We start from the raw sequence: 54998 nt of genomic DNA, 5'->3' as shown, positions 1-54998 counted from the left end.
CCCGAGGAGTCGAAGCAGTGGCTCAGCTCCCTCAACGACCTGCGTCTGGCGATCGGCTCGCGGCTGGACGTCGTCGACGAGGAGGACACGGACCTCCTCTACCGGCTGCCGGACGAGGACCCGCGCAAGCCGATGGTGATGGCGTATCTGTGGCTCGGCGGACTACAGGAAACGTTGGTTGAAACGTTGATGAAGTGACATGAAGCGTTCGCTCAGCGGACGCTCAAATCCGGATAACGATCACATCACCACCCGGGCCTGCTATGAGGGCCCGGGTGTTCTATGTCCGCTTCTTCCTGTGGCATGCGCTACAAGCACCTCGGGTGATCAATGCCGCGACCGTGATAGATCTTCACGACCGCCCGGCCAGGACACCACCCACGTCCTGCCGGGTGCGCCACCGAGCCGGCGACCGCCGGCCAGGCACGAGCGGCCCCGGGAAGGCCGCTCGGCGGGCTCACGGAGCCCGTTCAACTCCAGGAATCCGGGGGGATCGGAAACGGTCCGAAGCCGACGACGGCTCGGACCGGCATGGAGAAAGGCGCACGGACATGACCTCGGTGCAGGTCGGAAAGCACGACGACGAGCGCGGCGGCAACGGTGCCGCCGACAGCGACACCTCCGAAGAGGGCTACGAACGCGGGCTCGGCAGCCGTCAGGTCCAGATGATCGCGATCGGCGGCGCCATCGGCGTCGGCCTCTTCCTGGGCGCTGGGGCGAACATCGCCAAGGCCGGCCCCAGCCTCATCCTCATGTACGCCCTCGCGGGCGTCATCATCTTCTTCATCATGCGGGCCCTCGGCGAGCTGCTGCTCTACCGTCCGGTCTCGGGCTCCTTCGCGGAGTACTCCCGCGAGTTCCTCGGGCCCTTCTTCGGCTACTTCACCGGCTGGACCTACTGGCTGATGTGGGTCGTCACCGGCATGGCGGAACTCACCGCCGCCGCGATCTACGTCAACTACTGGTTCCCGCAGATCCCGCAGTGGGTCACGGCCCTGGTCTTCCTGCTCGTGCTCTTCACGGCGAACCTGATCTCCGTCAAGCTCTTCGGCGAGATCGAGTTCTGGTTCTCGATGGTCAAGGTCACCGCCCTCATCGGCATGATCGTGATCGGCCTGGGCGTCCTCACCTTCGGCTTCAGCTCCGCCGGTGACACCGCCGCCGTGTCGAACCTCTGGGCCTTCGACGGCTTCTTCCCCAAGGGCATCGGCTCGTCCCTCATGACCCTTCAGGGCGTCATGTTCGCCTACCTGGCCGTCGAACTCGTCGGCGTCACCGCCGGTGAGTCCGAGAACCCGGAGAAGACGCTCCCCAAGGCGATCAACACCCTGCCCTGGCGCATCGCCCTCTTCTACGTCGGCGCGCTCACGGTCATCCTCTGCGTCGTGAAGTGGACGGAGTTCGCGCCGGGCGTCAGCCCCTTCGTCGCCGCCTTCGCGAAGATCGGCATCCCCGCGGGCGCCGGCATCGTCAACTTCGTCGTCCTGACGGCGGCGCTCTCCTCCTGCAACTCCGGCATGTACTCCACCGGCCGCATGCTGCGCACCCTGGCGGACAACGGCGAGGCGCCGAGGATCTTCAACAAGCTGTCCGCCACCAGGACGCCCGCGTTCGGCATCACCGTCTCCATGCTCTTCATGGGCATCGGCGTGGTCCTGAACTACATCGTCCCGGAGAAGGCCTTCGGCTACGTCGTCTCGGTCGCCACGGCGGCAGGCATCTGGACCTGGCTCATGATCCTCGTCAGCCACATCCTGTACCGCCGCGCCGTCGACGCCGGACGTCTGCCCGCCTCGTCCTTCCCGGCGCCCGGCGGATCGAAGTTCAGCTGGGTCGCGGTCGCGTTCCTCCTCTTCGTCACCGGCCTCATCGCCTACGACGCCGACTCCCGCGTCTGCCTGTACGTGATGGCGGGCTGGGCCGCCGCACTGGGCATCGGCTGGGCCGTGCTGAAGTCACGGAACCCGGAGGTCACCGAACGCCGCGACCCGGAGTTCGAGAAAGTCGGCTGACCGGAGTTCGAAAAGGCCGGCTGACCGGATACCGACAAGCTCGGCTGACCGGAGTCCGGGAAGGCCGGCCGACCGCAGCCACCCGGACCGGTCCCGGTCCCACCATCGGCATGCAGGGCTCGTGGCCCACCATGTGGGCAGCCCCGTACCACCCTTCGGTACGGGGCTGCCGTCTGCTTATCCTGACCACCATGCTGACCATCACCCAGTCCCTCGTCGACCAGATCGTCGCGCACGCGCGCCGGGACCACCCCGACGAGGCGTGCGGCGTGATCGCGGGCCCGGAGGGCACCGGCCGCCCCGAGCGCTTCGTCCCCATGCTGAACGCGGCGATGTCACCCACGTTCTACGAGTTCGACTCGGGCGACCTGTTCAAGCTCTACCGCGAGATGGACGACCGCGACGAGGAGCCGGTGGTCGTCTACCACTCCCACACGTCGACCGAGGCCTACCCGTCCCGCACGGACATCTCCCTGGCGTCCGAGCCGAACGCGCACTACGTCCTCGTCTCGACCGCCGACACCGACGGGCTCGGCGACTTCCAGTTCCGCTCGTACCGCATCGTCGACGGCGAGGTCACGGAGGAGGAGGTCACGGTGGTGGAGGCCTACTGACCCGCGCGATCCCACATTTCGGTCAGAATTCATCCACCATCTGAGATCACATTCCAGGACCCGGGCCGGGAATCGATACGATGAGCCCATGGTTTCCCACGACGTGAGCGACAAGACGCCGGGCATGCTGCTCGTGGCGCGGCTGCACGTCGACCTGTGCAGGCTGCAGAGCGCCATCTGTACGCGCTGATTCCTGCCGCCGTACGGCCCTGAGCCACGGCTTCGCGGGGCCGCGACCGGCCCGCCCCTCGGCTTCTCCCGCGCTGCCGCGCGCACTCCAGACCTGACTCACCTTCCGACAGGAGCCCGCAACCATGGCCATCGAGGTCCGCATCCCCACCATCCTCCGCACCTACACCGACGGCCAGAAGGCCGTCGAGGGCGGCGGGGAGACCCTCGCCGAGCTCCTCGACGACCTCGAGAGCCGCCACACGGGCATCCAGGCCCGCATCGTGGACGGCGGCGAACTGCGCCGCTTCGTGAACGTGTACCTGAACGACGAGGACGTCCGCTTCCTCGACGGCATCAACACCAAGCTCACCGACGGCGACAGCGTCACCATCCTGCCGGCCGTGGCCGGCGGCATGGTCTGACCGGGCTGCCGGGCTCTGATCGCTGATGCGCTACGACTCCCCGCTGGCCGCGGTGGGCAACACCCCTCTGGTGCGCCTGCCGCGGCTCTCGCCGTCCGCCGACGTCCGCATCTGGGCGAAGCTCGAGGACCGCAACCCGACCGGCTCGGTCAAGGACCGCCCCGCGCTCCACATGATCGAACAGGCCGAGAAGGACGGCAGGCTCACACCCGGCTGCACGATCCTCGAACCGACGTCCGGCAACACCGGTATCTCGCTCGCCATGGCCGCCAAGCTCAAGGGCTACCGCATGGTGTGCGTCATGCCCGAGAACACCTCGCAGGAGCGGCGTGAGCTGCTCGCCATGTGGGGCGCCGAGATCATCCCCTCACCGGCGGCGGGCGGTTCCAACACGGCGGTACGCGTGGCGAAGGAGCTCGCCGCCGAACACCCCGACTGGGTGATGCTCTACCAGTACGGCAACCCCGACAACGCGGGCGCGCACTACGCCACGACAGGCCCGGAGATCCTGACCGACCTGCCCTCCGTCACCCACTTCGTCGCCGGGCTCGGCACCACCGGAACGCTGATGGGCGTGGGCCGGTACCTCCGCGAGCAGAAGCCGGACGTGAAGATCGTCGCCGCCGAGCCGCGCTACGACGACCTCGTCTACGGCCTCCGCAACCTCGACGAGGGCTTCGTCCCCGAGCTCTACGACGCCTCGGTGCTGACCACGCGCTTCTCGGTCGGCTCGGCCGACGCCGTCACCCGGACGCGGGAGCTCCTCCAGCAGGAGGGGATCTTCGCCGGGGTGTCCACCGGAGCCGCACTGCACGCGGCGATCGGCGTCGGGCGCAAGGCCGTCCAGGCAGGGGAGTCCGCCGACATCGTCTTCGTCGTGGCCGACGGCGGCTGGAAGTACCTCAGCACGGGCGTCTACACCGCCGCCACCACGGAAGAGGCCATCGAGACACTCCAGGGCCAGCTCTGGGCGTAGGGCATCACCCCGCCCCGCCCCGGAACGCCCGCTCCTCGAACGTCGGAGGGCTGCTCCCGGCCCGTCCGGCGATCGGCGTCCGGGGCCGCGCACGAGGCCGCTCGGACCGAGGGACGGCGCGGGCGGGCGCGAGGCGCCCGAAGCCCTACTTCGTCAGGTGCCGCACCCGGTCCCAGACCCCGGGGTCCAGCACCCCCACCCGCCGCCGGAACTCCCGCACCGGCAACCTCCGCAGCTCGTCGGTCTCCAGGAAGCTCGCACGCCCCCGGGCGTCACCCACGGCCCCCGCGGGAAGCGCGATGACCCCGCTCCGCCCGTCGTGGTGCTTCGTGGTGATCTTGGCGACCACGGCCCGGCGCCCCCGGACCGACAGGACGAGGCAGGGCCGGTCCTTCGCACCCGGCCCGTCCTCGAACGGCACATTCGCCCACCAGATCTCCGCCGGCTGCGGCCGGGGCGAGCGGTCGACCCCGTCGGCCCTCCCCGGTGGCCGCTGCGACGACCGCCCCCGCCTGCCGGGCGGCCGCCCGCGCCCCCACCCGTCGACCAGGGCCGCCACGCCCGCGAGCAGCACCACGGCCGCCAACGCGAGCCACCACCACGTGTCCATGCGTACGACGGTACCGGCGCGCCCCCGCCCACGCCCGTGTGCCCCCGGCCCTGCCGCCGGCCACCCCGCTGCCCCCGAACCGGTGACACCGCAGGTGAGTTCGCCCACAACAGCCCTCGACGGAGGAGCGACCCGCCCTTTTGCGCCTTACGCTCGACGGACCGCACGACCCCCGACTTCACTCCCCGCCAGCGGAGGTTTCTGCTTTATGAAGCTCACCGTCGTCGGCTGCTCGGGGTCGTTCCCGTCCGCGGAATCGGCCTGTTCGAGCTACCTCATCGAGGCCGACGGCTTCCGGCTGCTTCTCGACATGGGCAACGGTGCCCTTGGCGAGCTGCAGCGCCACTGCGGTCTCTACGACCTTGACGCGATCTTCCTCAGCCATCTGCACGCCGACCACTGCATCGACATGTGCGCGTACTTCGTCGCGCGCTACTACCGCCACGACGGCGGTCGCTGCGATCCGATTCCGGTGTACGGACCCGAGGGCACCGAGCAGCGACTGACCACCGCGTACGCGGACACCCCCTCCGCCTCCTCCATGAGCGAGGTCTTCGACTTCCACACCGTCAAGCCGGGCTCCTTCGAGATCGGCCCCTTCTCGGTGCACACCGAGAAGGTCAGCCATCCCGTGGAGGCGTACGGCATCCGCGTGGAGCACGGCGGGCGGTCGCTCACGTACTCCGGGGACACGGGCGTGTGCGACACGCTCGACGAACTGGCCCGGGACACGGATCTGTTCCTCTGCGAGGCCGCGTTCACCCACGGCAAGGAGAGCATCCCGGACCTCCACCTCAACGGCCGCGAGGCCGGCGAGACCGCGACCCGCGCCGGCGCCCGCCGCCTCGTACTCACCCACATCCCGCCGTGGACGGACCCCCAGGCCAACCTGGTGGACGCCCGCGAGGTGTTCGGGGGACCGGTGGAACTGGCGACGCCGCGGGCCACGTACGAGATCTGAGCGCGCTCGCGCCGATCCGCGCGCACGCGTACGAAAGGCCCCCGGAACCCAATGGGTCCGGGGGCCTTTCGTACGTGGTGCGAGAGCTCACGCCTTGGTGAGGTCCTCGACCTCCTCGTCGGGCTCACGGCCCGGGGTGGCGAGGTTGAACCTGATGATCGCGAAGCGGAAGGTCACGTAGTAGACCGCCGCGAAGACCAGGCCGATCGGGATGATCATCCAGGGCTTGGTGGCGAGGTTCCAGTTCAGGAAGTAGTCGATGGCACCGGCGGAGAAGCTGAAGCCGTGGTGCACGCCCAGCGCCCAGGTGATGGCCATCGAGAGGGCGGTCAGCACCGCGTGGATCACGTACAGGACCGGCGCGATGAACATGAACGCGAACTCGATCGGCTCGGTGATGCCGGTGACGAACGACGTCAGCGCGAGGGAGACCATCATGCCGCCCACGGCCTTGCGGCGCTCGGGGCGGGCGCAGTGCGTGATCGCGAGGGCGGCGGCCGGCAGCGCGAACATCATGATGGGGAAGAAGCCCGTCATGAACTGGCCGGCGGTCGGGTCGCCGTGGAAGAAGCGGGGCAGGTCACCGTGCCAGACGGTGCCCGCGGAGTCCTTGAAGGAACCGATCTCCTGCCAGGCGACGGTGTTCACGAACTGGTGCATGCCGACGGGAAGCAGCGCGCGGTTGATCGCGCCGAAGATGCCCGCGCCGACCGCGCCGAGGCCGGTCATCCACTCGCCGAAGTTGGTGATGACGTCACCGACGGGCTCCCAGACCAGGCCGAAGAAGACGCCGACCGCGGTGCCGATGAAGGCCATCAGGATCGGGACGAGACGGCGGCCGTTGAAGAAGCCGAGCCAGTCGGGCAGCTTGGTGCGGTGGAACCGCTGCCAGGTGACGGCGGCTATCAGGCCCATCACGATGCCGCCGAGGACCTTGGGGTCGTTGTAGGTCGCGGCGACGTCCGCGCCCTTCTGGACCTTGGCCTCGGTGATCGGGAACGCGGTGAGCACGTTCTTGTAGACGAGGAATCCGACGAGCGCCGCGAGGGCGGTGGAGCCGTCGGACTTCTTGGCGAAGCCGATGGCGATGCCGACGCAGAACAGCAGCGGGAGGTTGGCGAAGACCGCGTCACCGGCCGTGGCGAACACGGAGGCGACCTTGTCCCAGCCGAGCCCGTCGGGGCCGAACACGTCGGGCTGGCCGAGACGGAGCAGGATGCCGGCGGCCGGCAGCACGGCGATGGGGAGCTGCAGGCTGCGGCCGACCTTCTGCAGGCCCTGGAGCAGGCCGGAGCCCCACTTCTTCGTGGGGGCCGCCGGAGCTGTGGCGGTGGTCATTGTTCCTCCATGTGCTGCGTGCCGCCGGAGGCGGAGAGGGAGAGAAAGAGGAGTGCACGAGGGATGGACGCATCCACGTGGTCTACACCACTCAGTGGTGTAGACCTGTTGTAGCACGGTGAAGGCGAGATAAGGAACCCGCCAATTTTGTGGCCTGGACCATAGGGGAACGAGCCGCCACACAACCGGATGAAAGCGTCCAGAAGCCACAGCGAAGGGCCCCCGGACCAGTGGTCCGGGGGCCCTTCGCCAAGCACCGTCGGAAAGCTCTCCCGACCGCTAGGCCTTCGTCACGTCCTCGACCTCGTCGTCCGGCTCCCGTCCCGGCGTCGGCAGGTCGAACTTCGTGATCGCGAAACGGAACACCACGTAGTAGACCGCCGCGAAACACAGACCGATCGGGATGATCGCCCAAGGTCTCGTCGCCAGGTTCCAGTTGATGACGTAGTCGATCAGCCCCGCCGAGAAACTGAAGCCGTCATGCACGCCCAGACCCCACGTCACCGCCATGGACACACCGGTGAGCACCGCGTGCACCGCGTACAGCAACGGCGCGATGAACACGAACGAGTACTCGATCGGCTCCGTGATGCCCGTGACGAACGACGTCAACGCGATCGACAGCATCAGGCCACCGATCTCCTTGCGGCGATGCGGCTTCGCACAGTGCGCCATCGCCAGGCACGCCGCCGGCAGCGCGAACATCATGATGGGGAAGAAGCCGGACGTGAACTGCCCCGCATCCGGGTCGCCCGCCAGGAACATGTTGATGTCACCGTGCACGACCGTGCCGTCCGGCTTCGTGTAACTGCCGAACTGGAACCACATCGGCACGTTCAGGAACTGATGCAGCCCGATCACCAGCAGCGCACGGTTCGCGACACCGAAGACCCCCGCGCCCCACGCACCCAGACTGACCAGCCAGTCACTGAAATCCTCCAGGCCCCGGCCGATCGGCGGCCACACCCACAGACACAGCGCGGCGAACGCGATCGCCACGAACGCCATGATGATCGGCACCAGCCGGCGGCCGTTGAAGAAACCGAGCCAGTCCACGAGCCTCGTACGGTGGTAACGCTGCCAGAAGTAAGCGGCCATCAGGCCCATCAGGATGCCGCCGAAGACACCCGGATTCTGGTAGGTGAAGACCACCACCGAGCCGTCGTCCGCCTGGCAGCCGGCGGCCACCACCTTCGCCTGATCCGCACAGTCCTCGGGGAACTGCCGCAACACGTTGTAGTAGACGAGGAACCCCGCCACTGCCGCCAGCGCCGTCGAACCGTCGGCCTTCTTCGCCATCCCGATGGCCACACCGACACAGAACAGCAGCGGAAGCCCCAGCGAACCGTCCAGCAGCGCGCTGCCCGCCCCCGCCATCACCTTCGAGACGTTCGTCCAGCCCAGACCGTCGGCCCCGAACACGTCCGGCTGCCCCAGGCGATTCAGGATGCCCGCCGCCGGCAGCACGGCGATGGGCAGTTGAAGGCTGCGCCCCATCTTCTGCAGACCCTGGAAAAGGTCACCCCAACGGGAGCGCGTGGGCGCGGCCGCACTGTCGGCACTCATGCGTGTCCTCCTGCGTCCCTCGGCGCCGGCCCGGACCCCGCGGAACGAAGCCAAGTTTGGCGGCCGTTGAAAACTGGTGTAGACCAGTCGGCGAACGGTTGTGCTGCCGTGACCGCCATCATTCGGCAGAGGCGACACGACCGCTCGCGAAGATGGGCCAACTGTGGGTTACTGCGACAAAGCGGTTCGGATCAGGGAGTAGGACATGGCCAGCAAGGCTGAGAAGATCGTCGCCGGGCTCGGCGGCATCGACAACATCGAAGAAGTCGAAGGCTGCATCACCCGACTGCGCACCGAGGTCATCGACCCCAGCAAGGTCGACGAAGCCGCCCTGAAAGCCGCAGGCGCCCACGGCGTCGTCAAGATGGGCACGGCGATCCAGGTCGTCATCGGCACCGATGCCGACCCCGTCGCCGCGGACATCGAAGACATGATGTGACCCCTCCGACACCGCACCACTGAAGACCAGCACCACTGAAGACCAGCACGACGACGAGAACACCGAGACCCACCCCGGAGGGGCCGCTTCCCGCACCAGGGACGGCCCCTCACCCGTGAACGACTAGGCTCCTCGCCATGTCTCGCATCGACGGCCGCGCGCCCGAACAGCTCCGCCCCACCACCATCGAACGCGGCTGGAGCAAGCACGCCGAAGGCTCCGTCCTCGTCTCCTTCGGCGACACGAAGGTCTTCTGCACCGCCTCCGTCACCGAAGGCGTCCCGCGCTGGCGCAAGGGCAGCGGCGAAGGCTGGGTCACCGCCGAGTACTCCATGCTCCCCCGCGCCACCAACACCCGCGGCGACCGCGAATCCGTCCGCGGCAAGATCGGCGGCCGCACCCACGAGATCAGCCGCCTCATCGGCCGCTCCCTGCGCGCGGTCATCGACTACAAAGCACTCGGCGAGAACACCATCGTCCTCGACTGCGACGTCCTCCAGGCCGACGGAGGCACCCGCACCGCCGCCATCACCGGCGCCTACGTCGCCCTCGCCGACGCCATCTCCTGGGCCCAGGGCCGCAAACTCATCAAGGCCGGCCGGCAGCCCCTGACCGGAACGGTCAGCGCCGTCTCCGTCGGCATCGTCGGCGGCATCCCCCTCCTCGACCTCTGCTACGAGGAGGACGTGCGCGCCGACACCGACATGAACGTCGTCTGCACCGGCGACGGCCGCTTCGTCGAGATCCAGGGCACCGCCGAGGCCGAGCCCTTCGCCCGCGACGAGCTCAACTCCCTCCTCGACCTTGCCGTATCGGGCTGCACAGAACTCGCTGTCGCCCAGCGCACGGCACTTGATACGGTCCTCGAAAGGTAAAGGACGCACCAAGACGGCCGTGGGCCGCAGGCAACCACGACACCCACCGTCGCGTCCCTACATGTACGGGCGTACGGCTCACCGCCGTGCGCCCGGCAGCACCACAACGGGGGCCCTGAGGCCTGCGAAACGGGGCCCTTGTGGGCCTGAACAACGGGAGGACCGTTCCATGGCCGCCAGCCGCCGCCGACCACGCCGCATCACCATCGTCGCCGCAGCCGTGGCTGCCGTCGCACTCACAGCCGGACTGACCACCGGCTGCGACGCCGTCAACAAGGCACTCGACTGCGTCCAGACCGCCGACACGATCGCCGACAGCGTCACGGACCTCCAGCAGGCCGTCGAGAACGCGGCGAACGACCCGACGCAGGCGGGCGAGGCCCTCGACTCGATCGACAAGAACCTCGACACCATCGGTGACAAGACCGACGACACCGACATCAACAAGGCCGTCGACGACCTCCAGGCAGCGGTCACCAACGTCCGCGACTCCATCAAGAGCGGCGACCAGACCCCCGACATCAGCCCCGTGACGGACGCCGCGGGCGAACTGACCAAGGTCTGCACGCCGTAGCGACGACGACCGGCCCCGCGGGCGGCGACGACCACGGGCGGCACGCCCCGGCGACACCGCCCACCTGGCTAGGGTGAGAACCATGACCCGCCTGATCCTCGCCACCCGCAACGCCGGAAAAATCACCGAGCTGAGGGCGATCCTCGCCGCCGCAGGTCTGCCACACGACCTCGTCGGCGCGGACGCCTACCCGGAGATCCCCGACGTCAAGGAAACCGGCGTCACCTTCGCCGAGAACGCCCTCCTCAAAGCCCACGCCCTCGCCCGGGCCACCGGCCTCCCCGCGGTCGCCGACGACTCCGGACTGTGCGTGGACGTCCTCGGCGGCGCCCCCGGCATCTTCTCCGCCCGCTGGTCCGGCACCCACGGCGACGACCGGGCCAACCTCGACCTCCTCCTCGCCCAACTCGGCGACATCGCGGACGAACACCGCGGCGCCCACTTCGCCTGCGCCGCCGCCCTCGCCCTGCCCGACGGCACCGAGCGCGTCGTCGAAGGCCGCCTGCGAGGAACGCTCCGCCACGAACCCACCGGCTCCCACGGCTTCGGCTACGACCCGATCCTCCAGCCGGACGGCGACACCCGCACCTGCGCAGAACTGACCCCCGAAGAGAAGAACGCGATCAGCCACCGCGGCAAGGCGTTCAGGGGGCTGGTGCCGGTGGTGCGGGAGCTGTTGGGCTGAGTTGCCCCTCCACGGTCCACTCGAACGTCGGAGACGCAAGCACGTCGGAAACGACGAGATCCCGTCCGATCGACACGATCGGACGGGACGCGGCGCTGCGTGTTCGACGCACGTATGCACTCGACACCTGTGCGGCCGGGGGGACTCGAACCCCCACGGGTTTTACCCCACTGGGACCTAAACCCAGCGTGACTGCCAATTCCACCACGGCCGCCCACCGTCCGGTCATGCTACTGGCCGGACGGCTCCAGTGGTCCTCAGATCCCCAGGTCCTTGATGATCTTCGCGACATGGCCCGTGGCCCGGACGTTGTAGAGGGCCCGCTCGACCTTGCCCTCCTCGTCCACGACGATCGTGGAGCGGATGACGCCCATGTACGTCTTGCCGTAGTTCTTCTTCTCGCCGTAGGCGGCGTAGGACTCGGTGACCGTCTTGTCGGGGTCGGCGAGCAGGGTGATCCCGAGGTTCTCCTTCTCGCGGAACTTGGCGAGCTTCTCGGGCTTGTCGGGGGAGATGCCGATGACGTCGTAGCCGGCGCCCGCGAGGAGGTCCAGGTTGTCGGTGAAGTCGCAGGCCTGCTTGGTGCAGCCTGGAGTGAGCGCGGCGGGGTAGAAGTAGACGATGACCTTCCGGCCCTTGCGGTCGGCCAGGGACACCTCGTTGCCGTCGGCGTCGGGCAGGGTGAAGGCGGGGGCGGGGTCGCCGGGCTGGAGTCGCTCGCTCATCTCGGTTCGGTCTCCTTGCGAGGTGGTGGATACGGAACCGAGCGTAATGGGGGTGCCGGGCGGTGCGCGGCGGGCGGAGCTGACAGACTGTCGACCAGAGAAAAGGCCGACGGGAACAGGCCACGGGAAGAAACGACCACGACCACGGAGGCAGCGCGTGTCGGACACGTCGAGCACGCCGGACACCAGGACTCCGGCGCAGATCGAGGCGGACATCAAGCGCCGTCGCGAAACTCTCGCCGAGACGCTCGACGAGATCGGTGTGCGGGTACATCCGAAAACGATCGTCGGGGACGCGAAGGCGAGGGTGGCGTCGAGCGTCGACCACACGCTGGGGCGTGCCTATGTCGGCGTGAACCGCGTCGTCGGTGATGTGAAGGGGCAGTTCGTCACGGAGGAGGGTGCGCCGCGGCTGGAGCGCATCGTGCCCGTGGCTCTCGTGCTGGTGGGTGTCGTCGGGCTGCTCACGCTGGGCCCCAGGCGCCGTAAGGGCTGAATGCGCCCGCCCCACCCGCGTACGGGCTGTGAGAAGGCAGGTAGGTTCGGACCGTGAGCGCCAAGAGGACTGAGCCCAGCAGCCATGACGACAAGCTGCCCATTCGGATGCTGCACGACCGTGTGCTGGTGCGGCAGGACACCGCCGAGGGCGAGCGGCGTTCCGGTGGCGGCATCCTGATCCCCGCGACCGCGGCTGTCGGCCGGCGTCTGGCCTGGGCGGCGGTCGTCGCGGTCGGGCAGAACGTGCGGACGGTGGAGCCGGGCGACCGGGTGTTGTACGACCCGGAGGACCGGGCCGAGGTGGAGGTGCGTGGCACCGCTTACGTGCTGATGCGCGAGCGGGATCTGCATGCCGTGGCGGCGGACCGGTTCGAGGGTTCCGAGGACTCGACGGGGTTGTATCTCTAGATCCCGGACAGATCCCGGTCAGAGCCTGGACAGTCCCGGACAGATCCGGGACAGATCCCGGACTGGTTGCGCCGGGAGGCCTGGAAACAGTGGCAGAAAGGGCTGGTGACCATCGTCACCGGCCCTTTCTTGTTGCTGCTTGCTACCGTTGAGGGAACCCGACGAGACGCGCCGTACCGGGGCAGGACAAGACGACGCACCCCTGTTGATTCCTTCACGGAGGTGCCTGATGGCCTGGGTTCTGCTTGTCGTCGCCGGTCTGCTCGAGGTGGGCTGGTCGATCGGGATGAAGTACACGGAGGGGTTCACCCGGCTGGTGCCGAGTGTTCTCACCGGGACGGGCATCGTCGCCAGCATGTTCCTGCTGTCGTACGCGGCGAAGTCGTTGCCCATCGGTACCGCGTACGGGGTGTGGGTGGGTATCGGTGCGGCCGGGGCGGCGGTGTTCGGTATGGCGGTGCTGGGTGAACCGGTGACCGCCGCCCGGATCTTCTTCGTCTGTCTCCTGCTGGTGGCTGTGGTCGGTCTGAAGGCGACCTCGGGGCACTAGCCGCCCAATCGGCCCCGGGTCGCTACGGGAAGTCTCCGAACGTGGTGCCCGTGCCGCCGTCCTGGCCGTCCGTCGTCCCTCCGTCGGTCGTCGTGCCGCCGTCGCCGGTGGTGCCGCTCGCTCCGTCGCCGGTGGTGCCGCCGTTGCCGGTGGTGCCTCCGTCGGTGGTGGTGCCGCCGTCCGTGCCCGTGCCGCCGTCCGTGCCGTCCGTCGTGCCGCCGTCGCCGGTGGTGCCTCCGTCGGTCGTGGTGCCGCCGTTGTCCTGGCCCTGGGTGCCCGGGGGTTCCTCGCCGCCGGTGGTCGTCCCGCCGTTGTCCTGGCCGGCCGTGGCGGGCTCGTCCTCGTCCGGGTCCGCAGGCGGGAGCTGCTGCTCGTCGGCGCCCGGCTGGATCCTGAGGTCGAAGTCCTGGACGGCCACGCCCTTGAGCGCGGCCTTCGTGTACTGGGCCCAGATCTGGGCCGGGTACCCGCCGCCGTTGATGCGCTGCTGCCCGAGCGCCCCGTACAGCTCCTTGTGGACGCCCGTGTCGGGGTCCTGGCCCATCACGGCGACGACGGTGGCGAGGTTCGGGGTGTAGCCGGCGAACCAGGCCGCCTTGTCGTTCTCCGCGGTGCCGGTCTTGCCCGCCGCGGGACGTCCCGCGGCCTGCGCGGCCGTGCCGGTGCCGCCCTCGACGACGCTCTGCAGCATCGAGGTCGTGGTGTCGGCGGCCTCGCGGCTCACGGCCTGCCAGGTCTTCCGCTCGGGCAGGTCGACGACGTCGGCGCCGTCCTTGGTGATGCTCTCGATCATCCGGTACGTGCCGCGCTTGCCGTGGTTGGCGAGTGTCGCGTAGGCCTCCGCCATGTCGAGGACGCTGGCCGTGGAGGGGCCGAGCGCGATCGAGGGGGAGGCGTTCAGGTCGGGGGTGTCGGACGGGACGCCGAGGTCGACGGCCGTCTTCATGACCTTCTCGGGGTCGACGTCCACGGCCATCTGCGCGTACACGGAGTTCACGGACTTGTCCGTGGCGGTGCGGACGGAGATGTCGCCGTACGAGACCTGGTCCTCGTTCTCCGGGGCGTAGGTGCCGCCCTCCCAGCCTTCCACGGGGCGTTTGTTCGTGCCGTCGTAGACGGTGTTGGGGGTGATCGTGCGGCCGTCCTGGGTGGTCGAGTCGTTCTGTACGGCCGAGGTGAACACGAACGGTTTGAAGGTGGAGCCGACCTGGTAGTCCCGGCGGGTGGCGTTGTTGTAGTACTGCTTGGTGTAGTCGATGCCGCCGTACATCGCGAGGACCTTGCCGGACTTGGGGTCGATGGAGGCCCCGCCCGCGCGGACGTAGTTGTCGACCTTGCGGTTCTTCTTGTCGAGCTCGTCCATCACCTGGTCGTCGACGGCCTTCACGAACGAGTCCTGCTTGGACTTCTGCAGGGTGGTCGTGATGCGGTAGCCGCCCGCGTTCAGTGCGTCCTCGTCGAGGATCTTGTTGTCGGTGAGGTAGTCGTTCACGGCCTTCACGATGTAGCCGCGCTGTCCGGACATGCCGGCCGCGATCACCGTCTGCCTGGGCTCGGGGAACTTGGTGCCGGCGCGGTCCGCCGCGGTGAGCCACTTCTTCTTGACCATGCCGTCGAGGACGTAGTTCCAGCGGGCCAGCGCCGCGGGCTTGTTCTCGGGGTGCGCGACGACGTCGTACTCGCTCGGCGCGTTCAGCAGGGCGGCCAGGTAGGCGCCCTGGGCGGCGGTGAGGCTCTTGGCGTCGACGCCGTAGTAGGCCTGGGCGGCGGCCTGGATGCCGTAGGCGTTGCGGCCGAAGTAGCTGGTGTTGAGGTAGCCCTCGAGGATGTCGTCCTTGCTCTTCTCGCGGTCCAGCTTGATGGCGATGAAGAACTCCTTGGCCTTGCGGGTGACCGTCTGGTCCTGCGCCAGGTAGTAGTTCTTCACGTACTGCTGGGTGATCGTCGAACCGGACTGCTTGCCCTTGCCCGTGGCGGTGTTCCACGCGGCGCGGACCATCGCCTTGGGATCGACCGCCGACTCGGTGTAGAAGTCACGGTCCTCGGCGGCCAGTACCGCGTGCTGGGCCTTCTTGGAGATCGCCGTCAGTTTCACGTTCTCCCGGTTGACCTCGCCGTCGCGGGCGAGCTGGCTGCCGTCGGCGTACAGGTACACGTTGCTCTGCTTGATCGCCGCGGAGTTCGCCGCCGGGATCTTCACCAGGTAGTAGCCGAGCGCGAACACGCCGATGAGCAGCAGGCCCACGGTGACGAAGGCGCCGAGCACCAGGCGCCAGGTCGGGATCAGGCGTCGCCATCCGGTGCGCCTCGGGCGTTTGGGCTTCTTGCCGGGTGCGTCCGGGGCCGCCGCTGTGGCGGCCCCCGGTTCCCTCGGTGCCCAGCCCTCGCTCGGCTGCTGCGGCTGCGGCTGGTCGTTCATCTTGTGCCGGACTCCCGTTTCGCGTCGTACGCCTCGTACGCCCTGGTACGCCTTGTGCGCCCCTCCCTTTGAAGACTGTCGCATCCGGTGATTCGTTCCCGGTGCGGGGCACGCGTCGGGCGGGAAATTGCCTGGCACGTGGCGGGGCCCCGCGGCTAGGCTCCTTCGCTTTGGCTCGTGACGGTCGAAGGGGGCCCGGGGTGGGGGCAGGAAGGCTGTACGCGGCCGTCATGGTGGGTGCGTTCCGACGGTATGCGACCTATCGGGTGGCCACCGCCGCGGGCGTGTTCACCAACACGGTCTTCGGGCTGATCCTGGCGTACACGTACATCGCCCTGTGGGAGGAGAGGCCTGGTCTCGGGGGGTACGACCAGTCCCAGGCCGTGACCTATGTGTGGCTCGGGCAGGGGCTGCTCGCGGCGGTCGCGGTGATGGGGGGCGGTTTCGAGGACGAGATGACCGAGAGAATCCGTACGGGTGACATCGCGATCGACCTGTACCGGCCGGCGGACCTTCAGATGTGGTGGCTGGCCGCCGACGCGGGGCGGGCCGGGTTCCAGTTGGTGGGACGCGGTGTGGTGCCGATGGCGTTCGGGGGACTGGTGTTCCATCTCGCGCTGCCGGGCGACGTCCTGACCTGGCTGGCGTTCCTCGTCGCCGTCGCCCTCGGTCTGCTGGTGAGTTTCGCGATCCGCTATGTCGTGGCGCTGCTGGCGTTCTGGTTCATGGACGGGGCGGGTGTGCAGCAACTGGCGGTTCTCGCGGGGTTGTTCTTCTCCGGGATGACCCTGCCGCTGAACGTCTTTCCCGGCGGTCTCGGCGAGCTGGCCCGGGCGCTGCCCTGGTCGGCGCTGATCCAGGCGCCGGCGGATGTGCTGCTGGGGGAGCGTACGGGCTCGGGGGTGCTGCGTACGTACGTCTTCCAGGCCGCGTGGGCGGTCGGGCTGCTGGCGGTGGGCCGGATGATCCAGTCGGCGGCGACGCGCAGGGTGGTGGTCCAGGGTGGCTGACCTGTGGGAGCGGCGTGAGGGTGACTTCGCGCCGGTCGGGGGTTCGCGTGTGGTGGACGGGCTGCGCGCCTACCGGCTGATCGCGTGGATGTGGATCCGTTCGACGATGGCGTACCGCGCGTCGTTCGTGATGACCGCTCTCGGGAACTTCGCGGGGACGGCGCTCGACTTCGTCGCGATCCTGCTGATGTTCTCGCGGGTCGACGAGCTCGGCGGCTATTCGCTGGGTGAGGTGGCGTTCCTGTACGGGTTGTCCAGTACGGCGTTCGGTCTGACGGATCTGACGATCGGTTCGATGGACCGGTTGGGCCGGCGGGTGCGGGACGGCACGCTCGACACGCTGCTCGTGCGGCCGGCGCCGGTGCTCGCGCAGGTCGCCGCGGACCGGTTCGCGCTGCGGCGGCTGGGCCGGATCACGCAGGGGCTGCTGGTTCTCGGGTACGCGCTCGCGGTGGTCGACATCTCCTGGACTCCGCTGAAGGTGCTGCTGATGCCGGTGATGGTGGTGAGCGGGACCGCGATCTTCGCGTCGGTTTTCGTGGCGGGCGGGGCCTTCCAGTTCGTGGCGCAGGACGCGTCGCAGGTGCAGAACTCCTTCACGTACGGCGGGACGACGCTGCTGCAGTACCCGCCGACGGTCTTCGCGACGGATCTGGTGCGTGGGGTGACGTTCGTGCTGCCGCTCGCCTTCGTGAACTGGCTGCCCGCGTTGTACGTGCTGGATCTGCCGTATCCGCTCGACCTGCCGGAGTGGGTCGCGTTCCTGCCGCCGCTCGTGGCGGTCGTCTGTTGTGCGCTCGCCGGGGTGGCCTGGCGGGCGGGTCTTCGTTCGTACCGGAGTACGGGGAGTTAGTGCGTGGGCATCGAGGCGGGCAGTGGGGCCGATGACGGCTTCATTCGGCTGGACCGGGTCGAGAAGGTCTTCGACGTGCGGAAGAAGACCGGGTTCATGCGGAGCGAGCGGCGGCAGGTGCGGGCGGTCGACTCGCTCTCCTTCACCGTGGCGCGGGGTGAGATGGTCGGTTACATCGGGCCGAACGGCGCCGGGAAGTCGACCACCATCAAGATGCTCACGGGCATTCTCACGCCGAGTGGCGGGCGGCTCCGGGTGGCGGGCATCGACCCCTCGCGCGAGCGCACCCGGCTCGCGCGGCGCATCGGGGTGGTGTTCGGGCAGCGGACGACGCTCTGGTGGGATCTGCCGCTGATCGACTCGTACCGGCTGATGCACCGCATGTACCGGATCCCGGACGCGCGGTACGCGGAGAACCTGGACCGGTGTGTCGAGCTTCTGGAGCTGGGAGCCCTGCTGGACGTGCCGGTGCGGCAGCTGTCGCTGGGGCAGCGGATGCGCGGGGACGTCGCGGCGGCGCTGCTGCACGATCCGGAGGTGCTGTACCTGGACGAGCCGACGATCGGACTCGACGTGATCAGCAAGGCGAGGGTGCGGGAGTTCCTGCGGGACCTCAACGCCGAGCGGGGCACGACCGTCCTGCTCACCACCCACGACCTGACCGACATCGAGCAGCTGTGCCGGCGGGTGATGGTCATCGACCACGGGCGCCTGATGTACGACGGTCCGTTGACGGGGCTGCACGAGATCGGCGAGAGCGAGCGGACCCTCGTCGTGGACCTGGAGCGTGAACTGCCGCCCATCGACGTCGGGTTGGCGCGCGTGGTGAAGGTGGAGGGGCCGCGGCAGTGGCTCGCCTTCCCGGCGGCGCAGTCGGCGGCGCCGCTGGTGGCGCGGATCGCGGCCGAGTATCCGCTGGTGGACCTGTCGGTGCGGGAACCGGACATCGAGGCGGTCATCAGCCGCATGTACGCGGAGAAGGCAACCTCGTAGGCTTCTGCCCATGACGGACGAACTCCCCGGTGGGCTTCCCGAGCTGCGTGCCTCCGACGCCGACCGCGAACAGGTCGCCGAAGTGCTGAGGGACGCCCTCGCGGAGGGGCGCCTCGACATGGAGGAGTTCGAGGAGCGGCTGGAGGCGACGTACAAGGCGCGTACGTACCGGGATCTGGAGCCCATCACCCGGGATCTGCCCGCGCCCGGGGTGACCCCTCCCTCGCCCGCCGTGTCGATGGTCAAGCAGCCGGCCGAGGCGGGCGACTGGGCGGGCCGTGTCGTCGGTGGTGAAGGCTCGTCCCGGTGGGGTGTCGCGATCATGGGCGGGTTCGAGCGCAAGGGGCGCTGGACCATGCCGAAGCGGTTCAACTCCTTCGCGTTCTGGGGCGGTGGGGTCATCGACCTGCGCGAGGCGAACTTCGCCGACGGCGAGGTCGTGGTCAACTGCGTCGCGATCATGGGCGGGATGAGTGTGATCGTGCCGCCCGGTGTCGAGGTCGTCGTCCGTGGCATCGGGATCATGGGCGGTTTCGACCACCGCGAGGAGGGTGTGCTGGGTGACCCGGGCGCTCCGCGTGTCGTCGTCACCGGGTTCGCGTTCTGGGGCGGCGTCGGTGTCGAGCGCAAGGTCACCAAGGCGGAGCGGCTGCGTCAGAAGGAGGAGCGGCGGCTGGAGAAGCTGGAGCGCAAGGCCGCCCGCCAGGAGGAGCTGGAGGAGTCCAGGCGCCGGGCCCTGGAGGGCTCCGGTACCGGGAGGGAGGGGCGGGGCGACTCCCTGGACGAGGCCCGTTCCCTTCACCGCGCCGCGATGGAACAGCACCGGGAGATGATGCGCGAGCACCGCGAGGAGCGGCGTGAGGAGCGACGTGAGCGCCGGGAGGACCGGCGGGACCGGGACTGAGGGCTCCGCCGGGAGCCCGCCGCGTCAGCCGCGGGCCCGCTGTGGCCGGTCGTCGCGCGGTTCCCCGCGCCCCTGCCGGGGGGTCACAGCTCTGCCGGGGCCGCGCCCTTGAGGTCGTCCAGGTCGAAGACCTCCGCCATGCGCGCGTAGCCCTTGTCGCTCGGGTGGAGGTGGTCGCCCGAGTCGTAGTCGGAGCGCAGGCGGCGCGGGTTGTACGGGTCGCGGAGCGCCTCGTCGAAGTCGACGTAGGCGTCGAAGACCCTCCCGGAGCGGATCTGGGCGTTGACGGCCTGGCGGGTGTCCTCCAGGTGGGGCCGGTATCCGCGGTGTCCCTGGAAGGGCATGAGGGTGGCCCCGACGACCCGCAGGCCGCGCGCGTGGGCCAGCCGCTTCAGTTCGCGCAGCCCGGCGGTGATCCGGTTCGCGTCGGTCTGGCTGGGCGTGCGCAGGATGTCGTTGACGCCGAGGGCGACCACGACCGCCCTGACGTTGGTGCGGCCGAGGACGTCACGGTCGAAGCGGGCCAGGCCGCTCGGGTTCTCGGCGGGGCGGCCGAGGCCGCTGGTCAGGACGCGGTTGCCGCTGATGCCCTGGTTGACGACGCTGTAGCGGGGGCCGTCCGAGCCGCCGCGCAGCCGGTCGGTCAGGACGTCCGTCCAGCGCCGGTTCTCCCCGACGGACGAGGTCACGCCGTCGGTGAGCGAGTCGCCGATGACGACGACCGTGCCGTCCGACTCGTTGCTCAGCACGTCGAGCGCGGTCAGGTAGCGCCAGTACGGCGTCTGCCCGGTGTACGCGACACCGCTGACGTCCTCCGTGCGGTCGCCCTCCGCGGTGTACGAGATCTGCCGTGCCTGCGGGTGGTAGGTGACGGGCCCCGACGGGGTCGGTGAGTACGTCGTCACCAGCACGTCCGTGTCGTGCGGGATCAGCAGCCGTACGGCGTCGCTGACGACCTGTTGTCCGGCGGGCACCACCACCGACGGGTTGCCGCCGAAGGTGAGGCGCCGCATCGAGTCGGCGGCCGCGGCGGCGTTGTTCGCGGTGGCCGCGACGGCGACGGAGGCGTGCGTGATGCTGAGCGGCTGCTGCCCGTACAGGTTGGACAGGGTGATGCGGGCCGCGGTGCCGCCGACGCCCACGTGCACCACGTTGCGGACCGAGCGGCCCGCCATGCCGTTCACCTCGGTGCCCGGCTCCGATCCGGCGGGGGAGGCCGCCCAGGCGCCCACCCAGGTGCCGACGGACGCGGGGGCCGCGGAGTTGTGCGGGGTACGGCCGCCGGCCACCGTGGTCTGCGCGCCGTCGTCGGCTGCCACACCGACGTATATGGCGGCTGAGATGGCGACGATCACGGCAACGATCGCTGCCAGCAAGGCATAACCGTGACGCTTGGTCATGCGGTGCGTGTCTCCTCGAAAAAGTGGGAGCCCCGGGCTCCGATGTGATCACCCCATGATGAGGCATGGCGCGGAAGGAAACAGACAGGACCCCCCTGAACCCCAGGAACCCCCCGCTGAACTCCCCCGCCCGAACAGACGCCGGGAACTCCTGTTCCGTTCCAGGAGTCGGTCAGGTTGGGACAATGGGTGTGGGGGACCGGGAACGGATGGAGTGGATGGAACGCACGAAAGAGGAAGAAACAGGGGATTCGGGCCCGGAGGGACAGCATTCCCGGCCCGGTGGTGTGGCGAACCCCACGGCAGCCGGCCGGCCCGCGCCGACCCGCGCCATGAACACGTTCAGCCCCGCCGACGAGGAGAAGTTCCGCGGCGTCCGCCGGATGAAACTCACCGCGACGGGCCTGCTGCTCATGGTCGCCGTCGTCTACGTACTGGCCAAGTGGGCGGGGAACTCCGGCGCGGGCGCCTGGACGGGTTACGTGGCCGCGGCCGCCGAGGCGGGCATGGTGGGCGCGCTCGCCGACTGGTTCGCCGTCACCGCCCTGTTCCGCAGGCCCATGGGCCTGCCCATCCCGCACACCGCGATCATCCCCACCAAGAAGGACCAGCTCGGCGTCTCCCTGGGCGAGTTCGTCGGCGAGAACTTCCTCTCCCGGGACGTCGTGCGCGGGCGGCTGCGCGCCGTCGGCATCGGCAGCCGCCTCGGCACCTGGCTGGCCGACCCGGAGCACGCCGACCGGGTGACCGCGGAGCTGGCCACGGCCCTGCGCGGCGCCCTCGCGGTGCTCCGCGACTCGGACGTGCAGGCCGTCGTCGGCGAGGCCATCAACCGGCGGGCCGACGCCCAGGAGATCGCCCCCGGCATGGGGAAGATGCTGGAGAAGGTCGTCTCGGACGGCGGCCACCGCCGGGTCGTCGACCTGATCTGCGTACGCGCCCACGACTGGCTCGTCCTCCACAACGACCAGGTGATGGACGCGGTGCAGGGCGGCGCCCCCGGCTGGACCCCGCGCTTCGTCGACAAGAGGGTCGGCGAGCGGGTCTACAAGGAGCTGCTGCGCTTCGTCACCGAGATGCGAGACATGCCCGCCCACCCCGCCCGCGGCGCCCTGGACCGCTTCCTCACGGACTTCGCCGCCGACCTCCAGTCCGACACCGACACCCGGGCGCGCGTGGAGAACCTCAAGCGGGAGGTCCTCGGCCGCGGTGAGGTCCAGGACCTGATCGCGTCCGCCTGGTCCTCCGTGCGGCAGATGATCGTGTCCGCCGCGGAGGACGAGCGCAGCGAGCTGCGGCTGCGCGTGCGGGCCTCGCTGCTGTCCCTCGGCGCGCGGATGGCCACCGATGCCAGGCTGCAGGCCAAGGTCGACGGCTGGGTCGAGGGAGCCGCGGTGTACGTGGTGACGACCTACCGCGACGAGATCACCTCGCTGATCACGGACACGGTCGCGGGCTGGGACGCCGAGCACACCTCGAAGAAGATCGAGGCGCACATCGGCCGTGACCTGCAGTTCATCCGGATCAACGGCACGGTGGTCGGCTCCCTGGCGGGCCTGGTGATCTACACGCTGTCGCGGGCCCTGGGCGGCTGACCTGGCAGGACGGGGGCGTAGGCCGTTCCGTCCTGGGGACTCGTAGGGGGTTCGTCCGCCCCCGTACGGGGTTCGCTCGACGAGGAGAGAGCCCATGGCAGCAACCGGCGCAGGCACCGAGGCCGTCACCACCGCCATTCCCGCCCGTCTGGACCGGCTTCCCTGGTCACGCTGGCACTGGACCATCGTCATCGGGCTCGGCACGGTCTGGATTCTCGACGGCCTGGAAGTCACCGTCGTCGGCAACATCGCCGGCCGGCTCTCCGAGGAGGGCAGCGGGCTGCCCATCTCGGCCGCCCAGGTCACCGGCATCGCGGCCGCGCTCTACGTGGCCGGAGCCTGCGCGGGCGCACTGTTCTTCGGACGGCTCACGGACATCTTCGGCCGCAAGAAGCTGTTCATGATCACCCTCGCCGTCTACCTGGCGGCGACCGCCATGACGGCGTTCTCGTTCTCCACCTGGTGGTTCTTCCTCTTCCGCTTCCTCACCGGCTTCGGCATCGGCGGCGAGTACGCGGCCATCAACTCGGCGATCGACGAACTGATCCCCTCCAAGTACCGCGGCCGCGTCGACCTCATCATCAACGGCAGTTTCTGGCTGGGCGCCATCGCGGGCTCGCTCCTGTCGATCGTCGCGCTGAACACGGAACTGTTCGCGATCAACGTCGGCTGGCGTCTCACCTTCCTCCTCGGTGTCGTCCTCGGCCTGGTGATCCTTCTCGTCCGCCGGAACGTCCCCGAGAGCCCGAGGTGGCTGTTCATCCACGGCAGGGGTGACGAGGCGGAACGTCTGGTCTCCTCGGTCGAGCGGCAGATCGAGGAGGAGACCGGACGTGAACTCCCGCCGCCCGAGCGGGAGATCACCATCCACCAGCGCAAGAGCATCGGGTTCCTCACCATCGGGCGGACGGTCTTCTCGACGTACCGCAAACGCGCCGTCCTGGGCCTGTCCCTCTTCATCGGGCAGGCGTTCCTCTACAACGCGATCACCTTCGGCTTCGGCGCGATCCTCACCACGTTCTTCGACGTGCCGACCGGCAACACCGGCTACTACTTCGCCGTCATCGCGGTCGGCAACTTCCTCGGCCCGCTGTTCCTCGGCAAGCTCTTCGACACCGTGGGCCGCCGGATCATGATCTCGTCCACGTACCTGCTCTCCGGCATCCTGCTCTTCGGCACGGCCTGGCTCTTCGACCAGGGCTCGCTGAGCGCGAACACGATGACCGCCTGCTGGTGCGTGGTCCTGTTCTTCGCGTCGGCCGGCGCGAGCAGCGCGTACCTGACGGTCTCCGAGATCTTCCCGATGGAGACCCGGGCGATGGCCATCGCCTTCTTCTACGCCATCGGCACCGCGGCCGGAGGCATCAGCGGCCCGCTGATCTTCGCGGAACTGACCAGCACGGGTGTCGTCGGCGACACGGTCCTCGCCTTCCAGATCGGCGCCGGGCTGATGTGCGCGGCGGGCCTCGTGGCGGCGGCACTCGCGGTGAAGGCGGAGGGACGCTCCCTGGAGGACATCGCCAGCCCCCTGTCGACGGCCGAGTCCCCTGCCGGGCCGCCCGCCGGGTCGCCCAAGGGGTCGGGCGCCACGGCTTAGGGTCCGGCGGGCGGGCCCGGGCGCGTGGCTTCCGCGGGGCAGCCGCGCGTCTCGGCCTCACGTGTGCGGGGCCCGTTCCGGGGTGTGGCCGCCCGCGCGCGGCTGTCGGGTGACGCCCCCGGATTGCCCGACGCCCGTCGGGTGACCTGCGCGGATGCGCCGTGGCACGGTTCTCGCAACGACGCAGCGCCGCGACGACGGGACGGCGCGTCGGATCGGAGGACGACACATGACGACCTACCCGCTCGACCCTGAGCTCGCGGCGCTCGTGCCCATGCTGCCGAGGGCCGACTGCTCGGACCTCGAAGGAGCCCGGGCCGAGGCACAGGCCGGTGTCGCGGCGGCCCTCGAAGGAGTGGACGTCACCGGCGTGGACGTCTTTGAGGTGGTGGCCCCCGGGCCGGAGGGCGCACCCGACGTCGTCCTGCGCAGCTACCGCCCCCAGGGCGTCGAGGGCCCGCTGCCGGTGGTCTACGACATCCACGGCGGCGGATTCATCCTGGGCGACGTCGACTTCGACCACGGCGTCAACGTGGCGCTCGCTCGGGAACTGGGCGCCGCGGTCTTCTCCGTGGAGTACCGGCTCGCCCCCGAGCACCCCTACCCGGCCGGCCTGGAGGACGCGTACGCCGGACTCGTCCACATCGCCAAGAACGCGGCCGAACTCGGCGTCGACGCCACCAGGATCGCCCTGTTCGGCATCAGCGCGGGAGGCGGTCTCGCGGCCGGGCTCGCCCTGCTCACCCGCGACCGGGGCGGCCCCTCGATCGTCTTCCAGTACCTCGGCATCCCCGAGCTCGACGACCGCCTCGACACGCCCAGCATGCGGGCCTTCACCGACACACCCCTGTGGAACCGGCCCAACGCGGTCATCAGCTGGGACCACTACCTGGGCACCGGCGTCCCCGGCAGCGACGGCGTTCCGATCCACGCGGCTCCCGCTCGGGCCACCCCCGGACAGCTCGCCGGGCTGCCGCCGGCGTACATCTCCGTGATGGAGTTCGACCCCCTCAGGGACGAGGGCATCGACTACGCCCGCGCGCTGCTCGCGGCCGGTGTGAGCGTGGAACTGCACCTGTTCCCGGGTACGTTCCACGGCTCGGCGATGATCCCGCACGCGGAGGTGTCCCAGCGGGATGCCGCGGAGGCGGTGGCGGTGCTTCGGAGGGCGCTGCGGTAGCGCCTTGCGAAGCGTTGGGGTGCGGGGCGGTGTGGCTTCTTGGCCGCGGGCCGGTGGGGGCTGGTCGCGCAGTTCCCCGCGCCCCTTCAGGGGGCGCCTCCTGAGGGGCGCCCATGAAGGCGGTGGGCCCGGCCTAGTCTTCCTGTTGTGCCAACCTCAGTGCGTACAGGGCGAGTTGGGCTCGGAAGCGGTCCTGGGGGTTGCTCAGGCGGTAGCCCAGTTCGCTCTCCACGCCCGACAGGCGGGCGGCGACCGAGCTGTGGTGCAGGTGGAGGTCGGCGGCGGCGTGGCGGAGCGAACCCGTGCGCAGGAAGGCCGTCAGCGCGGCCAGAGCCGCCGGACCGCCCCTGCCCTCGGCGAGCCCGGCCAGGGCGCGGACGTCGGCCTGGGCCCGCAGCCGGTCGACGGGGATGTCGGCGAGCAGCGCCACCGGCCCGAGCGAGTCGTGGTCGACGACGGCCTCGTCGGGCAGCCCGGCCACGTCGACCGCGAACCGCAGGGCGAGCCGTGCCCGGACCCAGGAAACACCGGCGTCCAGGGCGGGAACACGGCTGCCGACGCCGATCCGTACCCCCTCGGAGCCCTGCTCACGGACGAACTCCCGCAGCTCGTCGGCAACCGAAGCGGCGCCCGGCACGAGCGCGACGGCGAGCGGTCCGACCGCGGCCACCCGCACCCCGGGGCGCAGTTCGCGCCGCCCGAGCACGGCGACCGAGGAGGCCCCGGCGACGGCCACCACCCGCAGCGGCCGTTCGGGCGCGAGGCCCAGCAGGCGCAGCGCCCGCGCCCGGTCCTCGACGGCCTCACGCTCGGACAGCACCCGCTCGACCAGCGCCGGGTCGGCCACCTGATGAGGCGGACTGTCCTGCTCACGGCCGCCGTGCACGACGCCCGCGGCGATGGCCATCCACTCCAGCACCAGTTCGTCGAAGGGGCCGGGCGCGCCCGGCCGCTCCAGCCACACCCGGCCGCCCGGAGCGAACTCGGCGCTCCCGGAGACCGTGCCGACAGGCTCCGCCGGTACGGTCCCGGCCGGCCCGAACCGCACCACCCGGCCGCCCACCTCCAGCCCCGCCGGACACTCGGCAAGACCCGCGGTGGACCGCACGAGCGACGCGGCGTCGAGCCGCCCCGCCCCGAGCAGCGCCTCGAAGTGCGCGATGACCCGCAGTGCCGCCGCCGCGTCCGCGTCGAGGGCCGACAGCCGTAGCAGCAGTCCCTTCATGACCTGGGAGTCTAGGCCGCGGATCGGCCTTACGGCCCGGTCGTACGGGCAGGTCGTGCGGCCCGGTTGTACGGGCGGGTCGTGCGGCCCGGTCGTACGGGCAGGTGGTGCGGGGCAGGCCGTGCGGGTCGGCCGTACCGCCGTCCGGCGGGCCGCGCCACTCGTCGTACGACTCGGAGGAACGGGCGGGAACTGAGTACGCGTACTCTGTCGGCCCTGTGTGCTACGGGTGAACCCTCGTTCCCATGACCGAGAAGCTGCTGGGCCCGCTGTCGAAGCGCCCCTGGACGGAACGCTGGCTGACCCGCCTGCTGGGTGCCGCCCTGTCCTCGGCGGCGTACCTCCTCTGCCTCCCCTGGGATCTGCGCAACCGCCCCGAGTCACCCGGTTCGATCACGGAGACGACCTCGATGACCGTCGTCGGCGTCACGGCCCTGGCCGTGTGTCTGCTCCTGCTGGCCGCGTACTTCGGTCTCCGTGACGCCCTCGCCTGGCCACTGCTGGTGGTGGCGGCGCCCCCGATCACGCTCATGTACGTCTCGTTCCACACGCACCCCGAGCCGCTGGACGCGTCCCTGTGGCCGCTGGCCTGGGCGTTCTCCACGCTCGTCATCGCGGCGGGCGTGCTGGTCGCGGGGTTCGTGGCCAGGCGGTTCAAGGAGGACACCGGCGACTCGATGGAAGGGCTGGTGCTCGCCCACCACCACAACCAGCCGTGAGGCCGGGCGCCGGGGGACGGGCTCAGGCTCCCGTGGTGGAGCCGGGCCGGACGATCATGAGGATCGTGACGGTCGCCCAGAGCAGGTTGAAGATGCCGGTGAACATGGCGAGTCGGACGGTCGCCCGGGGGTCCGCGCCGACCGGGACGGACACGGACGGCGATGCGGACGGAGGCGGCGACGTGGGCAGGGACGGCGACCCGGCCGCCTCCACCGCTTCGACCGTCCCCGCCGACTCCACTGCTTCAACCGTCCCCGCCGACTCCACCGCTTCGAGGATCTCCTCCTGACGCGGCAGCACCAGCGCCAGCAGAACCGCTGCCGCGATTCCGGTCAGGACCATCGAGGCGACCAGCCAGGCGTCGTCGAGCACACCCATGCTCAGGGCCGTGGCGAAGCCGAGGACGGGAACGGCGATACCGATGGCCGCGTATACCCGGCAGATCCGGTGCAGCAGACGCACCGTCTCCGTCGCGCGCGGGTCGCCGGGATCAGCGAGGGCGCGGCGCGCGCCGGGCGGGAACATGCTGGCCGCGACGGTGACGGGCCCGATGGCGATGATCGCGACGAGGACGTGGAGGACGAGGAGGAACTTGGTCACGAGAGGACGGTAGGCGGCGTACCGGATCTTGTGGAAGTGGCGGTACTGCCAGCATTCAACAGATTCCCGCCAGGAGTGTGAGGACCGGTACTTGCGGCCTTCTCCATGGCGGGCAGGCGTGGAGCCGGGCGTGACGGGCGGGATGCCCACTTGGCCGGAATCCGGGGCCTGCCTACTCTTTTGCCATGCACACCGTGGCCGTACTGGCGCTCGACCAGGTCATCCCGTTCGACCTCTCCGCCCCGATCGACACCTTCAACTGGGCCCGGCTGCCGGACGGCCGCGCGCCCTACCGGATCAGGGTCTGCTCGGTGACGGAGGAGGTGAACGCGGGCCCCTTCACGCTGCGGGCCCCGTACGGGCTGGAGGCGCTGGCTGACGCCGACACGATCATCATCCCGGGCACCGTCGACCCGACGGGCCCGCTGCCGCCGGGAGTGGGCGAGGCCCTGCGTGAGGCGGCCGCGAACGGCACGCGCATCGCCTCGATCTGCGTCGGCGCGTTCATCTTCGCCGCCACCGGACTGCTGGACGGCCGGCGGGCGACCACCCACTGGATCGCGGCCGCGGACCTGGCGGCCATGCACCCGCGGGTGACGGTCGACCCGAACGTCCTCTACGTCGACAACGGGCAGTTCCTCACTTCTGCGGGGGCCGCCGCGGCGATGGACATGTGCCTGCACATGATCCGCAAGGACTACGGCTCGGCCGTCGCCGCCCACGCGGCCCGGATGTCCGTCATGCCGCTCGAACGGGAAGGCGGGCAGGCCCAGTTCATCGTCCACGCCCAGCCTCCGGTCCCGGCCGGTACGACGATGGAACCCCTGCTGACCTGGCTGGAGGAGAACGCCGACCGCGATCTGACGCTGGACGACATCGCCGCCCGGGCGGGCACCAGCGCCCGCACGCTCAACCGCCGTTTCCGTGAGCAGACCGGCACGACGCCTCTGCAGTGGCTGCACCGGGCGCGGGTGCGCAGGGCGCAGCACCTGCTGGAGACCACCTCCCACCCGGTCGAACGGATCGCGGTCCAGGCGGGGTTCGGCTCACCGACGGCGTTCCGGGACCGGTTCAAGCGGGTGGTGGGGACCAGCCCGCAGGCGTACCGCAGGGCGTTCCGGGGAGCGCCGGTGGGCTAGGAGAGCGCCGGTGAGCTGGGGGAGGGGAGGGCGTGGGCGTGGGCGGGGGAGGTGTGCCGGCGGGGCGCGGTCTCAGCCCCGCCGGTCGGCCACGGCCCACGACGCCAGTGCCATGGCCCCGGCCGCACCGAACACGGCCGGCCACGCCCCCACCCTCTTGGCGAGAGGATGGGATCCGGCGAAGGCGGCGACGTACACGGCGGTCAGTGCTCCCGCCGCCGTCCCGCCGGCCTGCTGGTGCCACTGCCGGGCGGACGCCACCCCGGCGACGGCCAGCACGACCCCGCCGAGCTGCCGCTTCCTGGTCCAGCGAGCGACCCCGTACCCGCCGATGAGCCCACTCGCGGCCACCGCCGCGGCCGGTACCTTCGCCATCACTGCCTCCTGGTGCCGCGTCGGGTGCGTCCGACGGTCAGCCGAGGCTAACGCGCCGGCATGCGCGCCCGCGCACCACCCTCACCGGGCCGCCGGTCTCACCTCGCCCGAGAGGGGCAGTCCCAGTCCCGCCACGGCCCGGGAGACGAGGCGGGCCATCTCCACGGCGCCCCGCTCCTGGAAGTGGGTGTTGTCCTGGACGCCGTTGGGGAAGTTCGGGTACTGCCCGGGGTTCAGCCACAGGAAGATCCCCTTGGAGCCCTCGACGCCGACCCCGTCGAGGTAGACGCGGCTGGCCGCCGCGAGGTCGACCAGTGGGGCCCGTTCCTCCCGGGCGACCGCCTTCGCGGCGTCCACGTACGCGGGGAAGGAGACGTTGAACTTCCCGGTGGACGCGTTGTAGGAGCGTCGCGAGACGGGTGTCACGACGACCGGGGTCGCGCCCCGCGCACGGGTCGCCCGGATGTAGTCGTTGCGCAGGTACTCCTTGTAGTCGGCGGGCGACGTGTACCGCTCGGGGTTGTTCACGGTGGCGTCGTTGTGTCCGAACTGCACGAACAGGTAGTCGCCGGACCTGATCACCTGATGGATCGCGGCCAGCCGCCCCTGCTCGATGAAGGAACGCGAACTGCGCCCGCCGATGGCGTGATTGGCGACGGTGACGTTCGACGTGAAGTACGAGGACAGCTTCTGGCCCCAGCCGGCCTCGGGGTAGTAGCGGGAGTTGTACGTCTGGGCGGTGGAGTCACTGGCGATGTAGACGGTGCCGGTTGCCGCCGCGGCGGCGCTCGCGGTTCCGGGCAGACCCAGCACGCCGAGGGCCCCGGCACCGGCCGCACCCGCGGCACCTGTCAGGAACCGTCTGCGACTGCTGTCACCGGGACCGCCGTCACCGGCGCGGGCGTGGGGGGTGGCATTGCGACTCATATGACCTTCCCTGCACAGAAGTTGAGGAACTGTCGCAGGGAGGTGGCAGCCGGTGGGTGAAAGGTTGCCGTGAGTTGCCGTGAGTTGCCGGGCACGCCGGGAGCTGCCGAGGCGCGCGGGACTCCCGGGCTGCGCCGGGCCTTTGTGGCCATCGCCCGCCGGGCTACGTCGGCTTCACTGCCGGGCGTCCGCGAGCCAAGTCCGCCATACGCGCCGGCTGTTGGGCGTCTCGGGCCGGTCCAGAAGCCACAGCACGTACCCGGCGTGCAACTGGGCCCAGGGATTCTCCGAGCGCCGGGCCCCTTCCAGCCGCACCCGCAGCGGATCCCCGTCGACGACCCGGGCGATGCGCACGTACTCGCGGTCCTTGCAGCGGTACGCCCGCCGCACGACGATCTCCAGCAGGTCGAGCAGCTTGGCGCGGGCCACCGGATGCCGTCCGACGGTGTCCGTGGCCAGATGCCGCAGGAGCCCTTCCTTCGTCCCCCACGCCTTGGCGTGCCGGGTCCACTCCTCCGGATACCGGGCCTCCCACTCCAGGAAGAGCAGGGCGTAGGGCAGCCCGGGCCACGCGGCAAGGTCCTTGTCCCAGGTGTTCCACACGCCGTCGGGCAACGAACGGCTCTGAGCCCGCAGATAGTCCTCGTGGGCCGACCGCAGCCCCGGATCCTGGAACGGGTACCGCATGCCCTGCCCCTGCGCCGACCGCAACATCTCGTTGAACCGGTGCCGGGTCTCGTCGGTTCTTCTCCGTGCGGACGCCAAGTGGTCCAGCGCGGCGGCCCGTTCGGCCGGGTCGTCCGCGATCAGTCCGTACGCCCACCCGAGCCGCTCGTCCCACGCCCGGGCGTCGTCCATGTCCGCCCCGTGCCCTGTTCCATGCCCCATGGGACAGATCATCCCCGAGCGCGCCGCGCCACGCCCCTCCGGGCACCGTTTCCTCACCATGCGGCGGGCGAGCCGGGACCGTACGGTGCTCGGCAAGACGCGCAGGTCGGCCGCGATCTCGGCGTCGGAGACGGCGGGGCCGGAACCCCGGACCGCCCATCGAAGAGTTCGCGCTTCCGGGGCAGTGGCAGGGCCGGCCGCTCATGCGGGGGAAGCGAGTGCGTTGGACGACTTCGGCGCCTGTGACCCAGGTCTCAGTGCCGCCGTGCAGCAGATGAGGCGGTGTTCACGTCGAGGAGAGGTGACAGGAAGGGAGGAGCGCATGGAGACGGACTTCCAGGCTTTCGTCGCCGCGAGGTCGACCGCGCTGTTCCGGGGCGCCTACGTCCTGACGGGCAACCGTGAGGCGGCGGAGGACCTGGTCCAGGAGACCCTGGAGCGGGCCTGCCGCAAATGGCGCACCATCGCGGGCAAGGACGCTCCGGACCTCTATGTGCGGCGGATCATGGTGAACCTGGCCAACGACCGCTGGCGCAGGTTCCGCCGCCTGGCGACGACCTCCGATCCGGAAAGCGGTGACAAGGCCGCCCCGGGAGACGAGTTCGGGCAGGTGGACAACCGGGACCAGTTGGTGCGCGCCCTGCAGCAACTGCCCATGCGGATGCGCACGGTCGTGGTGCTGCGGTATTTCCACGACCTCTCCGACACCGAGATCGCAGCCGACCTGGACATATCGCCCAGCACGGTGCGTTCCCAGCTCGCTCGCGGGATCGAGAAGCTCAGAGGCCAGATCCCCGCACTCTCCGCCCCTTCACCACGGCAGCCCACGGAAGGAATCCGATGACCTCTCACGGCGACCCGCGGCCTTCCGGCTGCACACCTTTCGAAGAGGAACTGATGAACGCCATGAACCGATTCGCGAACTCCGCCGAGGCCCCCGACTTCGACGCGCCCCAGATCCTGCGCCGCACCCGGCGCAGGCGGACCACCGGCATCGCCGCCGTCGCCGCCGCCCTCATCGTGGCGGGCGGAGGCACGGCCCTGGCCACCTCGGTCGCCGGAGGCGGCAGCAGCGGCTCGACCCCGGCGGCCACCAGCACGGCCACCGACAGCGACGCCACCACCATGCTGTACGTCCACCCCCAGGGCCAGACCATCCCGATCGACTTCGCGGGCTGGAGCCTGCACGGGGCCAAGGCGTACATGGAGAAGACGCAGACGAAGCTCGGCCCCGTCACCGAGAAGGCCGTCAAGGGCTGCAAGCCGGGCTCGGTGCTCGGCGTGTCCCCGCACGCCCCGAAGACCGTCAAGGCGGGCGACACGGTCAGCTTCACCGTGTGCGCCGGCTGACCAGGCCCTGAGCCGGTACGGGCCCGCCCCTGCGTCAATCAGGGGCGGGCCCGCACCAGCATCACACGGCCAGGCGGTAACGCCACGCCCGGTTGCCGCCCAGCTCCGCGAGCGCGTTGCGCCGACCCTGGACGAGTCTGCCGGGTCTGCCGGGTCTGCCGGGTCTCCGATCTTGAGCGGGTTGCCTGCTCAGGATCTCTGACGTGTCGATACGCCCACCGAGACAGGCCGTGCGATCGAGGCCGGGCAGGAGCACCCTGGAAGGGGCGGGGAAAAGCGTCTGCAGCCGCCTGAAAACACCGGGGAGACCCGGTTCCGGAGGTGATCGTGATGATGACGACGACGATGAAGACCGCGGTCGGCTGGCACGTGGAACTGGAATTCCAGGAGGACGACAACCGCACCCGCGCGGCCGCCCTCGTACGCCTCCCCGACGGAAGCGAGATCCGGGCCCACGGCTACGCGAACCGCCACCCCTCCGACTCGAACCAGCCGAGGGTCGGCGAGGAGGTCGCCGGCGCGAGGGCCCTCAACGAACTGGCGATGACCTTGCTGACGAAGGCCCACGACGAGATCGACGAGGCTTCGGGCCGTACGTCACACCGGCTGACCTGACCTTGCGCCCAGGCCGTACGCCGCCCTCACTCGCGGTAGGGGGCGGGGTGTTGATGTACGCATATCCGGGCGGGCCGATCGCTTTAGCGGAACGGAAGTACAGAGCCGCACGGCCACTGCGTACGACGGGTGTCGGCCAAGAAGTCGGCCCAGGCCTCCGCCGAAACGACGAGATGAGAGTGCTCCGGCCGCTTGGAGTCCCGTATGAGTACGCCGGGCGGGGAGAAGGCGGCCTCAAGGCACTCAGTCGTGTTGCCCCCGCTGTACGACGACTTGAACCAGACGAAGTTGGGGCTGGACTGGGAAGCGGCGGACATCTACAACTCCTTGCGGGCGAGATGGATCATGGAAGAGGAAGCCTCCATGTCCAACGCTTGTGCGCGGAGGTACTCGAACGCAAGTCGGTATCGCTCCAGTTCCTCTTCCTTCTCCAGGAACAGGGAGCCCGTGTGGAAGTCGACGTACACGACATCAAGGGCGGGCTCGGTGCCTCCGATGGTCACGAAACTGCCGAGAGCCGCGGAGTGGGCTCCCTTGGAGAACGGCAGCACCTGGAGAGTGATGTGCGGAGATTCGTTCGCTACAAGGAGCCGATCGAGCTGGTCCTTCATGACCTCGGGCGATCCGACGACGCGACGAATCACCGACTCGTCGAGGATCGCCCACAGGCGCGGCGGCTTCGGTCGGGCGAGAACCTCCTGCCGCTTCATGCGGATGTCCACGAGCCGTTCTATCTCGGTCGGCTCAAGAGGCATCTCGTTGGCCCTCTGTAGTGCCGTGCTGTAGGCGCGGGTCTGCAAGAGGCCCGGCACGTAGACGCACGAGAAGTGGTCCTCGCGTACGGCTTCGTCCTCAAGCGTGAGCAGCAGGTTCATGCTCTCCGGGATGGAGTCGGCGAAGGAACTCCACCAGCCCTGCTGCTTGGCGTCCTTGGCGAGTGCCACAACGGCGCGCCGCTCAGCGCTGGTTGTGTCGTACTCCCGGCACAGCGCATCCACCACGAGCCACTTGACTGGTCCGGCCTGCGTCTCGTACCGGCTGACCGTGGCCTTGGAGACGCCGACCAAGCCGCCGGCCTCCTCCAGGGTCAGGCCCTTGCGCGCGCGGAGCTTGCGCATCATCGCGCCCAGCTGCCGTCGGCGCGTTGTGGTGTGAACGGACATGCGGTTTCCTCCCCGCGCACCGGGCTCCTGCCCGGCAACGCCTTGAAGGGTAGGCAGCCGGTAAGCAGTGGGGCCAGCGCGTTCACTCGATAGATACTCGTGAGAAGTTACACGGCGAGAATTCTCTGTGTCATCCTCGTAGTCGTACCGCTACGCAGTGCTGTCGCCCCATGGCGGCAGGCGTGGGGCTGTGTGGCTAGGGAGGGAGTGAGCATGTCCTTCTGTGAAGCGCGCGAGCGGCGGCTGCACGAGGCTCTGCCGTTCAAGGCCGCGCCGGCACAAGTCGGTCTGCTGCGGAAGTCGGTGCGTCGAACCCTGCGGCAGTGGGGTGCCGAAGCCATCACCGACCAGGCTGAACTGGCGGCCACGGAATTGGCGAACAACGTCCTGAAGCATGTCGGTGATGGCGCGCCGGCGATGGTGGTGCTGGAGCCGAGGGGCGACTGTCTGCGGGTGGAGGTGCACGACAGCAGCCGCAGAGTGCCTGTCCTGAGTGAGATGTGCACCGAGGCCGAATGTGGCAGGGGCCTGCATCTGGTCGCGGCGATGAGTCAGGGCTGGGGGATCCTCTATACGGCCGAAGGCAAGGCTGTTTGGTGCGAGTTGTCACTGGAGTCGGCTCGGCAGGGCATGAGTGTGCAGCGCGCGGCGATGGTGCTGGATGAGTACCGGCGTGTAGTGGGTACTGCGCCGGTGCCGGCCTGCGCGACAGCGGAGGAATCCGTCTCCGATGTCATCGCTGATCTTCTGCACTGGCTGGTGGCCTCGGGCGGCGACGCCGTCGAAACGCTGGGCCGGGCGCGGATGCACTTCGAGGCGGAGGTCGCATAGTTACGGCGTGCCGAGCGCTGGTCCTACGCGTCGTCGCGCAGGACGTTCAACAGAACGCGTGCGTCAGCTAGATGGCCTTCGTCAAGCAGGGCCGCGGCGATGTTGATGGATGCCTGCACGTCACGGTCAGCGGCTGCGTTGAGCATCGTCTCCACTGCCTCTTCTGCCCCGGACCGCCGATAGGAGGCGACGGCGAGAGGGAACTCGTTTGAAGGCAACTTGCTGCCCATCACCCAGGCATGAAAGTGGGCATCGCGAACCCTGCCTGCCGCAAGGTGGCGCCCGTAAGCGGCGATGTCGGCGGCATGTGGAGTGACACTGTTGCGCCGGTCCCCCTCGTGAGGGGTGACCGGCGCAACGGTCTGTTCCCCCGGTGGCGCCGCAGCGAGATCATGAATCACAGGTTCCACTTCGTGCAGCACCGTCGCGGCGGCCTCCGGGGCGTATTTTTCCAGTTCGGCGCCCGCGCGTAGATCAAGTAAGTGGGCCAGTGAGTACGGCAGGTCGAATCCCTGATCGACTGCCTCTGCCTCAAGGACCTTGTAGATGCTTTCGAGTTTCTCAAGTCTGGGCACACGTCTGCCGGTTGCGTAACAGGACATACTGGATACGCCGATGTGTGCATTCCGGGCGATCCGCTCCTGAGTGCGGCCAGCCGCAGCCAAGGTCTGGCGCAAGGCGGCAGTGAACATCTCCTGGCGTGAGGGGAGACTCCCTTCGCCCTCGAACTCCTTGGCTGCTCTGTGTGCTTCTTTCATGGGCGGCCTTCCTTCTCAGCGTAAGCCGCTGGCTGCGGACCTTTCATTGTGGTTCCGCCATGCGCTGGCTGAGAAGCGCTTTCGTGCAGTTGCGGAGTCGCAATTCTTTGCGCTGCCGCAATGTGCCGTCAGGGCTGGTTTGTTGCTGGCGTTCAGGCGAGAGTCGTTCCTGTCGCCCACCGCCGCCAGGGTGAGGGAGCGACAGCTGACATTCGGACGGACGTAAGGGGAAGCGATGGGTACGCCGTCCTGGACGGACACGAAGCTCGGCACCATGAAGCGCGCGGCCTTGTGGCTCGTCGAAGTGGTGGGGGAGGGGCAGATCTTCACGAAGGAGCAGGTGAAGGAAGTCTTCCCCGGCGTCAGCCAGGCGGACCGCAGGGTGCGGGACCTGCGTGACTTCGGCTGGCAGATCGATACGAATCGCGAAGACGCGTCGCTGGGCCCGCACGAGCAGCGCTTTGTTAAGCAGGGTGAGGCTGTATGGGAGGCGGGCAAGGGCAGTCGGCCTGCTTCGTCCATCACCCAGACCCGGCGCCGGGAAGTGCTGGCGAAGGACGGCCACTTCTGCCGCTCATGTGGGATCGCCCCTGGGGAGATCTACGCCGGCACCTACGAGTCGGCGCAGATCGACATTGCGCGGCGTGTGGTGCGGCAGCCGGACGGCAGCAAGACGACGGAATTGGTATCCGAGTGCAACCGCTGCCGTGTAGGTGGTAGGGGAGCGGAGACGGACCTCGGCTCCATGCTGTCTCGCGCGTCCGCACTGAGCGCGCTCGAACGCAGGATGCTCTCTGAGTGGATGGAGCATGACCGGCGCGAGTTCAGCGCGGCCGAGACCTTCTGGGCGGACTACCGGGCCCTGCCCGAGGAGTCACGTGCGAAGATCCGCGCAGCCGTGAACCCGCCGGCTTAGTAGACGGCCCGGCATGGGCGGGGCCTGGGACAAAGCGGTCGCGGGCCCCGCGCTGTGAGACACAGCAACGACGACAGAAGATGCGAGGAGATCTGGTGCGCAAGGAGTTCGGCCGGCCGCCGCTGGCGGAAGAGAACCGGTCGCTGGTTGAACAGCGCCTGAAGGAGATTTCCGAGGGTGCCGGTGTCCGCGAAACGCTGACCATCGAGTGGCGGACGCAGCCCTTGCATGTGGAAGTCATCGACATGCCCGTCGAGATGCTCTACTACAACCCCGGAACGCACCGCATCCGGGCTCAGCGCAGCTACGACCCCGACCGCGACCGGCTGCTTGACGAGTCGCCTTGGGACAGCGAGGGCCAGGACTATCTGCACTACCTGTTGACGGCACTGCCTACGGACCCCAGCCGGCCGGACCCCGATTTCACTGAGTTGCTCAACAGCCTGCGTGACTACCGCCAGAACGAGCCCGGGCTGATTACGCGGGATGGCATCCTCGTGAACGGCAACACCCGGCGTGCGGCGCTCAGGGAAATCGGACGCCCGAATATCCGCGTTGGGGTACTCCCTGAGTCGTGCACCTGGGACGACATCAACGCCGTCGAACTGGCGTTGCAGCTCCGTCCGGATCAGCGGCGCGAGTACTCGTACATCAACGAGCTCATCACGATCGATGAACAGCTTTCCCTCGGCCGTCCTGTGACGGAGGTGGCGAAGTCCTTCCGCCGTCGTGTCGACACGGTCGAAGCCGACATGTGGATTCTGGCCACCCTTAACGACCTCTGTGAGCGTTCCGCCGAGGGCAAGGCGCAGCTCAAGCTGATGGACTTCGAAGGCGCTAAAGAAAAGCTGCGCGAGCTGTGGCGACGGTACCTGAAAGACCACCCGGTCAGTCCGGAGAAGGCCGAGCTGGTCAAGGAACTCCGGCTCTCCGCTATCGTCATGGACTTCTCGAAGACGGACGTTCGCCTTATCGAGGAAGACTTCCGGGTCAGGTACTTGGAGCGGACGCTCCCTGGATCGCTGAAGGCCGAGACCCGCCCCGAAGCGCCGGCCGCGGTTAAAATCCCCGGCCTGAACCGAACGGTGAAGGCCGCTTCCGCCCCGGTAGCTGAGGCCAAGGAGCTGACGAACGCCATCCTGAAGGCCAAGGCGGTGGAGAAGGCCGAAGGGGAGAGCGTCTCCGAGCGCGCTGTGACCGCCGCCCGGACCTACGCTGACGCGCGCGACGCCATGGAAGCTGCCCTGGAGCCCGCTGGCAAGGACGCCCGGGTACGCAAGCGGAAGCAGGCGGCTCCTGACCGCATCACAGACGCGTGCCAGGACATCGAGCAGTGCATCACCGATCTGACGCTCGCCAAGGCGTCCGGCAGTCTGGACGAGGAGGCGTTCGACGAGGCCGTACTCGTCCTGCGGCAGTCGCTGACCAAGCTCGCCGTGGCCACGCAGCGCAGCATCAAGGCGCCGGGCGATGGCGTCTCGTGGCTGCATGACGCGGTCCGGCAGGAGGGCCCGTGACCGAGAGCCCGTCTCTCCGGATCGCCTTCGACGTCACGCGTACCCGGGCCGTCTTGCGGGCGTCCCAGGAGCATGCGAGCGACTTCGGCAAGCTGGCCGCCCGCTTCCCGGCTGGCGGCCAGCGCACCCTGACATCGGTCGAAGTCGACCTGGACGACTTCCTTACGGGCCTCGCGGCGCTGAGTGACTGGCCTGCCGCGGATACCGTGGAGTGGGAAGAAGACCTCGCCGTCCTGGTGGGCGGTGTCCTGGATGACGCTGACCGCGCCGAGCAAGCGCTGCTCGACCCTTCCGCCGTCAGCTCTGTCGGCGCCAGCGAAGTCCAGGACCGGCTTGGTTCCGATTGGCGCGCTGACCTCACCGATTTCCAGCGGCGGGATATAGCGCGGCTCCTTTCGCTCCAGCACGGAGCCAACTTCTCCGTCCCCGGAGCGGGTAAGACGCGCGTCGGCCTCGCGATGTTCGCCGCGATGCGGGCGCAGGGCGAGGTACGGCGTCTGCTGGTAGTCAGTCCGAAATCGGCCTACGAGTCGTGGACGTACGAGAGCGGCGTGTGTTTCGCGGAGCCGCTTACCGTCCGGGTAATGGAGAAGAGCCCCGAACCGGGTACGGAGTTGCTGCTGATCAACTACGAGCGGCTTGACCGTTCGCTCCCCGTGCTGGCCGCGTGGCTCAGGGCGGCCCCCTCGATGATCATTCTGGACGAAGCACACCGCATGAAGCTTGGTGCCGAGGGCATTTACGGGAGTGCCTGCATGGCCCTTGGGCCCCTGGCCCGCCGGCGCCTCATTCTTACGGGCACCCCCGCACCGAACGGGGCCAAGGACCTGGAGAACCTGCTGTCGTTCGTGTGGCCGGGGCACGGCCGCCGGGTGGTGACCCAGGCTGTCGCGGGTGGCGACCTCGCCCATGCCAGCCAGGTGCTCCGCCCGCTGTTCACGCGCACCACCAAGAGCGAGCTAGGTCTCCCTCCTTTCGAGACGCGGATCCGCTACGTGGAGCTGCCCGCGCTGCACCGCGAGGTCTACGACGCCTTCGTAGGCAAATACACCGCGCGGGCGGAGTCTGGCCGGGACAACTTTGACGCACTGGGAAAGGCGATGCTGCGCCTGCTCATGGCGGCGACGAGCCCAGCCCTGCTCGTAGAGGGTGAGAGCCGGTACGCGCCCCTGGATTACCAGGTGCCGCCCCTGGAGGTGCCGCAGACGGACTCGTTGTACGGACTTCTGGAGAGGCTGCCGGACTACGAGTTCTCACCCAAGTACAAAGAGGCGCTGCGCATCGTCGCGGACAACGCGGCACAGGGTCGCAAGACATTGGTGTGGACGACGTTTGTCCGCAGCCTCACCACTCTGGAGCGGTTGTTCTCCGCCTACCAGCCGGCCGTAGTACATGGAGGGACAGCCGACAGGGACGGTCAGCTCAAGCGCTTCAGGGAAGACCCGGACTGCCATGTGCTGCTCTCCAATCCCGCGACGCTGGGTGAGGGCATCAGCCTGCACCAGGTCTGTCACGACGCCGTCTACGTAGACCGGGACTTCATGGCGGGCCGATTCCTGCAAAGCCTCGACCGTATTCACCGTCTGGGACTCGCACCGGGCACCGAGACACGGGTCACCGTCCTCGCGGCACAGGACACCATCGATGAAGTGGTGGCTCTGCGACTCGAAGACAAACTGGAGTTCATGGGGCGGATCCTTGACGATCCCTCCGTGCAGCAGCTCGCGGACCTTCAGGAGGAGCCATCGCTCGCGGCGGGAATGGACATGGCCGATATCCGTGCGCTGCTGCGCCACATCGAGTCCCATGCAGCCGAGTGAGGGAGCGCGCCGCGCGGCGCTGCGGTGGCTTGACCTGCTGCCGGTCGCCGATGTGCCGCGCGCACGCGCCGTGCTCACCCATCACCCGGACTATGCGGATCTGACACCTTTCCAGTACGCCGAGGGACTCGCCTGGCTCCGCCGCGTACGCCTCCTCGACCGCGCTGACCGGCCCGTCCTGCGAGTCAGCGAACACGAGGCCGCCGATGAGCGGGCGGCGTCCCGTATCGCACACACCCAGTGGAGCGAAGAGGCGGAGGCCGCCCGCCGGACCACGGGGACGGCGGGGGAGGCGGCCATAGCGGAGTTACTGACGCGTGGTGGTGCGAGAGAAGTGGTGCGCGTGGCTCTCCTCACGGATGTCTGCGGATATGACATCGAGGCCGTATCGCCGACGGGCGCGCCCGCGCATGTCGAGGTAAAAGCCACTACGAACCCCACCAGGCTGGTCATTCACCTCTCGCGGAACGAGTACGACGTGATGTGCCGCGACCCGGACTGGCTCCTGGTCGCAGTCCTTGTCGGTAAGCAGGATGAGGCACTGAACGTGGTGACCGTAGATACCGAGTGGCTGCGCCAGCGCGGCCCCGCGGACCGTGACCTGCGGGTCAGCTGGGAATCCGCTCGCTACCGGGTGCCGGGGCATGCGCTGACACCCGGACTGCGCAGAAGCGACGGCATACACGTCATCCCGAAGAGCGTGTCCCCCGTGCTGCCCATATGGGGGGTGTCGTCCTCACCGGTCTGGTCGGCCTGAGTCAGGGCGTCCGCGATGGCCTGGCCCACGGCCCGTGCGACCGGAGGCGGGAAAGCATTGCCCACCTGCCTGTACACCGATGTCTTCCGCCCGGCGAACCGCCAGTCCGGGGGAAAGCCCTGCAGCAGCGCGAGCTGCGCGACCGTGAGCCGTACAGGCAGGGAGTCGCCTGTGGAGGGGGGTTCATCAGCGACGCTGGAGCCATTCACCCCCATCTCTGCCCATGCGCGCCGTGCGCGGGAGGGGCCCAGGTCCGCTCCACCGTGCTTCTTGGAGCCGCCACAGACGGTCGGAGCGAGTTCCCGGGCCTGAGCGGCCCAAGCGTCGGCTAGCTCCCAGCCGCGGGATGCCATAGAAGCGTGCAAAACGTCGCCCACAACCCGGGGGACGTGAGCCGGGTGCGTTACGGGCCAGGTGAACGCGTCAAACGCTCTGGCTTCCAGCGCGATGAGAACCGCGCGAGGACGGAGCTGAGGAACTCCAAAATCCCGCGCGTACAGCAGTTTCCATTCGGAGAAGTATCCCAGCAGGGAAAGAGTGGCAATAATCTCCGCTCGGTAGCCCGCGAACTTATTCTGGAGAATCCCCTTTACGTTCTCCAGCATCACCGCTCTCGGTCGCAGTTCTGAGATCGCGGAGAGCGCGGCCGGGAAAAGGTCCCGCTCATCGGCACGTCCCAGTTGCATGCCGGCCAGCGAGAAAGGCGGGCACGGTACTCCTGCGGCCAGCAGGGCGGGCCGGTCGCCGTACTGCCTGAGCGCGGGGACCGTCTCCCGGAGATCAGCCCGTACGACGTTCCAGTCCGGCCGGTTCAGTCGCAGGGTGTCGCAGGCGTCAGGGTCGAACTCGATGAGCGTCCGATGGCTGAAGCCCGCTTGTTCGAGACCGAGGGCCTGGCCGCCCGCGCCGGCGCATAGCTCGACGCAGGTGTAGGGGCCGCCCGTTGCGTGCTTGCCAGTCACGTAGAGCCTCCTGAGGCAGGTGTGTGCGAGCTTGTTCGCACATGGTGAGAGCAGCTTGCCGTCACTTGCCGCGGCAAGTGACGGCAAGCTAGGGTCTCCATCCCAAGGAGTTGGTTTACGAACGTGTGAGCGGATTGGTGGAGCTGTGGGAGAACAAGATCTGAGCTGGCGGAACACGCATCTAGGCACTCGGATCAGGGTCGCGCTGTGGCTGCGCGATGAAGTGGGCGAAGGTGGCACCTTCTCCAAGGCGCGGCTCCGGGAAGCTATTCAGGGAGCCGAGCAGGTGGACCGCCGGATGCGTGATCTCCGCCCCGCTGGCTGGGTGATTAAGACGTACCGTGACAAACCCAGTCTTCAGCCGGACCAGCTCTACCTGGAGGCGATGGGGCGGCCGGTGTGGGAGCCGGAACACCGGGCCGCGGGGCTGCGCCAGATCAGCGCCAAGACGAGGCGGTTCGTGTATGAGCGCGATCTCCATATGTGCCGCCGCTGTGGCATTGCGGCAGGCGAGGAGTACGCGGACGACCCCGGTACCCACGGCCGCCTCACGCTCGGCCACGTCAATCCGCACAAGTCCGGGAGCGCGGGGAACGCGGAAGACCTGATCACCGAGTGTGCCCGGTGCAATGAGACGGTGGGCCACCTCACGGGCGTACAGATGGCGAAGGAACAGGTCTGGGACCGGGTGGCCGCCCTGCCCAACCGCGGCAAGCGGGACCTGCTGGAGTGGATGGAGGCCGACCATCGCACGCTGTCGCCGGCGGAGAAGGTCTGGGGTATGTACCGCCAGCTTCCTGCGGTGATGCGGGAGGCGCTGCGCCAGGACCTTGAGTCGCTCCTTAAGAGTTGACCGCCTGATGCAGCCATCTTGACCATCCGGTCATGCCGTGGCTCCTGGGTGCTAAGGGATGCGACACTTGCGTCTCTGCAATCCCCGCACCAGGAGGAGTCGAGTGGATACCGCCGACGACCGCAAGCTGACCTCAATCGAGATCTGCGCGGGCGCTGGTGGCCAAGCTGTAGGGCTTCACCGTGCCGGCTTCCGGCACCTCGCGCTGGTGGAGATCGACAAGCATGCCGCCGCGACGCTGGAAGCCAACATCAAGGCCCGGCCTTCTTGGGGCTGGGAGAAGGACCACTGCCTTGTCCGTACGGCAGACGTCAAAGAGTTCAAACCTCTAGAGGAAGTCCCGGATCCTGAGGCCCTGGCGAATGGGATCCCCGCAGATGAGGCGGGCCGCATTGAGCCCCGACAGCTTGATCTGCTGGCTGGCGGAGTTCCCTGCCCCCCTTTCTCGGCGGCCGGTAAACAGCTTGGGCGGGACGATGAGCGTGACCTTTTCCCACGCATGCTCGAACTTGTCAAAGAGCTGAAGCCCCGCGCGGTCATGATTGAGAACGTGCGTGGTCTGGTTGAGCCGGAACTCAAATTCAGGCCCTATCGGAACCACATCAAGAACAGGCTTCGTGACCTTGGATATGTGATTTGCGGTTGGCAAGTCCTCCAGGCGCAGGATTACGGCGTTCCGCAGTTGCGTCCGCGTGCCATCCTCGTGGCTATCCGCAAGGACGAGTACCGGGGCTTTGACTGGCCTGAGCCGCTGCCGAAGGTGCGCCGGGTGGTGGACGCGCTTGAGGAAACCATGAAGCGGCGGCTAGGCGATGGGTCGACGCGGTACAACAACTGGTACGACGCGGCGAAGCTCGGGACCGTCGCGCCGACCCTAGTAGGCGGCTCGAAGAAGCATGGAGGAGCCGACCTCGGGCCTACGCGGGCGAAGCGGGCCTGGGGCCTGCTTGGCGTCAACGCTATGGGGGTGGCCAACGATGAAGACAAGATGGTCGACCCGAAGCGGGACTTGGGCGATCTGGAAAAAGGACCGATGCTGACCGTTCAGCAGGCCGCGCTCATCCAGGGCTTCCCGGACGAGAGGGATCCCGAGGGGCCCTGGGAGTTCGTCGGAGGCAAGACCGCGCGGTACCGCCAGGTCGGCAACGCGTTCCCGCCGCCCGTGGCCTCTGCCGTCGGTGAGCAAATCCGGGAGGCCCTGCTGCGTACGGGTCCCCTTCTGCCCGATCCCAGCCCTGAGTACGAGCCCGAGGATGATCCCTCACTCGCCGCGCCCGGGCTTCCCGAGCAGCAGAGCATCCCGACGCTTGAGGACGACGCGGAGAACAGCGCTCGCGCACTCCTCGGGTGACTCGTGCTCCCAGAACCTGAGCACCGTCCAGCCGGCCGCGGTCAGGCGTTGGTCAGTGTCACGGTCGCGGGCGATGTTGCCCGCGACCTTGTCTGACCAGTAGCCGGGATTCGTCTTCGGGGAGACGTAGTGCTCCGGGCAGCCATGCCAGTAACAGCCGTCGACGAAGACGGCCACCTTGGTAGGCCGGAACACGAGGTCAGCGGTGCGGCGCAGCTTTGGCAGCGGCTTGGCAGCCACTCGGTAGCGCAGCCCTTGGGCATGGAGCAGGCGCCGCAGAGCACGCTCCGGCTCTGTGTCCCTGCTACGGATTGCCTGCATGTTGCGCCGACGGGCCGCGGAGGATGCCCATGATCCCTCGGGCGGGACCCAGTTGTCGGTGTCCGGCATCGCGGTGCCTTTCGTGCGTGGGCTGGCAGTCCGTCCCTGCTCGTGCGGGGAGAGACAGTCGCCGGAGTCCCTGACCCTTCGCTGCCTCGCTATCCATTCTCCAGAACCGGTGCAGGAATTCGCCCTGTCTCGTTCTGCGAACAGGACAGGGCGGAGTGGGCTGAGGGCCGACTGGTGTCCCTCAGACAGAGGCCGACTTGGACGAATCGCCCGCGCGGAACCGTACGTAAGGGCGTGCCGTGCCCGTGCGGTTCACGGCGGGTACGAACGCCGCGGCCAGTACGAGCTTGGCCGTGTTGACGGAGACGGCCTTGGCCGGGTTGTTCGGGTCGGACTCCGATTCCAGGACTGGGTACAGCAGGAGTGCTCCCCGGCGCGGCCGGTGGAACCGGGTTGCGAAGGGGTCGTCTGGTGCTAGAGCGCGGGCGCCGGCGATCCGTTCCGCTGACTGCCTGTGCGCCATACCGGAGATACGGTTGAAGACGCCGTGAGTGTTTCGGCTTCGATGAACGAGGCTGAGGGGCTGGCTGCCGAGGATGCTGCCCGCTGTGGCTGTCCGGCCGCTGGTCTGCGGCAGGATCACCGCCCAGTCGTCGGTACCGCAACCGTTGTCGCTCGGGTCCCGCAGGTACTCCAGGTGGGGCGCGAAGAGATCGGGACGCCCCCAGGTGAGACTTTCGAGGATACTGAGGAGCTGGGCATGCGGAATGACATGTGTTTTCGCCGTGTAGGACACATAGGTGCCACGGTCGTCGCTCGGGAGATAGACGAAGGGGACCGGCTCCTGGCTGAGGGCCGTGAGCACGGGCTTCCAGATCTCGGCGTTGTGCTTGAGGTCGGCGGCGGCATCCGGGTAAGCCGTGGGCTCCACCCACTCACCCGGTGAGCGGATCTCCACCAGCTCAGCGTTATACATCTTGTTCCGGGCGGAGGGCTTGAGTCCGGGCAAATGCTGGGAGACCAGAGGCCGGACCTGCGAAGGCGTGAGCTGAGGGCGGCCGTCCACCAGCTGCGCGTACCGGGCCAACTGCTCGCGGAACAGCTCCTCGTCCCGGCACACCGACTCGAACGCCTCGTACAGGTCCGCCGTCCTGCTTCGGCCGTACGTCTCCTCGCGGCCGATGTACAGGCGTACGAGGTCGCGGTAGCCCGGGCGGAAGCCGAACCAGCGGCCCATCTGCATCAGGGTGTCGGCCTGCTGGGTCGTGCGGCGGTAATAGGTGACTGTCAGGCCCTCCACCGTGAAGCCGCGGGAGAGCTTCGTGCCGCCGACAAGGATCTTCCAGACGTGCGGCGTGCGGTCGAAGTCCAGGTCGAGCTGGTCGAAGTAGCGGTCAGAGTCGCCGTTCACGACGATGACGGGGCGGCCGCCGGAACCGACGAGCTGGCGGGCGCGGCTGACGTGCTGGCGCAGCTCCTCGTAGGAGGCGGGCGTGGGAAGGTCCTGCGCACGGGCCTCGCCGACCTTTGCGAAGTCCGATTCCCACAGTGCGGCGAGGCGGGCGTGGCCGGCCGTGGACGCGTAACCCGCCTCGTGCCACATGGAGTTGATGCGCAGCGCGAGTTCCGCGTGGTCGTCCTTCTTCACCGACTCGTGCACGAGCATCGTGTGGTGGCGGAACGGCTCCTCCGGCACGCCGTGCGCCGCCCGGTACAGCTTCAGCGCGCCGGACAGGACGAATGCGTCCATCGCTTCCTGGAGGCGGTCGCCCGTGGAGTCGTGGATGCCGCGGACGTGCGCCTTCTCCTGCGAGTTGGCGTACGTCCGCTCCTCGTGCGGCACCGCCGAGTCCAGGTCGTGGAAGTCCTGTACGCCCATGTAACCGGCGGGCCGCGGGAGGGAGATCAGGAAGTCCGACGGGAAGATGTCGTCGCCGTCGCTCGGGTCCACGAAGACGTTGGCGAACGGGGTCGCCGTGTAGCCGACGTACTGGGCGCGCGGCAGCAGGCCGAGGAGCTCGGATATGAGCTTGTTGATCGCGGTGCGATCGGTGCGGCCCTGCTCCCACTTCTTCGGGTTCGACGTGTTCACGGACGCCTGGTCGGACTCGTCGTCGATGATCAGGGCGGGCAGTTCGCCGAGGATGCCGTGGATCTGCTTGAGGTCCTTGACCAGCTTCTGCAGGACGCTCTTGTTCTTCTTGACCACCATTACGCGGGCTGCCGCGTGGTGCAGGTTCGACGGGTCGTGCAGCGGGCGGGTAGGTTCGCGCTTCTCGAACTCCAGGGCGCGGATGCCCTGCGCGAGGCTCTTGTAGTCGTTGTCGCGCGTGGTGAGGCGTTCGATGTCGAACGCGCCACGGGTCGAGGGGCGCCCACCGTGCCGGACGAACCCCGGCCACTCCTCGTCGTCGCCCACGTAGTCCACGCCGACCAGGCTGTCCACGTCGTCGGGGTCCGCGCCGCGCAGGATGTTCTCCTGCCCGATCAGCTCCATGTCGAGGCGGCGCTGCGTCTGTGCGCGCAGCATGTTCAGGGTGCCGCCGAGGACGATGACCAGGCGGTATCCCGCGTCGATGGCCTTCGCGGCCACACCGGTGAAGTTCGCGGTCTTGCCGGACTGCACGTAACCGACGACCAGGCCCTTCGCCTGGCGTGCGGCCGTCTGCTCCGGGTCGGCGAGGCGTTCGACCACCGCGCGGCTCGCCTCGTCGAGACCGGCGACCGCCTCGGACGACCAGCCCTTGGCCCGCAGCTTGCGCTCGTACGCCCGCCAGTAGAACGAGCGGGCCCGCGCACGTTCCGTGTCGTACCAGGGGGTGAACTCACGGGTGATCACCGTGGCGCCGGGCACCTCGGACACCCGTACCAGCTCGTCCAGGACCTTGCGCAGGTCCGCGCCCAGCCGAAGCCGCTCGTACACGGCCGTGCGCCGCTCCGTAGTGCGTGGCGGGGTGTCGGCGGTCCAGGGGGCGGACTCCGCGAAGTCCCAGTCGTTGAGGTGACGGTTCCACAGGGCGAGGAGCGCCTCGTCGCCGGCGGTGAGCCGTGCGCGGAACGTCTCCTCGGTCAGGTCGGCGTCGGGGTGGTCCTCGTCGGCGGCCAGCGCCGCCCACTTGGCGAAGTGCTTCGGGCCGCTCGTCATGCCGGACAGGGCGGACGTGTGAATGGTGAGGAGGGCGTCGTCGCTCACGGAGGTCCTTAGACGATCGGGGTGGCGGTCACGGCGGCGGGGGAGGGAGGGTCAGGAGTCGCCGCGTTCGCGGCGCTCGCGCTGGACCCGTACCGACGCCAGCAGGATCGTGTTCCAGTAGTCGATGCGGTCCTGGCGCGTCTTCTCCCAGCGGCCGAGGCCGAAGCAGTCCTCAAGGAGGAGATAGAGGAGCGTCTTCGTGACCGGGGCGTCGTTCGTGCCGCCGCGCCGGCCGTCGTTGAAGTCCTCCCGGAACGACCTGTTGAGGAGGACGGCGTTCGCCTCGCGGTCGAGGTCGAAGAAGCGGTCGTCCGGCAGAGGGACCCAGCGGAACTCGATGGGCTCCTCGCCCGGCTTCTCCGGCACCTCCTCCTTGACGACCCGCTTGACCTTCGGGTCGAGGCCCTTGCCGGGCGGCGTCACCGGCTTGCGGGTGATCTCGGCGCGCTTCGAGCCGTCGCGGTACGCCGTCTCCGCGTCCAGGAGGTAGGCGTGGAAGGTGTGGCCCGCCGCGTCCACCGCCTTCTCCACGCCGAGCGTGAAGGCGGGGGTCACGGTGACGCCCTCCTTTTTCACGTCGAGGCTGAAGACACCGTTCGGCGTGGCCGGCAGGTCCACCTCCACGCGGGCCAGGACGAGGTGGCCCTCCGGGCTGCGGAGGCCGTTCCAGCCGCCCGCCTGCACGAGCCGGTCGTTGCGGTAGAAGTAGAAGCCCTGTCGCTCGGCCAGGGCGCCGATCTGGCGGAAGCCCGCCTGCTTGGACTTGGCGGGCCAGATGTGCGCGGTGAGCGTCACCTCGCCGACGCCCTCGACCGGGGCCGTGAACGAACGGGGGTAACCCGCCCGCCCCGGCACCTTGTAGCCGAACGGGTCGAGGGGCTCGACGCTGATGTGGTCCAGCTCCTCCCACTGCCCGCCGTCGCCGACGTCCCACACGGCGATGTCCAGCTTCAGGCCCTTGCGCAGGAACCGGTGGAAGTGGAGGCCGAGGTGGGTCTCCAGGCGGGATATCGCCTTCGACAGGTATTGGTCGCTCTGTCCGCGCGCGACCGTCTCGAAGGTCCGCACCCGGTCCCAGCGGACCACGGTGCCGTGCCACTCGATGACGCCGTCGTAGCGGTCGACGAGGTCCTGCGCGTAGCGCGGGTCGACGGTGTCGCAGCGGAAGCCGTCCTCGATGCCCTCGGCCGTGAGGCGGCGGCCCGCGGCGCGGGTGCGCCGGGTGCGGCTGACGACGGTGAGCGAGGAGGCGTGGGAGAGGGAGGCGGCCTTCAGGCCCGTGCCGTACATGCCGAGGGAGTCGTCGTCGTAGTCACGGCGCTTGCCGACCGTCATCGCGGCGTCCAAGCAGGCGTCGTCCATGCCGCGGCCGTTGTCGATGATCAGGAGCGTCAGGATGCGCTCGGAGTCCCGCAGGAAGTGCACCACCATCTCGTCGGCGCCGGCGTCGAGGGAGTTGTCGATCAGGTCGGCGACGGCGACCTCGAAGCCGTACCCCTGGTTGGTGAGCGCCTTGCCGTAACCGGCGTCCGGGGGCAGGTGCGTACTGCCGGTGGTGGGGACGTCGTACTGCCAGGCAGCGCTTGGTTCGTAGGGCATGGGCTTCCTCGTGCGCACAGGTCGGAGCCTGCGTGGGGGAGGAGCGGCCCGACATACCGATCGATGGTGTGACGGTACTGCAAACGTCGGACACGGGTACCGTCAGTACCGAAATGAGGACGGAGAGTTCCTCGTGCTCTTGCCCGGGTGGCCGGGGACTCCGGTGTGAGCCCCTGGCACCGGGGACGGGCGGACAGCGGAAGGCCGCCTACAGATCCGTCCCATGACAGGCCTCGTAAACCCGCCCCGACCCACACCAACACCCCCCCGACCTCTCCGGCGGCCAAGCCACAGCCCTCCCCCTCGCCGCCAGCGTTGTCGCGTACTGCGGCAACAGCGACGCGTCGCCGGGGGAGGAGCCCTCCGACGCCGCGAACGCCTCGTACGACGGGACCGTGCCCGTCACGATTCCCAAGTTCGGTGTGCCGGAAGCGGCCAGCTCCCTCAGCGAGCCCTCTATCGTCGCCAGGTGCTCCTCGTGGGACGGGTACTCCTCGGACAAGGACGGGTACGCGGCCAGGAGTTCCGTCAGTTCGGCTGTCGGCCAGTGCAGGACCGCCACCGGGAACGGGCGGGACAGGGTCGCGCGGTGCGTGCCCAGCTCGGCTCGCAGGCGGGAGATCTCCGCCGCCAGCTCCGCCGGGTTGTCGGAGCCCAGCGACCACACGCGCTTCGGGTCGTGGAGCTCGTCCAGGGACACGGGGGAGGAGTGGAGCGTGTCGGCGAGGGTGTCCCACTGGTCGTGGGCCAGGCCCAGCATGCGGCGCACGCGGTGGCGGCCGAAGAGGACCGGGTGCGTCGCGTACGGGGGCTCCGGGACGTCGGTGAGGAGGTGGGTCGCCGCCTCCGTGAACGTCTTCTGCGCGGCTTCCAGCTCGTCGTGGGACTCCAGGGACTCGGCCACGATCACCCAGGGGGCCGGGTCGCGGGGCGCCGCCGCGCGGACGCCCTCGATGATCGCCTTCGCCTCGGCCTCGTGGCCGTACTCCCAGAGGTTGGAGGCCTTCAGAGCCCGTACCAGGAACGGCTTCTCCAGCGGTGTCGTACTGGAGAGGAGGCGGTCGTAGAGCGAGGTGGCTCGCGGGCGGTCGTCGGCCAGTTCGAGGTGGGCCGCGGCCTGCAGGAGCAGGTGTTCGGCGTCCTCGGGGTAGAGGCCGGCGGTCCGCTCCAGGCGTGCTGCTTCGGCGTTGTGGTCGACGTACTCGGCAGACGTGTCGGGGCGCATGGGTGACACGGTACTGCCGACCGCCGACATGGGGAGAGGTATGTGCAGGCCAGGGGTGAGATCGGCGGAGGAGCCGTAGCGGCACGGAGGGCGGACGTTCATGGGGGAGGGGGAGAGCGTTCGTGGGGATGGTGAGTTGGTGCCCCAGCCCTTATCGTGCGGGCCCGGCTCCGGCCGGGGCTGTCGCGGTGAGGGAGGCGTACGCATGCGGGTTCCCGTCGTCCATCAGCAGGGCCGGCGACGGCGTGCCCGCTGGTCCCGCCTCCTCTGGAACGGCGCCGAGGTCCTCGTGACCCTCGGTGTCGTCCTCCTCCTGCTCGTCGCCCACCAACTGTGGTGGACCAACCGGCAGGCCCGGGAGGGCGCCGAGAGGAAGGTCCAGGCCCTGGAGCGGGAGTGGGGCGAGGGACGCGACACGAGCGGTGGGGGTGGGGGAGAGGACAGCGGAGGGGATGGAGGCGGCGACCGCCCGGTCACCGGTGGGGCGGGCGCCTCCGGGGGTGGGTCGGGTGCGGGTTCAGGTACCCGTCGGGCACCTGCCGCCGCCGACGCCCGGCCCCGCTGGACCCAGGCCTACGCCGTCCTCACCATCCCCCGCCTCGGCCTCCGTGTTCCCGTCGCGGAAGGCGTCAGCAAGCCGGACGTGCTCAACAAGGGATACGTCGGCCACTACCCGGACACCGCCCAGCCCGGCCGGGCCGGGAACTTCGCCCTCGCGGGACACCGGAACACCCACGGCGAGCCCTTCCGGTACGTCAACCGGCTCCGGCGGGGAGACCGGATCGAGGTCGGGACCAGGGACGCCACCTACACGTACGTCGTCGACAGGACGCTGGCGCAGACCTCGCCCCGGGACGGCGGGGTGATCCGGGAGATCCCTCGCAGCACGGTCCGGCCCGCCCACGGCTACACCGAGCCCGGCTACTACCTCACGCTCACCACCTGCACCCCGGAGTACACGTCCAAGTACCGCCTGGTGGTCTGGGGGAAGCTCAGCTCCATGCGGCCCCGCTAGCAGGCCGGGCCCGCCCCATCAGGTCCTCCCGGCCGGCTCCTCCCGGTCAGGTCCCGTCGGTCAAGGTCCTTCCGTCAGGTTCCGCCGTCAGGTCTTCTTGAGCTCCTTGTAGTGGCCGAGGAAGTGCGGGGCGCCGTTTCGCACCTGGTGGAGGAAGAGGCTGCCGACCCAGCGGAACTCGTCGGTCACCGGATCGAACTCGATGGTCTTGGCCAGGCCCTTGTAGGAGGTCGTACGGAGTCTGCGCACCATGGCGCCCCGCTCCGGCTCGACGCTGCCCAGTTCGCGCAGACCTCGGGCGACGAAGAGCAGCGCGTCGTACGCCTCCACCGCGAAGCGTTCGACGGTCCGTACCCCGAAGCGCTTGCGGTACGCCGACACGAAGCGCGCGGCGGCGGGCAGCTCGGCCGGGTCGACGTAGGTCGTGGTGATCACCCATCCCTCGGCCGCCGGGCCCGCCTCCGTGAGGAACGCGCCCTCCAGGACCGGTTCCGGTGCCATGCGCGCGCCCCGGAATCCGGCCTCCGCCAACGCGCGGGCGCAGCGGGCGGCCCGGTGCGGTGAGGTGCCCGCGTACACCACGGAGTCGGCGTCGGCGGTGAGCACGGCGGCGGCGACCGCGGCGAAGTCCTCGCTGTCCGCGGGGACGGTGTGGGTGGTGGTCGCGCCGTTGGAGGGCGCGTACGTGGCCAGGTCCTTGACGAGCTGCCAACTGGTGATGCCTGCCGCCCTGTCGTCCACGAGGGCGGTCCTGCGGCTTTTCGCGGTGTGGGTGAGGTAGTGGATGAAGGGTGTCGACAGGGCGTTCTCATGGGGCCTGAGCTGGAAGTACGCCCGTGCGCCGGTCTTGGAGTGCAGGTCGGCGCCGGAGGAGACGCTCACGACGGGCAGCAGGGCCTTCTCGTAGCGGGCGACCGTGGCCTCGGCCGCGGTGTCCCCGGTCAGGCCGACGACGGCGTACACGTCGTGGTCCGCGACGAACCTCCCGGCCACCGCCGCGGCACGCTTCGCCTTCCCCGCGTCGTCGAGGACCCTCAGGGCCAGGTCGAAGGTGCGGTCGTCACGGGAACGGGAGTTGAAGTCCGCCACGGCCAGCCGGGCGCCCCGCTCCTGGGCCCGGCCGACGGCCTTGCCGCTTCCCGACAGGTCCGCGTGCAGCCCGATGACGTACCGGGGCAGCGGCCGGGACCCCGTGCCACCGTCGTCGCCGGTCCCGGGCCTGGAGGCCGCCCAGGCCGCGAGTCCGCCGCCGGTCAGGGCCACTCCGGCCGCCGAACCCAACGTGAGCAGGCGGCGCCGGGAGAGGGCGGGCCGCTCCGGCGGCCGTACGAGCGTGACCGGATCGGGGTCGGGCAGGGCCAGTACGGCCGCCGAGCGTTCCGCGATCAGCCGGGGCAGCGCGGGCGGCAGCCAGTCGCTCTCCCGTTCACCCGTCCGTTCACCCGCCCGTTCCGCCGTCCGTTCGCCGCGTCGATCGCTCTCACCGGCCAGGGCGTCCCGTACCTCCGGCGCGGTCGGCCTGGCCGACGGGTCCTTGGCGAGGCAGCGGGAAAGCAGCGGGACCAGGGACCACGGCACGGCGTCCAGGTCCGGCTCCTCGTGGACCGTACGGAAGATCACGGCGGCCGGAGTACCCGTACCGAACGGGCGGCGGCCGGTCGCCGCGTACGCCAGGACACAGCCCAGCGAGAAGACGTCGCTCGGCGGGCCGACGTCACCGGCCCGCGCCCGCGCCTGCTCGGGCGAGAGATAGCCGGGCGAGCCGATCACCACGTCGGTCGCGGTCAGCGCGGTGGCACCGGCGGAACGCGCGATGCCGAAGTCGATCAGCCGGGGCCCGTCCAGGGCCAGCAGGACGTTGCCCGGCTTGACGTCCCGGTGCACCAGACCCGCGGCGTGCACCTCGGTCAGCGCCTCGGCCAGCCGGGCGCCCAGGGCGCGTACCGTACGGTCCGGCAGTGGCCCGTGCAGCGCGACGGCCTCGGCCAGCGACGGGCCCGGCACGAAGGCCGTCGCCAGCCAGGGCTCGCGGGCCGCCGGTTCCGCCGCGGTGACCGGCACCACCCACTGGCCGGTGAGCCCGCTCGCCGCCTCGGCCTCACGCCGGAAGCGGGCCCGGAAGTCGTGGTCGGCCGCGTACTCGGCGCGGATCACCTTCAGCGCGACCAGCGCCCCGCCCGTCGAGCGGGCCAGGTAGACCACACCCATGCCGCCCGCGCCGAGCCGGCCGAGCAGCCGGTGGCCGCCGACGGAGGTCGGGTCCCCCGGCTTGAGCGCGCGCACTCCCGTGTGCGCGGCCGGAGGCACCCCGCTCACCGCTACGCCTCGGAAGGGGCTTCGCCGAGGAAGCGGAACCGGCCACCCTCGACCTGGTGCAGGAACACACCCCAGCCGGCGAACGTGCCGTCCTCCGGCTTGAAGGAGAACTCCTTGGTGATGCCCTTGTACCGGCTCGCGCGCAGCAGCCCCACCAGCTTCCGGCGCCCCGGCGGGCGTCCCCCCTTCGTGGCCTTCAGCAACTCCTGGACGACGAGGTTGACGGTGTCGTACGCCTCGGCGGCGAGGTACCCGGGCGCGGCGCCGAAGCGTCTGCGGAAGGCGGCGGTGAAGGCCTTCGCGGCCGGTACGGCCGCCGGGTCGACGAAGGACGACGTCAGCAGCCATCCCTCGGCCGCCTTCCCGGCCTGCTTGAGGAACACCGGGTCGATCACGGCCTCCGAGGCGAGGCGCGGCCCCTCGAAGCCGGCCGCGGCCAGTTCGCGGGCCATCCGGGCCGCGCCCGGCGCGTACCCGGCGTAGACGAACGAGTCGATGCCGGCCCGCAGCATGTCGGCGACGACGGGGCCCACGTCGTCCGTGTCCGCCGGGATCACCCGGGGGTAGGCCGGCCGGCCTACCTGGCGCAGCATGGCGGCGCTGACGCCGGCGGACTCGTGGGCGTACATCCGCGCGGTGCGGTCCTGGAGGAGGCCGGGCCGCCGTGTCCCCTTCTGCTTCGCGAGATGGACGCCGACGGGGATGGAGAGGACCGCGTGGCTGGGACGGCAGTGCAGGAAGGAGCGGTTCTCCCGCGACGTCAGGAGAAGCCCCCCGGCCGAGACCGACAGCAGCGGGAGCAGGGCCTCGTCGTAGGTGCCGAGGACCGCGTCTGCCGTTTCGTCGTCGGCCGGGCCGAGGACGGCGAGCACGTCGGCGTCCTGGATCAGTCTCTTGGCCGCGGCGGGCGCCCGCCCCGCGGCGCCCCCGTCGTCCACGGGCTTCAGGGTGAGCTCGAAGGGCTTGTCCTTACGGGCGTTGAACTGCTCGACCGCCAGCCGCGCACCCCGCACCTGCGCCTCGCCCGCCGTCCGCCGGGGCCCGCTCAGATCCGCCTGCACGCCGATGGCCCAGCGGCGGGCCTCCGGAGTCGATCCACCCTTGTCGTCGTCGCGCAGGGCGGCCCAGGCCGCGGCGCCGCCGGCCGCCAGCAGCACGGCGGCGCCCGAGGCCAGGAG

54 protein-coding genes, 1 tRNA gene, 1 pseudogene and 1 riboswitch (1 of these 57 running past the window's edge) are annotated in these 54998 nt (G+C 69.4%); of the genes and pseudogenes, 34 read left to right on the top strand and 22 right to left on the bottom strand.

What is annotated here, in order from left to right:
- From KUF83_RS17360 to KUF83_RS17340, 6 genes are all read left to right on the top strand, one after another.
- A protein-coding gene (locus KUF83_RS17360) for a DUF2017 domain-containing protein (RefSeq protein ID WP_217455604.1) crosses the window boundary here: on the top strand, positions 1-198 show its end. It extends 408 nt beyond the left edge of the window; the window shows 198 of its 606 coding nt (coding positions 409-606); its start codon lies off the left edge, out of view; its stop codon occupies positions 196-198.
- Between the two features lie 353 nt (positions 199-551).
- Positions 552-2012: an amino acid permease gene (locus KUF83_RS17355; protein WP_217455603.1), complete on the top strand. Its 1461-nt coding sequence runs from the start codon at positions 552-554 to the stop codon at positions 2010-2012.
- Between the two features lie 191 nt (positions 2013-2203).
- Positions 2204-2626 (top strand): Mov34/MPN/PAD-1 family protein, encoded by a 423-nt coding sequence (locus KUF83_RS17350; protein WP_217455602.1) that lies wholly within the window; start codon positions 2204-2206, stop codon positions 2624-2626.
- An 88-nt stretch (positions 2627-2714) separates the two neighbouring features.
- Positions 2715-2816, top strand: a complete 102-nt coding sequence (locus tag KUF83_RS42990) for a putative leader peptide (RefSeq protein ID WP_313904860.1) — start codon at positions 2715-2717, stop codon at positions 2814-2816.
- A gap of 124 nt (positions 2817-2940) precedes the next feature.
- Positions 2941-3219 carry a MoaD/ThiS family protein gene (locus KUF83_RS17345; protein ID WP_217455601.1) on the top strand — a complete coding sequence of 93 codons (279 nt, stop codon included), beginning with the start codon at positions 2941-2943 and terminating at the stop codon, positions 3217-3219.
- 25 nt (positions 3220-3244) lie between these two features.
- On the top strand, positions 3245-4195 hold the full coding sequence (locus tag KUF83_RS17340; RefSeq protein WP_217455600.1) for a PLP-dependent cysteine synthase family protein: 951 nt from the start codon (positions 3245-3247) through the stop codon (positions 4193-4195).
- A gap of 145 nt (positions 4196-4340) precedes the next feature.
- Here KUF83_RS17340 and KUF83_RS17335 read toward each other — a convergent pair whose 3' ends face one another.
- Positions 4341-4805, bottom strand: a complete 465-nt coding sequence (locus tag KUF83_RS17335; RefSeq protein WP_217455599.1) for a type II toxin-antitoxin system PemK/MazF family toxin — start codon at positions 4803-4805, stop codon at positions 4341-4343.
- A 208-nt stretch (positions 4806-5013) separates the two neighbouring features.
- Between KUF83_RS17335 and KUF83_RS17330 the strand changes: the two genes are divergently transcribed.
- Positions 5014-5766: an MBL fold metallo-hydrolase gene (locus KUF83_RS17330; RefSeq protein WP_217455598.1), complete on the top strand. Its 753-nt coding sequence runs from the start codon at positions 5014-5016 to the stop codon at positions 5764-5766.
- 87 nt (positions 5767-5853) lie between these two features.
- On the opposite strand, the gene KUF83_RS17325 is transcribed toward KUF83_RS17330, so the two are convergent.
- Together KUF83_RS17325 and KUF83_RS17320 are read right to left on the bottom strand one after the other, a co-directional pair.
- On the bottom strand, positions 5854-7104 hold the full coding sequence (locus KUF83_RS17325) for a PTS transporter subunit EIIC (RefSeq protein ID WP_217455597.1): 1251 nt from the start codon (positions 7102-7104) through the stop codon (positions 5854-5856).
- Positions 7105-7383: 279 nt separating this feature from the next.
- On the bottom strand, positions 7384-8670 hold the full coding sequence (locus tag KUF83_RS17320; protein ID WP_217455634.1) for a PTS transporter subunit EIIC: 1287 nt from the start codon (positions 8668-8670) through the stop codon (positions 7384-7386).
- A gap of 205 nt (positions 8671-8875) precedes the next feature.
- Here KUF83_RS17320 and KUF83_RS17315 point away from each other — a divergent pair, with 205 nt between their 5' ends.
- From KUF83_RS17315 to rdgB, 4 genes are all read left to right on the top strand, one after another.
- Positions 8876-9109, top strand: coding sequence for a glucose PTS transporter subunit EIIB (locus KUF83_RS17315; protein ID WP_217455596.1), 234 nt, complete (start codon positions 8876-8878; stop codon positions 9107-9109).
- Between the two features lie 137 nt (positions 9110-9246).
- Entirely contained in the window at positions 9247-9984 is a 738-nt protein-coding gene (gene rph, locus KUF83_RS17310; RefSeq protein WP_217455595.1) for a ribonuclease PH, read from the top strand.
- A 169-nt stretch (positions 9985-10153) separates the two neighbouring features.
- A complete protein-coding gene (locus tag KUF83_RS17305; RefSeq protein ID WP_217455594.1) occupies positions 10154-10558 on the top strand; it encodes a hypothetical protein in 405 nt (134 codons plus the stop codon).
- A gap of 82 nt (positions 10559-10640) precedes the next feature.
- Entirely contained in the window at positions 10641-11243 is a 603-nt protein-coding gene (rdgB, locus tag KUF83_RS17300; RefSeq protein WP_217455593.1) for an RdgB/HAM1 family non-canonical purine NTP pyrophosphatase, read from the top strand.
- Positions 11244-11373: 130 nt separating this feature from the next.
- Here rdgB and KUF83_RS17295 read toward each other — a convergent pair.
- Both KUF83_RS17295 and bcp read right to left on the bottom strand, forming a co-directional pair.
- Positions 11374-11457: transfer RNA gene (locus KUF83_RS17295), tRNA-Leu, on the bottom strand.
- Positions 11458-11500: 43 nt separating this feature from the next.
- Entirely contained in the window at positions 11501-11968 is a 468-nt protein-coding gene (gene bcp, locus KUF83_RS17290) for a thioredoxin-dependent thiol peroxidase (protein ID WP_217455592.1), read from the bottom strand.
- Positions 11969-12125: 157 nt separating this feature from the next.
- On the opposite strand from bcp, the gene KUF83_RS17285 reads away from it, so the two are divergent.
- The 3 genes from KUF83_RS17285 (at position 12126) to KUF83_RS17275 (ending at position 13424) form a co-directional block, all read left to right on the top strand.
- Entirely contained in the window at positions 12126-12464 is a 339-nt protein-coding gene (locus KUF83_RS17285) for a DUF3618 domain-containing protein (protein ID WP_308403034.1), read from the top strand.
- A 53-nt stretch (positions 12465-12517) separates the two neighbouring features.
- Positions 12518-12874, top strand: a complete 357-nt coding sequence (locus KUF83_RS17280; RefSeq protein WP_217455591.1) for a co-chaperone GroES — start codon at positions 12518-12520, stop codon at positions 12872-12874.
- Positions 12875-13014: 140 nt separating this feature from the next.
- Positions 13015-13075: riboswitch (guanidine-III (ykkC-III) riboswitch) on the top strand.
- 28 nt (positions 13076-13103) lie between these two features.
- On the top strand, positions 13104-13424 hold the full coding sequence (locus KUF83_RS17275) for a multidrug efflux SMR transporter (protein ID WP_217455590.1): 321 nt from the start codon (positions 13104-13106) through the stop codon (positions 13422-13424).
- 22 nt (positions 13425-13446) lie between these two features.
- Here the strand turns inward: KUF83_RS17275 and KUF83_RS17270 are convergent, their stop codons facing one another.
- On the bottom strand, positions 13447-15843 hold the full coding sequence (locus KUF83_RS17270) for a transglycosylase domain-containing protein (protein WP_217455589.1): 2397 nt from the start codon (positions 15841-15843) through the stop codon (positions 13447-13449).
- 230 nt (positions 15844-16073) lie between these two features.
- Between KUF83_RS17270 and KUF83_RS17265 the strand changes: the two genes are divergently transcribed.
- From KUF83_RS17265 to KUF83_RS17250, 4 genes are read left to right on the top strand one after another with little or no spacing between them, the layout of a single operon-like run.
- Entirely contained in the window at positions 16074-16853 is a 780-nt protein-coding gene (locus KUF83_RS17265) for an ABC-2 family transporter protein (RefSeq protein ID WP_217455632.1), read from the top strand.
- Positions 16846-17706 (top strand): ABC transporter permease, encoded by an 861-nt coding sequence (locus KUF83_RS17260; protein WP_374106084.1) that lies wholly within the window; start codon positions 16846-16848, stop codon positions 17704-17706. Before KUF83_RS17265 ends, KUF83_RS17260 begins: the two co-directional genes overlap by 8 nt.
- Positions 17707-17709: 3 nt before the next feature.
- On the top strand, positions 17710-18699 hold the full coding sequence (locus KUF83_RS17255) for an ATP-binding cassette domain-containing protein (protein WP_217455588.1): 990 nt from the start codon (positions 17710-17712) through the stop codon (positions 18697-18699).
- A 10-nt stretch (positions 18700-18709) separates the two neighbouring features.
- Positions 18710-19603: a DUF1707 domain-containing protein gene (locus tag KUF83_RS17250; protein WP_217455587.1), complete on the top strand. Its 894-nt coding sequence runs from the start codon at positions 18710-18712 to the stop codon at positions 19601-19603.
- A gap of 83 nt (positions 19604-19686) precedes the next feature.
- Here KUF83_RS17250 and KUF83_RS17245 read toward each other — a convergent pair whose 3' ends face one another.
- Complete coding sequence (locus KUF83_RS17245) at positions 19687-21003, bottom strand: SGNH/GDSL hydrolase family protein (protein WP_217455586.1); 1317 nt, start codon at positions 21001-21003, stop codon at positions 19687-19689.
- A 209-nt stretch (positions 21004-21212) separates the two neighbouring features.
- Between KUF83_RS17245 and KUF83_RS17240 the strand changes: the two genes are divergently transcribed.
- The 3 genes from KUF83_RS17240 to KUF83_RS17230 all read left to right on the top strand — a co-directional run bounded on the left by KUF83_RS17240 (position 21213) and on the right by KUF83_RS17230 (position 25375).
- Positions 21213-22598, top strand: a complete 1386-nt coding sequence (locus tag KUF83_RS17240) for a DUF445 domain-containing protein (RefSeq protein WP_217455630.1) — start codon at positions 21213-21215, stop codon at positions 22596-22598.
- 94 nt (positions 22599-22692) lie between these two features.
- The gene (locus tag KUF83_RS17235) at positions 22693-24195 is read left to right on the top strand and encodes an MFS transporter (RefSeq protein ID WP_217455585.1); all 1503 of its coding nucleotides are present in this window, start codon (positions 22693-22695) and stop codon (positions 24193-24195) included.
- A 229-nt stretch (positions 24196-24424) separates the two neighbouring features.
- The gene (locus tag KUF83_RS17230; RefSeq protein WP_217455584.1) at positions 24425-25375 is read left to right on the top strand and encodes an alpha/beta hydrolase; all 951 of its coding nucleotides are present in this window, start codon (positions 24425-24427) and stop codon (positions 25373-25375) included.
- A gap of 133 nt (positions 25376-25508) precedes the next feature.
- On the opposite strand, the gene KUF83_RS17225 is transcribed toward KUF83_RS17230, so the two are convergent.
- A complete protein-coding gene (locus tag KUF83_RS17225; protein ID WP_217455583.1) occupies positions 25509-26600 on the bottom strand; it encodes a CdaR family transcriptional regulator in 1092 nt (363 codons plus the stop codon).
- Positions 26601-26845: 245 nt separating this feature from the next.
- Here KUF83_RS17225 and KUF83_RS17220 point away from each other — a divergent pair, with 245 nt between their 5' ends.
- Positions 26846-27319 carry a hypothetical protein gene (locus KUF83_RS17220; RefSeq protein WP_217455582.1) on the top strand — a complete coding sequence of 158 codons (474 nt, stop codon included), beginning with the start codon at positions 26846-26848 and terminating at the stop codon, positions 27317-27319.
- A 22-nt stretch (positions 27320-27341) separates the two neighbouring features.
- On the opposite strand, the gene KUF83_RS17215 is transcribed toward KUF83_RS17220, so the two are convergent.
- Positions 27342-27920, bottom strand: coding sequence for a protease (locus KUF83_RS17215; RefSeq protein ID WP_217455581.1), 579 nt, complete (start codon positions 27918-27920; stop codon positions 27342-27344).
- Between the two features lie 185 nt (positions 27921-28105).
- Here KUF83_RS17215 and KUF83_RS17210 point away from each other — a divergent pair, with 185 nt between their 5' ends.
- On the top strand, positions 28106-29059 hold the full coding sequence (locus KUF83_RS17210; RefSeq protein ID WP_217455580.1) for a GlxA family transcriptional regulator: 954 nt from the start codon (positions 28106-28108) through the stop codon (positions 29057-29059).
- Between the two features lie 72 nt (positions 29060-29131).
- On the opposite strand, the gene KUF83_RS17205 is transcribed toward KUF83_RS17210, so the two are convergent.
- The 3 genes from KUF83_RS17205 to KUF83_RS17195 all read right to left on the bottom strand — a co-directional run bounded on the left by KUF83_RS17205 (position 29132) and on the right by KUF83_RS17195 (position 31249).
- Entirely contained in the window at positions 29132-29434 is a 303-nt protein-coding gene (locus tag KUF83_RS17205) for a hypothetical protein (protein WP_217455579.1), read from the bottom strand.
- Positions 29435-29515: 81 nt separating this feature from the next.
- Positions 29516-30361, bottom strand: a complete 846-nt coding sequence (locus tag KUF83_RS17200; protein ID WP_217455578.1) for a rhamnogalacturonan acetylesterase — start codon at positions 30359-30361, stop codon at positions 29516-29518.
- 174 nt (positions 30362-30535) lie between these two features.
- Complete coding sequence (locus KUF83_RS17195; RefSeq protein WP_217455577.1) at positions 30536-31249, bottom strand: hypothetical protein; 714 nt, start codon at positions 31247-31249, stop codon at positions 30536-30538.
- Positions 31250-31571: 322 nt separating this feature from the next.
- On the opposite strand from KUF83_RS17195, the gene KUF83_RS17190 reads away from it, so the two are divergent.
- From KUF83_RS17190 to KUF83_RS17180, 3 genes are all read left to right on the top strand, one after another.
- On the top strand, positions 31572-32093 hold the full coding sequence (locus KUF83_RS17190) for a SigE family RNA polymerase sigma factor (RefSeq protein ID WP_217455576.1): 522 nt from the start codon (positions 31572-31574) through the stop codon (positions 32091-32093).
- Between the two features lie 62 nt (positions 32094-32155).
- Positions 32156-32599, top strand: a complete 444-nt coding sequence (locus KUF83_RS17185; protein WP_308403033.1) for a PASTA domain-containing protein — start codon at positions 32156-32158, stop codon at positions 32597-32599.
- Between the two features lie 333 nt (positions 32600-32932).
- Positions 32933-33214: a DUF1876 domain-containing protein gene (locus tag KUF83_RS17180; RefSeq protein WP_217455629.1), complete on the top strand. Its 282-nt coding sequence runs from the start codon at positions 32933-32935 to the stop codon at positions 33212-33214.
- Positions 33215-33297: 83 nt separating this feature from the next.
- Here the strand turns inward: KUF83_RS17180 and KUF83_RS17175 are convergent, their stop codons facing one another.
- Positions 33298-33531 (bottom strand): DUF397 domain-containing protein, encoded by a 234-nt coding sequence (locus KUF83_RS17175; RefSeq protein ID WP_217455574.1) that lies wholly within the window; start codon positions 33529-33531, stop codon positions 33298-33300.
- A complete protein-coding gene (locus tag KUF83_RS17170; RefSeq protein WP_217455573.1) occupies positions 33532-34377 on the bottom strand; it encodes a helix-turn-helix transcriptional regulator in 846 nt (281 codons plus the stop codon). It abuts the gene before it with no gap.
- A 213-nt stretch (positions 34378-34590) separates the two neighbouring features.
- Here KUF83_RS17170 and KUF83_RS17165 point away from each other — a divergent pair, with 213 nt between their 5' ends.
- Positions 34591-35208, top strand: a complete 618-nt coding sequence (locus KUF83_RS17165; protein WP_217455572.1) for an ATP-binding protein — start codon at positions 34591-34593, stop codon at positions 35206-35208.
- A gap of 23 nt (positions 35209-35231) precedes the next feature.
- On the opposite strand, the gene KUF83_RS17160 is transcribed toward KUF83_RS17165, so the two are convergent.
- Positions 35232-35966 (bottom strand): helix-turn-helix transcriptional regulator, encoded by a 735-nt coding sequence (locus KUF83_RS17160; RefSeq protein ID WP_217455571.1) that lies wholly within the window; start codon positions 35964-35966, stop codon positions 35232-35234.
- A 235-nt stretch (positions 35967-36201) separates the two neighbouring features.
- Between KUF83_RS17160 and KUF83_RS17155 the strand changes: the two genes are divergently transcribed.
- The 4 genes and pseudogenes from KUF83_RS17155 to KUF83_RS41975 form a co-directional block, all read left to right on the top strand.
- Positions 36202-36882, top strand: a complete 681-nt coding sequence (locus tag KUF83_RS17155) for a hypothetical protein (RefSeq protein ID WP_217455570.1) — start codon at positions 36202-36204, stop codon at positions 36880-36882.
- 95 nt (positions 36883-36977) lie between these two features.
- Positions 36978-38399, top strand: a complete 1422-nt coding sequence (locus KUF83_RS17150; protein ID WP_217455569.1) for a transcriptional regulator — start codon at positions 36978-36980, stop codon at positions 38397-38399.
- Entirely contained in the window at positions 38396-40219 is a 1824-nt protein-coding gene (locus KUF83_RS17145; RefSeq protein ID WP_217455568.1) for a DEAD/DEAH box helicase, read from the top strand. The genes KUF83_RS17150 and KUF83_RS17145 overlap by 4 nt, the downstream gene beginning before the upstream one ends.
- Positions 40206-40745, top strand: a pseudogene (locus KUF83_RS41975) (DUF3883 domain-containing protein); the annotation flags it as partial. The gene KUF83_RS17145 and the pseudogene KUF83_RS41975, both read left to right, overlap by 14 nt.
- Before the next feature lie 101 nt (positions 40746-40846).
- Here the strand turns inward: KUF83_RS41975 and KUF83_RS17140 are convergent.
- The gene (locus tag KUF83_RS17140) at positions 40847-41938 is read right to left on the bottom strand and encodes a DNA cytosine methyltransferase (RefSeq protein WP_217455567.1); all 1092 of its coding nucleotides are present in this window, start codon (positions 41936-41938) and stop codon (positions 40847-40849) included.
- A 145-nt stretch (positions 41939-42083) separates the two neighbouring features.
- Between KUF83_RS17140 and KUF83_RS17135 the strand changes: the two genes are divergently transcribed.
- Complete coding sequence (locus tag KUF83_RS17135) at positions 42084-42791, top strand: HNH endonuclease (protein ID WP_217455566.1); 708 nt, start codon at positions 42084-42086, stop codon at positions 42789-42791.
- Positions 42792-42894: 103 nt separating this feature from the next.
- Entirely contained in the window at positions 42895-44142 is a 1248-nt protein-coding gene (locus tag KUF83_RS17130) for a DNA (cytosine-5-)-methyltransferase (protein WP_308403031.1), read from the top strand.
- On the opposite strand, the gene KUF83_RS17125 is transcribed toward KUF83_RS17130, so the two are convergent.
- From KUF83_RS17125 to KUF83_RS17110, 4 genes are all read right to left on the bottom strand, one after another.
- Positions 44053-44532, bottom strand: coding sequence for a very short patch repair endonuclease (locus KUF83_RS17125; RefSeq protein WP_217455564.1), 480 nt, complete (start codon positions 44530-44532; stop codon positions 44053-44055). The genes KUF83_RS17130 and KUF83_RS17125 overlap by 90 nt on opposite strands.
- 181 nt (positions 44533-44713) lie before the next feature.
- Positions 44714-47617: a Z1 domain-containing protein gene (locus KUF83_RS17120; RefSeq protein WP_217455628.1), complete on the bottom strand. Its 2904-nt coding sequence runs from the start codon at positions 47615-47617 to the stop codon at positions 44714-44716.
- Positions 47618-47716: 99 nt separating this feature from the next.
- Positions 47717-49264 carry an ATP-binding protein gene (locus KUF83_RS17115; RefSeq protein WP_217455563.1) on the bottom strand — a complete coding sequence of 516 codons (1548 nt, stop codon included), beginning with the start codon at positions 49262-49264 and terminating at the stop codon, positions 47717-47719.
- Between the two features lie 208 nt (positions 49265-49472).
- Entirely contained in the window at positions 49473-50489 is a 1017-nt protein-coding gene (locus KUF83_RS17110) for an SEC-C domain-containing protein (RefSeq protein ID WP_217455562.1), read from the bottom strand.
- A 205-nt stretch (positions 50490-50694) separates the two neighbouring features.
- Between KUF83_RS17110 and KUF83_RS17105 the strand changes: the two genes are divergently transcribed.
- The gene (locus tag KUF83_RS17105) at positions 50695-51504 is read left to right on the top strand and encodes a class E sortase (RefSeq protein WP_217455561.1); all 810 of its coding nucleotides are present in this window, start codon (positions 50695-50697) and stop codon (positions 51502-51504) included.
- A gap of 87 nt (positions 51505-51591) precedes the next feature.
- On the opposite strand, the gene KUF83_RS17100 is transcribed toward KUF83_RS17105, so the two are convergent.
- Complete coding sequence (locus KUF83_RS17100; RefSeq protein WP_217455627.1) at positions 51592-53787, bottom strand: bifunctional serine/threonine-protein kinase/ABC transporter substrate-binding protein; 2196 nt, start codon at positions 53785-53787, stop codon at positions 51592-51594.
- A 35-nt stretch (positions 53788-53822) separates the two neighbouring features.
- The coding region (locus tag KUF83_RS17095; protein ID WP_217455560.1) for a branched-chain amino acid ABC transporter substrate-binding protein at positions 53823-54998 on the bottom strand (1176 nt) is incomplete at its 5' end.

Origin of the sequence: Streptomyces sp. BV286, from assembly GCF_019090165.1 — a bacterium.
GTDB lineage: Bacteria > Actinomycetota > Actinomycetes > Streptomycetales > Streptomycetaceae > Streptomyces.
This window is presented reverse-complemented; position numbering and strand designations above follow the sequence as displayed.

Bases quoted from the DNA above. Each gene is read 5' to 3' on its own strand.
- KUF83_RS17355 (WP_217455603.1), top strand. From the start codon at position 552: ATGACCTCGGTGCAGGTCGGAAAGCACGACGACGAGCGCGGCGGCAAC.
- KUF83_RS17350 (WP_217455602.1), top strand. From the start codon at position 2,204: ATGCTGACCATCACCCAGTCCCTCGTCGACCAGATCGTCGCGCACGCG.
- KUF83_RS42990 (WP_313904860.1), top strand. From the start codon at position 2,715: ATGGTTTCCCACGACGTGAGCGACAAGACGCCGGGCATGCTGCTCGTG.
- KUF83_RS17345 (WP_217455601.1), top strand. From the start codon at position 2,941: ATGGCCATCGAGGTCCGCATCCCCACCATCCTCCGCACCTACACCGAC.
- KUF83_RS17340 (WP_217455600.1), top strand. From the start codon at position 3,245: ATGCGCTACGACTCCCCGCTGGCCGCGGTGGGCAACACCCCTCTGGTG.
- KUF83_RS17335 (WP_217455599.1), bottom strand. From the start codon at position 4,805: ATGGACACGTGGTGGTGGCTCGCGTTGGCGGCCGTGGTGCTGCTCGCG.
- KUF83_RS17330 (WP_217455598.1), top strand. From the start codon at position 5,014: ATGAAGCTCACCGTCGTCGGCTGCTCGGGGTCGTTCCCGTCCGCGGAA.
- KUF83_RS17325 (WP_217455597.1), bottom strand. From the start codon at position 7,104: ATGACCACCGCCACAGCTCCGGCGGCCCCCACGAAGAAGTGGGGCTCC.
- KUF83_RS17320 (WP_217455634.1), bottom strand. From the start codon at position 8,670: ATGAGTGCCGACAGTGCGGCCGCGCCCACGCGCTCCCGTTGGGGTGAC.
- KUF83_RS17315 (WP_217455596.1), top strand. From the start codon at position 8,876: ATGGCCAGCAAGGCTGAGAAGATCGTCGCCGGGCTCGGCGGCATCGAC.
- rph (WP_217455595.1), top strand. From the start codon at position 9,247: ATGTCTCGCATCGACGGCCGCGCGCCCGAACAGCTCCGCCCCACCACC.
- KUF83_RS17305 (WP_217455594.1), top strand. From the start codon at position 10,154: ATGGCCGCCAGCCGCCGCCGACCACGCCGCATCACCATCGTCGCCGCA.
- rdgB (WP_217455593.1), top strand. From the start codon at position 10,641: ATGACCCGCCTGATCCTCGCCACCCGCAACGCCGGAAAAATCACCGAG.
- bcp (WP_217455592.1), bottom strand. From the start codon at position 11,968: ATGAGCGAGCGACTCCAGCCCGGCGACCCCGCCCCCGCCTTCACCCTG.
- KUF83_RS17275 (WP_217455590.1), top strand. From the start codon at position 13,104: ATGGCCTGGGTTCTGCTTGTCGTCGCCGGTCTGCTCGAGGTGGGCTGG.
- KUF83_RS17270 (WP_217455589.1), bottom strand. From the start codon at position 15,843: ATGAACGACCAGCCGCAGCCGCAGCAGCCGAGCGAGGGCTGGGCACCG.
- KUF83_RS17265 (WP_217455632.1), top strand. From the start codon at position 16,074: ATGGTGGGTGCGTTCCGACGGTATGCGACCTATCGGGTGGCCACCGCC.
- KUF83_RS17250 (WP_217455587.1), top strand. From the start codon at position 18,710: ATGACGGACGAACTCCCCGGTGGGCTTCCCGAGCTGCGTGCCTCCGAC.
- KUF83_RS17245 (WP_217455586.1), bottom strand. From the start codon at position 21,003: ATGACCAAGCGTCACGGTTATGCCTTGCTGGCAGCGATCGTTGCCGTG.
- KUF83_RS17240 (WP_217455630.1), top strand. From the start codon at position 21,213: ATGGAGTGGATGGAACGCACGAAAGAGGAAGAAACAGGGGATTCGGGC.
- KUF83_RS17235 (WP_217455585.1), top strand. From the start codon at position 22,693: ATGGCAGCAACCGGCGCAGGCACCGAGGCCGTCACCACCGCCATTCCC.
- KUF83_RS17230 (WP_217455584.1), top strand. From the start codon at position 24,425: ATGACGACCTACCCGCTCGACCCTGAGCTCGCGGCGCTCGTGCCCATG.
- KUF83_RS17225 (WP_217455583.1), bottom strand. From the start codon at position 26,600: ATGAAGGGACTGCTGCTACGGCTGTCGGCCCTCGACGCGGACGCGGCG.
- KUF83_RS17220 (WP_217455582.1), top strand. From the start codon at position 26,846: ATGACCGAGAAGCTGCTGGGCCCGCTGTCGAAGCGCCCCTGGACGGAA.
- KUF83_RS17210 (WP_217455580.1), top strand. From the start codon at position 28,106: ATGCACACCGTGGCCGTACTGGCGCTCGACCAGGTCATCCCGTTCGAC.
- KUF83_RS17205 (WP_217455579.1), bottom strand. From the start codon at position 29,434: ATGGCGAAGGTACCGGCCGCGGCGGTGGCCGCGAGTGGGCTCATCGGC.
- KUF83_RS17200 (WP_217455578.1), bottom strand. From the start codon at position 30,361: ATGAGTCGCAATGCCACCCCCCACGCCCGCGCCGGTGACGGCGGTCCC.
- KUF83_RS17195 (WP_217455577.1), bottom strand. From the start codon at position 31,249: ATGGGGCATGGAACAGGGCACGGGGCGGACATGGACGACGCCCGGGCG.
- KUF83_RS17190 (WP_217455576.1), top strand. From the start codon at position 31,572: ATGGAGACGGACTTCCAGGCTTTCGTCGCCGCGAGGTCGACCGCGCTG.
- KUF83_RS17185 (WP_308403033.1), top strand. From the start codon at position 32,156: ATGAACCGATTCGCGAACTCCGCCGAGGCCCCCGACTTCGACGCGCCC.
- KUF83_RS17180 (WP_217455629.1), top strand. From the start codon at position 32,933: ATGACGACGACGATGAAGACCGCGGTCGGCTGGCACGTGGAACTGGAA.
- KUF83_RS17175 (WP_217455574.1), bottom strand. From the start codon at position 33,531: ATGTCCGCCGCTTCCCAGTCCAGCCCCAACTTCGTCTGGTTCAAGTCG.
- KUF83_RS17170 (WP_217455573.1), bottom strand. From the start codon at position 34,377: ATGTCCGTTCACACCACAACGCGCCGACGGCAGCTGGGCGCGATGATG.
- KUF83_RS17165 (WP_217455572.1), top strand. From the start codon at position 34,591: ATGTCCTTCTGTGAAGCGCGCGAGCGGCGGCTGCACGAGGCTCTGCCG.
- KUF83_RS17160 (WP_217455571.1), bottom strand. From the start codon at position 35,966: ATGAAAGAAGCACACAGAGCAGCCAAGGAGTTCGAGGGCGAAGGGAGT.
- KUF83_RS17155 (WP_217455570.1), top strand. From the start codon at position 36,202: ATGGGTACGCCGTCCTGGACGGACACGAAGCTCGGCACCATGAAGCGC.
- KUF83_RS17125 (WP_217455564.1), bottom strand. From the start codon at position 44,532: ATGCCGGACACCGACAACTGGGTCCCGCCCGAGGGATCATGGGCATCC.
- KUF83_RS17120 (WP_217455628.1), bottom strand. From the start codon at position 47,617: ATGACGAGCGGCCCGAAGCACTTCGCCAAGTGGGCGGCGCTGGCCGCC.
- KUF83_RS17115 (WP_217455563.1), bottom strand. From the start codon at position 49,264: ATGCCCTACGAACCAAGCGCTGCCTGGCAGTACGACGTCCCCACCACC.
- KUF83_RS17110 (WP_217455562.1), bottom strand. From the start codon at position 50,489: ATGCGCCCCGACACGTCTGCCGAGTACGTCGACCACAACGCCGAAGCA.
- KUF83_RS17105 (WP_217455561.1), top strand. From the start codon at position 50,695: ATGCGGGTTCCCGTCGTCCATCAGCAGGGCCGGCGACGGCGTGCCCGC.